We start from the raw sequence: 55,847 nt of genomic DNA on the forward strand, positions 1-55,847 counted from the left end.
TCACCGCGCAGTTCGGCCAGATCGAAGCTCAACTCCACCTGGCCTTCCAGATGGCGCGCAATGGCGGCCAGCTGCATCAGGCCCAGCTCTACCTCCGGCAGAGACGGCAGCCGGGTGCGCGCGCGTTCGAGCACGCTGGCCGGGCCGTAAAGCTCGGGCAAGGCCAGGAAGGCGCTGCGGTAGGGTTCGGCCACGTCGGCCACCAGCAGGCGGAGGGAGCCGACATCCTTGGCCTGCAGGATCGCAAAGAGCTCTGCCGTCTGCGCACTGCCCAGGCCGGCGGCGGCTGCCAGCCCACGGAAGATGGCGATGTGGCCCACATCCAGCCGCAGGGCGTTCACACCCACCAGCCGCAGCGTAGACAGCATCAGGCCGATGATCTCAAGGTCAGCCTCGATGCCAGCATAACCGTACAGCTCGGCACCTACCTGCAGCGGTTCGCGCGAACTGAGGAGGCCGGCCGGGCGGGCGTGGACCACGCTTCCGGCGTAGCACAGCCGCGTTACGCCAGTGCGATGCGCCAGAAGGTGCGCATCGATCCGCGCCACCTGAGGGGTAATGTCAGCCCGCAGGCCCAGCTGTCGTCCGGAGAAGGGATCGTCGAGCTTGAAGGTCTTCAGATCGAGCGCGCTGTCCCCTTCGGACACAAGGGAATCTGCATATTCGATCAGGGGGGGCAGCACCAGTTCGTAGCCGGCGGTGCGGAACCGCTCCAGCATCGCCGCCTTGGCGGACTCCACCTGCCGCGCAGTGGCAGGCAGGATATCGGCAATATGTTCAGGTAACAGCCAGTTGCGCATCATTTCGGTACTACACAATAAAAGGCGGGATTCTTCATCCCGCCTTGTGTCATCGGACCGGTCCCCGAGGGGACCGTCGCTTTTCTGTCATTTTCCCTTGGCCGGTGCTGCCGTCCCCTGAGGGTTGCGGAAGTACCGGAAGAACTCGTTGCTCGGCTCCAGCACCAGCACGTCACTCTTGGACTTGAACGACTCCTTGTAGGCATCCATGCTGCGCCAGAAGGCATAGAACTCGGGGTTCTTGCCATAGGCTGCGCCATAGATGGCGGCCGCCTGCGCGTCGCCCTCGCCCTTCATCTCCTGGGCCTTGCGATACGCCTCCGCGAGCAGCACGTCACGCTCCCGATCAGCCTCAGCCCGGATGCGTTCGGCCTCGGCAGCCCCCTCGCTGCGGAGCTGGTTGGCCACGGTGCGCCGCTCGGACTGCATGCGGTCGTACACCGAGTCGCTGATTTTATCCGGAAAATCGACGCGCTTTAAGCGTACGTCCAGAATTTCCACCCCAATCTTGCGTGCGTCGGCATCCGCACGACGACGGACCACCTCCATCACCTGGTCGCGCTGCCCTGCAATCACGTCGGTAACCGTCTTCTGGCCGAACTCTGCGCGTAGGCCATCATTGATGGTTTGGCGCAAGCGGGCCACGGCTGCAGTCTCGTTGCCACCCACGCTCTTATAGAACTGCTCGACATCCACCACGCGCCATTTCACGTAGCTGTCGACGAGCACGTTCTTCTTCTCGCGGGTATTGAAAAGCTCGGGCGCCTCCGGGTCGATCGTCTGGATGCGCTTGTCGAAATAGCGCACGTTTTGCAGCAGCGGCACCTTGAACTGAATACCCGGCTCCTTGAGCACGCGCACCACCTCGCCGAACTGAAACACCAGCGCGTACTGGCGCTGGTCCACGGTAAAGAGCGACAGGCCGGCAATCGCAATCGCAAGGCCAGCTGCCACAAGTACAGGAATGATTCGTTCCATGCTTAGCGCTCCCCACCGAAGAAATCACGTCCGCGGCTCGCGTCGCGCCCGTTTTTGGGTGCGGGCTGCCCCTGCGTCGGGGACGGTTGCTCGGGCCGCTGAGGGGCGGCCGCCTGGGGTGAGGGTTCAGTGCCGGTCACATGGTTAGCACCCGGTGTAGCGGCCTGGATCAGCTTGTCCAGAGGCAGGTAGAGCAGGTTGTTTCCGGCCTTCTGGTCCACCACTACTTTGGTCGAATTGTTCAGAACCTGTTGCATCATGTCGTAGTAGAGACGGTCACGCATGACCTTGGGGGCCTTGTTGTATTCGGACAACACCTGGCTGAAACGTGCGGCATCGCCTTCGGCGCGCGATACCACCTGCTGGCGGTAGCCTTCGGCCTCGGCCACCAGCCGCGCTGCCAAGCCGCGGGCACGCGGCACCACTTCGTTGGCGTAGGCAACGCCTTCGTTACGCAGCTTGTCCTTGTCCTGCCCGGCCTTTACCGCATCGTCGAAGGCGGCCAGCACCTGCTCGGGCGGCTGCACGTTGTTGATGTTGACCTTGCTGATGCGAATGCCGGCCCCGTAGCGGTCCAGGATGTTCTGGATCAGGCGGCGCGACTCGGCCGCCACCTGCGCACGGCCTTCGTTCAGCACGAAGTCAACGTTATTCTTGCCCACCACCTCACGGATGGCGGTTTCGGCCGCCTGCTTGACGATGTCCTTGCCGTCCGCGTCGCTGACCGCATTCAGGAACAGGAAGGCTTTGGCGTCCTTGATGTCGTACTGGACCGAAAGCTGTACATCGATAATGTTCTGATCCTCGGTGAGCATCAGCGACTCTTCGGGCACGCGGTTCTTGGCTGCACTACGGTAGCCGATCTCCACGCTACGGACTTCGGTCAGGTTAACGATCTCGACAGTTTCGAAGGGATAGGGCAGATGCCACTGCAGGCCGGCATCCGTCGTATGGTTGAAGCTGCCCATGCGCAGGACGACGCCCTGTTCGCGCGCGTCCACTACATAGAGACCGCTGGCCAGCCACAGCGCCAGCAGCACCCCACCCACCACACCAGCGCCTCCCCGGAACGCCGTGCCCGGTGAGGGCGGCGGCGTGCCGGGGCCTGCGCCCTTCGCACCCAGGAGACGTGCCACGCGGGCGTTCAGCCCGCGAAAAATTTCGTCTAGGTCCGGGGGCCCGTCATTCCCCCGGCGACCCCGGTTAGGATCATTCTGCGACATCTTGTTCTTTATCCGTTGTTGTGTTCTTCAGGTCCAGCACGCGTTCGGCAAGCGCTTCACGCAAGAGTTCCAGGCCCGCGCCGGTCAGTGCGGAAACCCGCACCGCCACCGCCCTGCCCTGCTGGTCCCGCTCGATGCTCGGCGGTAGTCCGCGCAGGTCGGTCTTGTTCCAGACCACCAGCTGAGGGATGCCTGCGGCATCGATTTCCTCGAGTACCTTATTCACTTCCTCGATCTGCCGGTCGCGCATGGGGTTGGCCGAATCGACCACATGCAGTAGCAGGTCTGCCTGGACCGTTTCCTCCAGCGTTGCGCGGAATGCGGCCACCAGGCTGTGCGGCAGGTCGCGGATGAAGCCTACCGTATCCGATACCACTACCGATACCGACTCGTTCAGGAACAACCGGCGGCTGGTGGTGTCCAGCGTGGCGAACAACTGGTTAGCCGCGTAGGCCCCGGCCTTGGTCAGGCTGTTGAACAGTGTGGACTTCCCGGCGTTGGTATAGCCCACGATGGAGACCGACACCAGCCCTGCACGAGTGCGGCCACGGCGCTGCGTTGCCCGCTGGCGCTGCACCTGTGCCAGCCGCTCCTTGAGCATCTTGACGCGGTTGCCCAGCAGTCGGCGGTCGGTTTCCAGCTGCGTTTCCCCCGGGCCGCGCAGGCCGATACCACCCTTCTGACGCTCCAGGTGAGTCCATCCCCGAACCAGGCGCGTGGAGAGGTGTGACAGCTGGGCAAGCTCCACCTGCAGCTTGCCCTCATGGCTGCGCGCGCGTTGCGCGAAGATATCGAGAATGAGGCTGTTGCGATCGATCACCCGGCACTCCAGCAGGCGCTCGAGGTTGCGCTCCTGCGCCGGAGACAGGCTATGGTTGAAGATGACGACGTTGGCCGAAACAGCTCTGGCCGCAAGACCGATCTCCTCAGCCTTGCCTTTGCCGGCAAACAGCGCGGCATCCGGGCGCTGACGCTTGCCTTGGACCAGTCCGGCCACGTCGACCCCGGCGCCCTTCACCAGTTCGACGCATTCGTCGACGCTTTCCTGGTAATCGGGCTCGCCAAAATCCAGGCAGACCAGTATGGCACGGTCGCCAATATCGGGACGGTCAAACACGTAAGTTTTTTACCCTTTGAAAGAATAAAGGCCGACCCCGCCTAGTATTGCGGAGGTCGGCCGAAGGTGGCAGCTGGAAGCGCGATCAGGCGTCCTGACCGTCCTGCTTGCCGTTGGCCGCATGCTCGTGCGGGATGTTGACCGGACGCGCCGGCACCACGGTGGAGATGGCGTGCTTGTAGACCATTTGCGTCACGGTATTCTTGAGAAGAACAACGTACTGGTCGAACGATTCGATCTGCCCCTGCAGCTTGATGCCGTTGACCAGATAAATCGATACCGGGACATGTTCCTTGCGCAGGGTATTCAGGAACGGGTCTTGTAACATTTGCCCTTTTGAGCTCATTTGTTCTTCTCCGAGTCAATGATCGTTGTATTAAAAAGTCTGCAGCCCGCTTGTCAGCATTAGTTTTAGCAGAAAAATGCCGGCGATACTATTTCTTGCTCTTGCCGTACCGGACAGGCTTTTCCCGACCCGGCAACTGCGTGCGCGGCATGGGTTTGGCCCGCGGCTTATCGGAGGCCTTGTCACTATCGAACGGATTGTCGCCCGACTTGTACTGTACGCGCAGTGGCGTCCCCTGCAATTTGAATACCTTACGGAAGGTATGTTCCAGATAACGGGTATAACTTTCGGAAATGCTGTCCAGCGCATTGCCGTGCACCACAATGATGGGAGGATTCATGCCGCCTTGGTGAGCATACCGCATCTTGGGCCGGACGAGTCCGACGCGCGGCGGAGCCTGCCGCTCTACCGCCACCTTGAGCACGCGCGTCAGCTTGGGCGTGGACAGCTTGCACATGGCGGCCTGATACGCTTCGTCGATGGAGCGGAACAGGTCGGCGATGCCGCGGCCTTCCAGCGCCGAGATGTAATGGAACTTGGCGAAATCGAGGAAGGCCAGTTTGCGTGCGATCTCGTGCTTTACCTCTTCCTTGCGCGCAGCATCCAGGTTGTCCCACTTGTTGACCGCCACGACCAGCGCGCGCCCCGCTTCGAGGGCGAAGCCGGCGATGGTGGCATCCTGTTCCGAGATGTCCAGTTGCGCGTCCAGCACCAGCACGGCAACGTTGGCATCCTCAATCGCCTTCATGGTCTTGATGACGGAAAACTTCTCGATCGCCTCCGACACCTTGCCGCGACGGCGCACGCCGGCGGTATCGATGATGGTATAGGTCTGGTCACCGCGCTCGAAATCAATATAGATGCTGTCGCGCGTGGTGCCGGCCTGATCGAAGGCGATCACCCGCTCTTCGCCGAGGATGGCATTGACCAGGGTAGACTTGCCGACGTTGGGGCGCCCGATAACAGCAAACTTGGGGTGGTGGGCGCGCGACTCTTCCTCGGCTTCGGGGAAGGCTTCCAGCACCAGCTCCATCATTTCGCGCACGCCGTCGCCGTGCGCCGACGAAATGACCATCGGCTCCCCCAGGCCCAGTTCGTAGAACTCGGCGGCGGCCATGGAGTGTGCCAGCCCTTCGGCCTTGTTGACGGCCAGATAGACCGGCTGGCTGCACTGGCGCAGGCGATTGGCGATGATTTTGTCCTGTGGGGTCAGGCCGGTGCGGCCGTCCACAAGGAATACGACCGCATCGGCCTCGTCCACGGCCTGCAGCGTCTGCCGGGCCATTTCGAACAGGATGCCTTCGTCCACCACCGGCTCGAAGCCGCCGGTATCGACCACGAGGTAGGGCTTGCTGCCCACGCGACCGTGCCCGTAGTGACGGTCGCGGGTCAGGCCCGGCTGGTCGGCCACGAGGGCATCCCGGCTGCGGGTCAGACGGTTGAAAAGGGTCGATTTGCCGACATTGGGCCGGCCGACGAGGGCTACAGTGGGTTTCATCAAATACTGCTTATTTCAGGGTGAGCATCGCCAAGCGCCCGTTGCGGCCTTGCAGCAGCACGTTCTCGCCCAGCGACTGGGGTTGGGTAGCAAGAAGGTCGGCCTCGATGCGGGTTCGGCCAACGATGGCGCCGGTCTCATTGGATAGCAGGTGGGCATAGCCTTCCTGGTCGGTCACCAGCACGAAGCGGCCCAGCATCGCGGGGCCAGACACGGACCGGTAACGCAATGCGTCCAGCTTCCAGAGGTTGCGCCCGGTGCTGCGGTCGAAAGCCTGCACGCTGCCGTCGTCCGCAGTCACGTAGACATTGCGCTCGTCCAGCGTCAGGCCCTGGCTGGAAGAAATATCGCGCGCCCACTGCAGGGTACCGCTACGGGCTTCGAAGCACGCCACGCGCCCCTGATAGGCCACAGCGCATACCTGACCATTGTCGAAGGCGGGCCGTGAGGTTACATCGGTAACCCGCTCCAGTTCGGTAGCCCCGCGCGCAGTGGCGACGGTGGCTTCCCACAGGAGCGCGCCGCTTTCCTGGGCAAGCACGGCGATGCGTCCGCCGGCCTGGCCGATGATGAGGGCTTCGGTGCCCACCGGGGTCATGGAGCCGGTGTTACGCAGCGTCAGGAGCGGCTGGCTGGCGGCATACGTCCAGCGCTGCTGTCCGTCCGCCAGTCCAAAGGCGGTGATGCGCCCATCATTGGTGCGGACCATCACCTGCCCGCCGGATACGACCGGGGCCTCCAGGGTGAGGCTGGTCAGGCGCTGCTCCCAGCGCACGGTGCCTGTCCGCCGGTCCAGCGCAATTAGGGAGCCCTTGGCGGTGCCCAAGAGAAGGAGCTCCTCACTCACGCCCACTGCCCCGGTGAGGGGACGGCCAGCATCCAGCTGACGCACCTGGCGCCCGGTGGTGGCGTCGAACTCGCGCACTTGGCCACGCGCGTCGGCTGCCACGATGTTGCCGTTGTGGTAGGCCGGCATGAAGCCGCCGGTGCCGCTGTCTCCGAGCGAAGCGGACCAGCGTTCGGCCAACCCCTGCACCGGGTTGAAGGCGGCGAGTCGGGTCGGCTCTGGGCGGGATGAACCTTCGAACCAGCTGGCGCAACCGGTCAGCAGCGCACTGGCAAGCATGGTGGCAACTACGAGACGGCGATGCATCAATCAGCCTCCCAAGGCATCAAGTTTGGTCTGGATGAACTGGCGGTCCGGCGATTCGCCGGTCAGCTTGGCCAGCGCGGCTTTGTAGGCATCGCTGGCAGCGCGCTTGTCGCCGCGCGCGACATAGACGTCGCCCTTGGCATCGAGGAACAGCGCGTCGAAGCTGGCCGGGTGCGGCTGGTTCAGCTCGGTGATGGCCGCATCATAACGCTTTTCGTCGGTGAGCACGGCAGCAAGGCGAAGCCGGGCCAGCGCAGTCAGCCCTTCATCAGCGCTTTCCTTGGTGATCCATTCCAGCTGTTGGCGCGCCGTGGCCAGGTCGCCCGCGGCAAACGCGGCCCTGGCCACCACAAAGGCGGACCGAGCGGCATACGCAGTAGCGCCGTAGTCCTTCTGCAGTGTCAGCGCCAGCGGCTTGAGCTTGGCCAGGTCGGGCTGTTCGGACTGCCGCTCCAGCTGGGCATAGAGCGTACCGGCCTCCTCGGACTGCTTCTGAAGATAAAGGGTATAGCCCTTGTAGCCGACGTAGCCTGCAGAAGCCACCAGCACGGCGGTGGCGATCCACTTGCCCCACTGCTGCCAGAAGGCCTTCAGGGAGTCGAGCTGTTCCTGTTCCTGCAAATCGAACGCCATCGTGCGTTTTCCTGTGCTTTAATCGGCCAGTGCGCGCTGCACCGCTTCGGGCACGCGCACCAGATCCATCTGTTCCTGATCACCGCCACGCAGCGGCTTCACCACTGCCGTACCGGTCCTGATCTCATCCTCGCCCACGATCACCGCCACTGCAGCGCCACTGGCATCGGCCTTGCGCATCTGGGACTTGAAGCTGCCTTCACCACAGTGCATGACCACCCGTATGCCGGCCGTGCGCAATGCCTGCGCCAGCCGCATCGCATAGAGGGCGCTGCCTTCGCCTTGGTGAACCAGGTATACGTCGGTGCCTTGGGTTTCCGGCAGACGGCCTTTGGCTTCCAGCAGCAGTAGTACGCGCTCCAGACCCATGCCGAAGCCGATGCCGGGAGCAGGCTTGCCGCCCAGTTGCTCGATCAGCCCGTCATAGCGCCCCCCCGCACATACAGTGCCCTGGGCGCCAAGGTCGGTGGTCACCCATTCGAACACTGACTGGTTGTAGTAGTCGAGCCCACGCACCAGCCGGGGGTTCTCGGTGTAAGCAATGCCCAGGCCGTCCAGCAGGGCCTTCCAGCCTTCGTAATGGGCCCGCGATGCTTCCCCCAGGTAGTCGATCAGCCGCGGCGCCGCGTTGCACAGCGCCTGCAGTGCCGGATTCTTGGTGTCCAGCACGCGCAGCGGGTTGGTGTAGAGACGGCGCTTGCCGTCCTCGTCAAGACATTCGGCGTGCTGTTCCAGATAGCGGATCAGCGCCTCGCGATGCGCAGCACGCTCGTTGCTGTTACCCAGGGTGTTGATTTCCAGCGCCACGCTCTGGTCGATGCCCAGACGGCGCCAGAGGTCGGCCGTCATGGCCACGATCTCGGCGTCAATGTCCGGCCCGGCAAACCCCAGTGCTTCCACACCCATCTGGTGGAACTGGCGATACCGTCCCTTCTGCGGGCGCTCGTGTCGGAACATCGGGCCCATGTACCACAAGCGCTGGGTGGTGTTGTAGAGCAGGTTGTGTTCCACCACCGCCCGCAGCGTCCCGGCTGTGCCCTCGGGGCGCAGGGTCAAACTGTCACCATTGAGGCTGTCGGTGAAGGTGTACATTTCCTTCTCGACAATGTCGGTCACCTCACCGATTGAACGCACGAACAGGGGCGTGGATTCGACGATGGGCGTGCGGATGTTGTGGTAGCCGTAGTCTGCCAGCAGCGCGCGCAGCACGCCTTCGAAATACTCCCAGCGGAAGGATTCGCTGGGCAGCACGTCGTTCATGCCGCGCACCGCCTGGATTTTCTGAGTCATGGTCTTCTGTGCTTGATACGTTGGATCTGGTTGTCCTGCCCCTCAGGCCAGCGGCCGGATGGGGATGGTACGCGCAGCGCCTTCGCGCCGCTTGCTACCGCCCGGGCCGTAACGGCTGGCCACGTAGTGGTCCACGATGGCCTTGAATTCTTCGGCAATGTGCTCGCCCTTGAGCGTTACTGTTTTCTCGCCATCCACATACACCGGCGCCACCGGCACCTCGCCCGTACCAGGCAGGGAGATACCGATGTCCGCCAACTTGGACTCCCCGGGGCCGTTCACTACACACCCCATGACGGCTACGTTAAGCGATTCGACACCCGGATACTGCAGCCGCCATACCGGCATCTGGTCACGCAGATAGGTCTGGATGCGGTCGGCCAGTTCTTGGAAGAACGTGCTGGTGGTGCGGCCACATCCCGGACAGGCAGTGACCAGCGGCGTGAAGCTGCGCAGGCCCATCGTCTGGAGGATTTCCTGCGCCACGATGATTTCTTTGGTGCGGGATTCGCCCGGCTGCGGGGTCAGCGAAATGCGGATGGTATCACCGATGCCTTCCTGCAGCAGCACGGCCAGCGCAGCGGTGGAGGCGACAATACCCTTGGAGCCCATGCCGGCCTCGGTGAGCCCCAGATGCAGCGGAAAGTCACAGCGGCGGCCAAGGTCGCGGTAGACAGCGATCAGGTCCTGCACGTGGCTGACCTTGCACGACAGGATGATCTTGTCCGGGGAGAGGCCCAGCTCGATCGCCTTGTCAGCACTCTCCAGGGCCGAGACGATCAACGCTTCGCGCATGATGGCATCCGGCGGCAGGGGGTGGGCCGAACGGCTGTTCTCGTCCATCAGGCGGGTGGCCAGACTCTGGTCCAGGCTGCCCCAGTTGACGCCGATGCGCACCGGCTTGTCGTATTCGATGGCAGTGCGGATCATGAAGGCAAACTTGTCGTCGCCCTTTGCTCCGCGCCCAACATTGCCTGGGTTGATGCGGTACTTGGCCAAGGCGCGCGCGCAGTCGGGATACTCCCGCAGCAGGCGGTCGCCATTGAAATGGAAGTCGCCGACCAGCGGCACCTTGCAGCCCAGGTCGTCGAGGCGCTGATGGATCTCGGCCACGCGAGCAGCCGCCTCGGGACTATTGACGGTGATGCGTACCACCTCCGAACCGGCGTCGGCCAGCTCCTTGACCTGCAAGGCCGTGGCCTCGGCATCGGCGGTGTCGGTATTGGTCATCGACTGCACCACGACCGGTGCATCGGAACCGACAATGCAGTCCCCCACACGAACCTGGCGGGTGGGACGGCGGCGGATGGGCGTACTCATGGATGCATTCACCTGCGCGTTCAATTCAGTTCCAGCTTGGCGGTAGTGCCGCGGGTGCGGGCCGCCAGGTCGACCGGCTGCCCCTTGTAGCGCAGCTCGACATTCGGGGCATTGCCGATCACCACCTTGAAGGGAGGCTTGCCTGCCAGGCTGCGCTGCGTACCGGCCGGCAGCGTAGCGAACACCAGCTTCTTGCCGTCGGCGTCGGTCACCGAAACCCAGGCCGAAGCCTTCAGGTTGAGCTCCAGCGCTTCGCCAGCGTTGGTCGAAGCGGCGGCGGGCGCGGAAGCCGGCACCGGAGCCGACAGGACGGGCGCGGTCTTGGGGACACTGGCTACCGACGCAGCGTCCGTCCCTACAGCCGGCCCAGATACGGAGGCTGCGGACTCCGCGACGATCGGCGAGGCGGCCTGTTCGGTCAACATGGGCTGCAGCCCCTGCGGCGCTTCACTCTCGGGCTCGACCGGACGCTGACTCCACCACCAGCCGACACCGAGCAGGAGGATCAGCCCCCCTGCCAGCCCAGCCAGAGCGAACCCCCGGCGGGCTGGCACCACGGGCGCGGTGTCGGTGGCAGCGTCCGTTGCCGTGCCTAGGTCGGGCTCGCTACTCAGGCTGGACGGGAACCGGGTATCCAGCATGGCCATCAAGGGAGCGTCATCCAGTTCGAGAAAGCGGGCGTAGTTGCGGACGAAGCCGCGCACGAAGGCCGCTCCCGGCAACGCTTCGAAGTCGTCGCATTCGATCGCCTCGAGCTGGCGCAGGGAGAGTTTGAGGCGGTCGGCAACGTCGCCCAGGCTCAGGCCTGCGGCTTCCCGTGCCTGGCGCAGCGAGGCGCCGACAGAGACCGCAGGGTTGGCCGAAGCCTCCGGAGCAGGCTGGAAATGGTCCATTGTCAGTTTCCGCTTATCAGTTGCTGGGTTTCTCGTGAGTCGGGATAGCGCGTTTTGAGCTGGTTGGCCCAGTCGGCCAAGCGCGCGGCATCGCCGGTGCGGCGGGCAATGTTCACGCCGAGCAGCAGGTCGTCGGCCCCGAGTCCTTCCGGCAGGGCCTGCACCAGCCGCTCGAAGTAGAAGGCCGCCAGCTTGGGGTTGTCCTGGGTGGAATGCAAGCGCGCCAGCGCCCTCAGCGCGGGCGGATAGTTCGGTGCGGCCTGCAGCGCGGCCAGCAAGGCGCTGTTGGCCTCCTCGGCCCGTCCGAGCTTGATGTAGCAGGTACCCATGTTGAGATGGGCGGTCTGAGGGGCGTTGTAGAGGGGGTTGGCCAGCGCGCGCGCAAAATACTGCAGGGCCTCCTGCGGGCGGCCATGCTCGCAGAGATAGAGGCCGTAGTTGTTGTTGCCCTCGGGATTGTCTGGCTCCAGCTGCAATGCACGCTGATAGATGCGCACGGCTTCGGCATCCTGGCTCAGCAGGGCGTGGACATAGGCTTTGGCCAGCAGGCCGGGGACGAAGGTGTCGTCGGCGCGGACGGCCTGTTCGGCCGACTCCAGCGCACTCTTGAGGTTGCCGAAACGCACGTACTCGAACACCAGCTGGGTGCGGATCTGCGCCAAGTCACGGCTGCCGGAAGGCGGGGCGGCAAGAACGGGGGAAACGACCACCGAGGCAACCGTCAGTACGGCCGCGAGCGTTGCCTGCCACTTGCCTTTCATGCCTGCCTGCCCTCCTCGGCGATGCGCATCCACTTTTCCTGACGACGGGTCTTGTCCTGCACCTGGCCTGCCAGCTGGCCACAGGCAGCATCAATGTCATCACCCCGGGTCTTGCGAACGGTCACGACGAAACCGGCTTCCTGGAGGATTTCCCGGAAAATGCGGATGGCGTTGTTGCTCGACCGCGCGTAACCCGAATTTGGGAACGGGTTGAACGGGATGAGGTTGAACTTGCAGGGAACGTCGCGTACCAGCTCGATCAGCTGGCGAGCATGTTCCGGCCTGTCGTTCACGCCGTCAAGCATCACATACTCAAAAGTGATGAAGTCGCGGGGCGCCTTTTCCAGATAGCGCCGACACGCCGCCATCAGCTCGCTGAGCGGATACTTGCGGTTGAGCGGCACGATCTGATCGCGAATGGTGTCGTTGGAGGCATGCAGGCTCACCGCCAGGGCCACCGGGCATGCGTCACGCAGCCTGTCCATCTGCGGCACCATGCCGGACGTGGAAACGGTGACCCGACGACGCGACAGGCCGTAGCCGTGGTCGTCAAGCATAATCTGGAGCGCGGCGACGACGTTGTCGAAGTTGGCCAAAGGCTCACCCATGCCCATCATCACCACGTTGGAAATCACGCGTTCGTTCTTGGGGGTGACCCCCATCGCCTTGTTGGCCCACCACAGCTGACCGATGATCTCGGCAGTAGAGAGATTGCGGTTAAAGCCCTGGCGCCCCGTGGAGCAGAAGGTACACTCCAGCGCACAGCCCACCTGAGAGGAAATGCAGAGTGTGCCCCGATCATCCTCGGGGATGAACACGGTCTCCACGCCGTTGCCAGTACCTACGTCCAGCAGCCACTTGCGGGTGCCGTCGGTGGAGGCTTGGCCCGTGATCAGGTGTGGCACACCCACCTCGGCCGACGCCTGCAGCTTGGCACGCAGGCTTTTGGCCAGATCGGTCATCGCCTCGAAATCACTCTCTCCCATCTGGTGCATCCAGCGCATCACCTGCTTGGCCCGAAAGGGTTTCTCACCGATCGAGGCAAAGTGGGCGGTCAGTTGGTCGAGGCTGAAGTCGAGAAGATTGGTTTTCATGCAGGTCTCTTGAAAGACGACCGCCTGCAGGCGGCCGTCCGGAACGGTCAATCAGCGAGCGCAGATTTCCGAAGCGGCAAAGAAGTAAGCGATTTCGATGGCAGCGTTCTCGGCGCTGTCGGAGCCATGCACGGCATTGGCGTCGATGCTCTCGGCAAAGTCGGCGCGGATGGTGCCCGCATCGGCTTTCTTCGGATCGGTCGCGCCCATCAGCTCGCGGTTTTTCAGGACGGCGTTCTCGCCCTCCAGCACCTGGATCATCACCGGACCGGAAACCATGAAGTCCACCAGGTCTTTGAAGAAAGGGCGCTCCTTGTGCACGGCGTAGAAGCCTTCCGCTTCTGCGCGCGACAGCTGTTTCATGCGGGCAGCCACGACCTTGAGGCCGCTGGACTCGAAACGGTCGTAGATCTTACCGATCACGTTCTTGGCCACAGCATCCGGTTTAACGATGGAAAGGGTACGTTCGATAGCCATAAAAAATCTCCCAAATAGCAAGACAACTGGGTAAACTAAACGTTCACCCAGACTGAGGTTACCCAATTTTGAGGAACCCGGTATGTTACCAGCCTTTTCCAACCCTGTCGCTGCATAACCCGGTGCCATGAATTCCAGACCCGAGCCTCCCGCGCAGCCCACCTCTTCTGACAACGAACAGGACCTCAACACCCGGCTCAAGAAGCGGCTGCTGATTGCGGGCGGACTGGTGGCAGTGGCCATCGGAGCCGTGGCGATGCTAGACGGCCGCAAGAGTGTGCCGGAAGTGGCACCGGCCAGCACCTCGGGCAAGATCGTGCTGCCGGAAACGAGTGCGCCGGCAGCCCTGCCGGCCGAACCCCCAGCGACAGCCTCTGCACCGGCAATCGAGGCTTCGGCCCCTGAGGTAGCTGTGCCGCCCAGCCCCGACACCAGCAAGACACCGGGTGTGGCCGCGGCCAATACCCGTCCGCTGGCTGTCCCGAGCTTTCAGGCAGCTCCGTCCTCTGGCTCCACTCCAGCACCGGCGACCACGCCACAACACCCCTCGATGCAGGAACATCGTGCGCCTCAGGTAACGGCCCCGCGTCCCGCGCCGACCGAGGCGCAGCCCGCCACCGCGCCCAGCCGGCCGCAGCCTGCCGAGCGCCCTCCCTTTGCTGCGCGACCTCAGGCCCCGCAGCCCGACCTCCCACAGACATCGGGCGCAATCCCCAAGGCCCGGCCCGCCGGCACCTCGCTTGGCTACCAGGTTCAGTTGGGACTCTTCTCCAGCCTGGACAATGCCCAGAAGCTGGTCTCTGCGCTACGGCAGCAAGGCGTGGAAGTGCACACCGAGACCCGCGTCCACCTCGGCCCGTTCAACAGTCGGGTGGAAGCGGACGAAGCAATGCAGAAGCTCAAGACCCTCGGCTACAACCCGCTTCTGGTCGCACCCGGGCAGTAAAAGCCTGCTTCAACGCAACTGGAGCAGGGACAGCACTTCGGCAGGCCCGTCCTTTTCGGTCAGAGCCTGCCTTTGCACTCCCTCTGCCCCTAACACTTCGAGCCAGCCGCGCTCACGCAAGGCAAAGCGCACCAGCCCGTCGGTAAGGCCCATTACACCCCACTCTTTTCCTTGCACATCCGTTTCCACATCCAGCAATACCCCGGCGCACTGCGCCACAGCCAAAAGCCGATGTCGATGTGGCAGGCAGCGCCAGACGTGCTGCTTCTGCACTGACGTAAACCCTGGCCATTGACCCACTTCATCGAAAGTGCGCGCACAGCCGCGGCACACCATATCCCCCAGGGCGGTGGTGCAGAGTGCAATGCAGGGAGAATCCTTTCCAACAGGATGAGTTGAGGCGTGATCTGAAAAAGCAGCAGTCATGAATGGAAGCGAAAGAGACGTTTCAACAGGGCAAGGTTGGCCGAAAGGCCAGACAGGCGCAAGCACTTAGCGGTAAGCGAAACAGACAGATCCAGAGGGAGCAGATCCTTCTCCCGAGTTCCTGGGGAGCCCAATCTTGACCGACAGTCTGCTTCTATCAAGCTAGCCAACATGGCAGCATCCTGGCAGACCGTGGCAGAAATCATATTAGAAGTTCTTCTAATATGATGCACGCTAAAAACAAAAAAGCCATCCGTACTGGATGGCTTAAGTGCTTGATAAATCAAGGTTTTTATTGGTCGGGGCGAGAGGATTCGAACCTCCGACCCCCTGCACCCCATGCAGGTGCGCTACCAGGCTGCGCTACGCCCCGACACAACAGCGAAAGATTATAGATCAGCCGGCAACCTTTGGCAAGGCACCATCCAGAATTTCGAGCACTGCCTGCAACTCGGCGCGCACCTCCTGCGCTGTGAGCGGCGGTGCAACGCCCTCATCATGCATCAGGCGCTGGCGCGCGCCCTGGATGGTAAACCCGTCGTCGTAGAGCAACTCACGGATGCGGCGCACCATGAGGACCTCGTGGTGCTGGTAATAGCGTCGGTTGCCCCGGCGCTTCACCAACCGCAACTGGGCAAACTCCTGCTCCCAGTAACGCAGCACATGGGGTTTGACACCCGCCAGTTCGCTGACTTCGCCGATGGTGAAGTAGCGCTTGGACGGGATGGGGGGCAGCTCAGCCTTGCTTGTTAGCATGGTATTGTTCAACCATTCCCTTGAGTTTCTGGCTTGCGTGGAACGTCACCACGCGACGGGCGGTGATGGGAATCTCCTCCCCGGTCTTGGGGTTCCGCCCGGGGCGCTGGGGCTTGTCGCGCAACTGGAAGTTGCCGAAGCCCGACAGCTTGACGGTATCGCCAGCTTCCAACGCCTGCCGGATTTCTTCGAAAAACGTTTCGACCATGTCCTTGGCTTCCCGCTTGTTGAGGCCCACTTTGTCGAACAGCAGGTCCGCGAGCTCAGCCTTTGTCAGAGTCATGACTATCCCTTACTTCAACCACGTAACTTAAGTGAAAGCGGCCCTACCGGCAAGCTCGGCCGGCAGGGCCCGTCATCGCACACCCTAGCGGAGGACGGCACCGGCCTTCAGCGCGGCCGCATCCAGAAGGCGCTTCACCTCGGCCTCCACCTCATCGTCAGTCAGCGTGCGGGTCATTTCCTGCATCTGCACACGGAAGGCCAGACTCTTCTTCCCCTCCTCCACGCCCTTGCCGCGATAGACGTCGAATACCGCCACCTCGGTCACGAGCGACGAGGCAGCCTGCTGAAGCGCCACGAGCACGGTCTGCACCGGCAGAGACTCGTCAACCACCAGCGCCAGATCGCGCCGTACACCCTGGAATCGCGACACGGGCCGTGCCTTGACCGGGATGCAGGCCTCGACAGGCTGCAGATCGAGCTCGAACAGAACAGGAGCGGAAGGCAGATCGTAAGCCTGCACCCACTGCGGATGCAGTTCGCCCATCACCCCTACCACACGGCCCGCCACGACCACTTCCGCGCAGCGACCAGGATGAAAGGCGGGATGCTGGGCAACGCGATACTCCGCCTGCGGCAGGAAGGATTCGACATCGGCCTTCACGTCATAGAAATCAACCTTCTGCTGCGGCACACCCCATTGCTCTGGCCACCGACTACCCCAGGCCAGGCCCGCCACCTTCTCCGGCTGAACCAGCATACCCTCGTCCTTGCAGAAGACCCGGGCGATCTCGAAGATACGCACGCGGGGTTGCTTGCGGTTCAGGTTGGCCGAAAGCACCGATACCAAGCCGCCAATCAGCGTGGAGCGCATCACGCTCATCTGGCTGGCAATCGGGTTAATCAGACGCACCGGGTCGGCGTTGGCGGCGAAATCCTGCTCCCAGCGCTCGTCCACGAAGGCATACGACACCACTTCCTGATAGTCGCGCGCGGCGATCTGACGCCTCAGTTGGCTGCGCGGTAGCCGGTCTTCAGGCAGGGGCAGCATCCGCAGGCGCGAAACGGGCGCATCCGAGGGGATAGCATCGTACCCATGTACACGGGCCACTTCCTCGATCAGGTCTTCCTCGATCGCGATATCGTAGCGGGCAGCAGGCGGGGTCACGCAGAACCCGCCTTCGATTGGTACCACCTCGAACCCCAGACGCTGGAAGATAGCGTGCACGTCCTCTTCGGCCAACCGGATACCCAGCACACGGTTGATGCGCTCTATGCGCACCGTCACCGCCGGGCGCTCCGGCAGCCTGCCCACGCTCTCGGTCAGCGGCCCCGGCTCGCCTCCACAGATGTCCACGATCAACCGCGTCGCCCGCTCGATCGCATCGCGCTGCAGGGTGAAATCCACGCCGCGCTCGTAGCGGTAGGAAGAGTCCGACCCGAAGCCCAACCGGCGCGCTTTGCCAGCAATCTGTTCGGGATGGAAAAACGCGCTTTCCAAGAAGATATCGGTTGATGACGGGGTGACCCCGCTCTCCAAGCCGCCCATGATGCCAGCAATGGCCAGCGACTTGGCATCGTCTGCGATTACAAGCAGGTCTTCCTCGAGTGCCACTTCCTTTTCGTTCAGGCACACCAGTTTTTCACCCGGGCGCGCCATGCGTACCGTGATGCCCCCCTCCACCTTGCCCAGATCGAAGGCATGCATCGGCTGACCCAGCTCAAGGAGAAGGTAGTTGGTGATATCCACTATCACCGAGATCGAGCGCAGGCCGGCACGTTCCAGGCGACGGCGCAACCAGTCGGGGGTGGAAGCGGCGGCATTGACGTTGCGTACCACGCGGCCGATGTAGCGTCCGCACGCCTGTGGGGCCTCGATGTGTACCGGCAGGGTGGACTCGCAGACTGCGGCGACAGGCTGACAGGCAGGCGCCTGCAGCGGTGCCCCCGTCAGCGCAGCCACTTCACGGGCGATGCCACGCATCGACAGGGCATCCGCACGGTTGGGGGTCACCTTCAGGGTAAAGAGGCTGTCGTCCAGCTGCAGGTATTCGCGAATCGACTGCCCAACGGGCGCATCCGCAGGCAGTACCAGCAGTCCGTCCACCTCGTCGGGAACGCCAAGCTCCTTGCCCGAGCACAGCATCCCGTTGGATTCAACACCACGCATCTTGGTGGGTTTGATGCGGAAGTCGCCGGGCAGCACCGCGCCTGGAAGCGCGCACGGCACGCGCAGCCCCGGGGCCACGTTGGGAGCGCCGCAGACGATCTGGATCAGTTCGCCGGTCCCGGCATCCACCTTGGTTACGCGCAGCCGGTCAGCATTCTCGTGCTTGACCACTTCCTTGACCTCAGCCACCACGACGCCGCTGAAGGCAGGCGCCGCAGCCGTTACCTCTTCGACTTCGAGGCCGGCCATGGTGAGGAGGTACGACAATTCATCGGTCGACAGCGACGGGTTCACCCAGCTGCGCAGCCACTGTTCGGAAAATTGCATTTGAGGACTCCGCCAGGATCAGTTGAACTGTTTCAGGAACGACAGATCGTTCTCGAAGAAGAGACGCAGGTCGTTGACGCCATAGCGCAGCATGGCAAACCGGTCAAGACCGATGCCGAAAGCGAAGCCGGTGTAACGCTCCGGATCGATGTTGACGTTGCGCAGCACATTCGGATGTACCATCCCGCATCCACCGACTTCCAGCCAGCCACGCTCGCCCAGAACGTCGATTTCGGCAGAAGGCTCGGTAAACGGGAAGAAGGAAGGACGGAAGCGCACCTGCAGATCGTCACGTTCGAAAAAGCGCCGCAGGAAGTCGGTGAGCACCGCCTTGAGGTCGGCAAAGCTCACCCCATCATCCACCCACAGCCCCTCCATCTGGTGGAACATCGGCGAATGGGTAGCGTCGGAGTCGACGCGGAAGACACGCCCTGGAGCGATGATTTTGATCGGCGGCTGGTTGGCCAGCATGTAGCGCACCTGAATCGGCGAAGTATGGGTGCGCAGCACCTCGCCCCCCTCCACATAGAAGGTGTCCTGCATGGCGCGGGCCGGATGGTTTTCGGGAATGTTGAGTGCTTGGAAGTTGTGAAAGTCGGTCTCGATCTCAGGGCCGTCGGCCACGGCAAAGCCCATGGACCGGAACAACTCTGTGATGCGCTCGAGGGTGAGTGTGACCGGATGCAGCCCACCCTTGCCAGGACCGCGCCCCGGCAAGGTTACGTCGAGCGCCTCGGCAGCCAGCTGTCGGGCCAGCTTGTCGGCGTTGAGTGCATCGCGCCGCGCATTGAAGCTACCCTCGAAGGCCTGCTTAGCCTGGTTGATGGTGGCACCGGCCGCCTTGCGCTCCTCGGGCGGAAGCTTGCCCAGCTGCTTCAGCAGCTCGGTCAGCTCCCCACTCTTGCCGAGATAGCGCGCCTTGACCTGCTCGAGCTCGATCAGGTCGGCTGCACCGTCCAGAGCGGCCAGCCCGGCCGCAAGAATCGTGTCGACGTTGCTCATCTCAATCACACCGTAATGCATTAAAAAGGCTGACCGCACCGTAACGGCGGTCTGGTCAGACTTCTTGAAAAGTCCACTCGGGACGACAACCCGCGAAAAAAAAGGGAGGCGTTCGCCTCCCTTTTAATGTCCAAGCAATCAGGCTGCGAGGCTGGCTTTGGCTTTTTCGACGATCTGGGCAAAAGCCGGCTTGTCGAAAACGGCCAGATCGGCCAGAACCTTGCGGTCGATTTCGATGGCGGCCTTCTTCAGACCGTTCATGAACTTGCTGTACGGCAGGCCGTTTTCGCGGGCTGCGGCGTTGATACGCGCAATCCACAGCTGACGGAACTGACGCTTCTTCTGGCGACGGTCACGGTATGCGTACTGACCGGCCTTCATCACCGCCTGTTTGGCGATGCGATAGACGTTCTTCCGGCGGCCGCGATAGCCTTTCGCCAGGGCGAGGATCTTCTTGTGACGGGCGCGAGCGGTGACACCGCGTTTAACACGAGGCATGGATCAAACTCCTTAAGCGTAGGGCATCATTGCACGAACAGAAGCCATGTTGGTGGCGTGTACCATGGTGGTACCGCGCAACTGGCGCTTGTTCTTGGTGGTTTTCTTGGTCAGGATGTGACGCTTGAAGGCCATAGAGCGCTTCACACCACCATTGCCCAGCACTTTCAGACGCTTTTTCGCGCTCGACTTGGTTTTCATCTTCGGCATGGAAAACTCCCGCTGAATTTCGTTAGATTAGACGCACGGTGATCTTTCGATACTTTTAAAACCGTGACATCACGCTTTTGCGGGTGACGCAGCACCCAAAAAACCGATCCGGCAGGAAACCCTGCCGGATCAAGGTGATGATTATAACCGATTATTTCTTCTTCGGGGCAATCATCATAACCATCTGGCGCCCTTCAAGACGCGGAAACTGCTCGACCGTGCCTACTTCGACCAGATCGGCCTCCACCCGCTTGAGAAGGGCGAGACCAATATCCTGGTGAGCCATCTCGCGGCCGCGGAAACGCAGGGTAACCTTCGCCTTGTCGCCTTCGGCCAGGAAGCGGATCAGGTTCTTCAGCTTGACCTGGTAATCACCCTCGTCGGTGCCGGGACGGAACTTCACTTCCTTGATCTGCACCTGCTTCTGCTTCTGCTTGGCTTCGTGACGCTTCTTGGACTGTTCGTACTTGAACTTGCCGTAGTCCATCAGCTTGCACACGGGCGGCTGCGCAGTCGGGGAGATTTCCACCAGATCTACGTCATGCTCTTCGGCCAACGCCATTGCCTCACGGAGGCTGACGACGCCGAGCTGTTCCCCTTCGTTTCCAATCAGACGGATCTCGCGGGCGGTGATTTCGCCGTTGATCCGTGCTTCGCGTTCCTGAGCTATAGCCAATTCTCCTATGGTGTATTCAGCAGAGTGCCGTTACGTTCAGACCGGATGGCTTTCCGACTGAAGACGTTCGATGAACGACTCGAGCGACAACTGGCCGAGGTCCTCACCCCGGGCACGGACAGCCACCAGGCCCTCCGCTTTTTCCTTGTCGCCCACGATCACCTGATAGGGCAGCTTCTGCAAACTGTGCTCGCGGATTTTATAGCTGATCTTTTCGTTCCTCAAGTCAAGCTCGACCCGGAAGCCTTGTTTCCTCAGCACTTCGGCCACGTGCGTTGCATATTCGGCCTGGGCTTCGGTGATGTTAAGCACCACCAGCTGCACCGGGGCCAGCCAGAGCGGGAAGGCGCCGCCATGGTTCTCGATGAGAATGCCAATGAAGCGCTCGAGCGAACCGAGGATGGCACGATGCAGCATGACAGGGCGACTGCGGCCGTTGTCTTCGGTAACGTACTCGGCCCCCAGACGCTCGGGCAGGACAAAATCGAGCTGCAGCGTACCACACTGCCAAGACCGGCCCAGCGCATCCTTGATATGGTACTCCACCTTCGGGCCATAGAAGGCGCCTTCGCCCGGCAGTTCCTCCCACTGCACGCCACACGCAGCAAGTGCCGTGCGCAGGCCGGACTCGGCCTTGTCCCAGACTTCGTCGGACCCGGCGCGCTTTTCGGGGCGCAGGGACAGCTTCACCGCGACTTGATCGAAGCCGAAATGGCGATAGATCTGCATCGTCAGTTCGTTGAAGGCGCGCGCCTCCTCGACGATCTGCGCCTCGGTACAGAAAATGTGTGCATCGTCCTGCACGAAACCGCGCACCCGCATCAACCCGTGCAAGGCGCCGGAGGGCTCGTTACGGTGGCAGGTACCGAATTCCGCCAGGCGCAGCGGCAGATCACGGTAAGAGCGCAAACCCTGGTTGAAGACCTGGACGTGCCCCGGACAGTTCATCGGCTTGACGGCATAGTCGCGCTTTTCCGACTCGGTGGTGAACATGTTTTCATGGTAGTTCTCCCAGTGCCCGGATTTCTCCCACAGCGTGCGGTCCATCACCATCGGCGTGCGGATTTCCTTGTAGCCGGCTTCGGCCAAGGTGTGACGCATGTACTGCTCGATGGTCTGCCACAGCTGCCAGCCCTTGGGATGCCAGAAGACCATGCCCGGCGCCTCGTCCTGCAGGTGAAAAAGGTCGAGCTGGCGGCCCAGGCGACGGTGATCACGTTTTTCGGCCTCCTCAAGCATGTGCAGATAGGCGTCCAGGTCCTCCTTGCGGGCCCATGCCGTGCCGTACACCCGCTGCAGCATCTCGTTGCGACTGTCCCCACGCCAGTAGGCGCCGGCGACCTTCATCAGCTTGAAGACCTTGAGCTTGCCGGTGGAAGGCACGTGCGGTCCACGGCACAGGTCGGTGAAGCCCCCCTCGCGGTAGAGGCTGAGCACCTCGCCCTGCGGGATGGATTCAATGATCTCGGCCTTGTACTGCTCGCCAATGCCACGGAAGTAGGCGATGGCCTCGTCGCGCGGCAGCTCATAGCGCTCAACCGGAATGTCCTTCTTGGCCAGCTCGGCCATCTTCTTCTCGATGGCGGCGAGGTCTTCCGGAGTAAAGGGACGCTTGTAGGCAAAGTCGTAGTAGAAGCCGTTCTCGATTTCCGGCCCGATCGTCACCTGCGCCTCGGGAAACAGTTCTTTCACCGCATACGCCAGCAGATGGGCAGTGGAATGACGAATGATCGACAGGCCATCAGCGTCCTTGTCGGTCACGATTGCCAGCTCGGCATCGGCCTCGATGCGATAGCTGGTGTCGACCAGACGGCCGTCCACCCGCCCGGCAAGCGCGGCACGCGCCAGTCCGGCGCCAATGGATGCGGCCACTTCATGAACCGTGACCGGCTTGTCAAAGGAGCGGATGGATCCGTCCGGCAGACGAATGTCAGGCATGGCAACTCCAGATGTTTGGGCGCCGCAGCGATGGGGTGCGTGCGCAGGGTTGTGTCGGGACACGTCGAAAAAGCAAAAAAAAGTGCGGCCAGCGCCGCACTCTTTTGTCGTTGCAATGGAGCAACCCGCCAGCGCGACTCAGCGCATCAAACGGGTAGTTTTAGTTCGGAAGGGCATCCGAGGCTCCATGCAATCTAGAATTTGTTGGTAGGCACGATTGGACTCGAACCAACGACCCCCACCATGTCAAGGTGGTGCTCTAACCAGCTGAGCTACGTGCCTGTCGAAGAAGGCTGAACTTTACCGGCATTTTCGGAAGAAATCAAGCACCCAGCCGGCACAGTCGCGCCGGCCTTGTACGGTTGGAGTATACTGCCCGCTGAATTTACACGGCTTTTTGGACCCAATGCTGAAGTTTACGGTACACAAGACCTCGGGCGGCGCGCGCCGGGGCACGCTGACACTCAACCACGGCACGGTGGAGACGCCGGTCTTCCAGCCGGTGGGCACGTATGGCTCCGTCAAGGCAATGAGCCCGCTGGAGCTGGAAGATATCGGCGCTCAGATCATTCTGGGCAATACCTTCCATCTTTGGCTGCGCCCCGGGCTGGAGGTGATCGAGGCTTTTGGCGGCCTGCACGACTTCATCGGCTGGGACCGTCCGATCCTGACCGACTCCGGCGGATTCCAGGTCTTCAGCCTGGGGGCGCTCAACAAGATCTCCGAGGAAGGGGTCACCTTCCAAAGCCCGGTGAACGGCGACCGCCTGTTCCTGTCGCCGGAAAAATCCATGGAAATCCAGCGCACACTCAACTCGGACATCGTAATGATCTTCGACGAGTGCACGCCCGGTCAGGTGGACCACAAGCGGGCTGCGGAGTCGATGCGGATGAGCTTGCGCTGGGCGGAGCGTTCGCGCCGCGCCTTCGACGACCTAAAAAATCCCAATGCGCTGTTCGGCATCGTGCAAGGCAACCTCTACGGCGATCTGCGCCGGGAATCACTGGACGGGCTGATGGACATCGGCTTTGACGGCATCGCCATCGGTGGCCTGTCGGTGGGCGAGCCCAAGCCGGAAATGTACCGGATGCTGGCCGAGCTGAAGGACATGCTGCCAGCGGAGAAACCACACTACCTGATGGGGGTGGGAACGCCGGAAGACCTGGTCTACGGGGTGGCCAACGGCGTGGACATGTTCGATTGCGTAATGCCCACCCGCAATGCCCGCAACGGCTGGATCTTCACCCGCTGGGGTGACATCAAGATCAAGAACGCCCGCTACAAGGACGACAAGCGCCCGCTGGACGAAACCTGCGGCTGCTACACCTGCCGCCACTTCAGCCGTGCCTATCTGCACCATCTGCACCGCGTGGGCGAGATCCTGGGCGCGCGGCTCAACACCATCCACAACCTCCACTACTACCAGGACCTGATGCGCGACATCCGTTCGGCCATCGAGGCCGACCGCTTCGAGGACTTCCGTCTGACGTTTGCGGCCGAACGGGCGCGTGGCGTTAACTGAAGGGCCTGCCTGTGGAACCAGCAGGGTTGGCCGAAGTCCGAGACTCCGGCCGGCCTTGATGCAGCCCGCCTGACGATGGCGCTGCGGTTGGAAAAGCCCGGTGCCGCCGATACAATGCGCTGTTTCGTATAAAGACTGAATGCTCTGAAGGGAGTCGACTCGATGTTCATTACCCCCGCCTACGCCGCCACGCCCTCCGGCTTCGACCTGATGCAGTTCCTGCCGATGGTGGTGATCTTTGTCCTGTTCTGGTTCCTGATGGTGCGTCCGCAGCAGAAACGAATGAAAGAGCACCAGAAGATGCTGTCGGAAATCCAGAAAGGCGACGAAGTGGTTACCCAAGGCGGCATCATCGGCCGCGTGGTGAAGACCAGCGAGCAGTACCTGACGATCGAGGTAGCCAACGGCGTGGAAATGCACTTCCAGCGTGCGGCCATCGCCTCGAAAGTCGAAAAGGGCACGATGAAGTCGCTGTAAGGCTATGAAGTGCGGCCGCTCCCGATCGGGCAGCGGCCTTTTCTCATCCTCTCTCTTCCCAATTCGCATGAACCGCTACCCTCTCTGGAAGTACCTCGTCATTGCGGTGGCACTGGTCGTCTCGGCGATCTATACCCTGCCCAACTTCTATGGCGAAACCCCGGCCGTACAGGTCTCCAGCAGCCGGCAGTCCATCCCGGTGAACACGGACGTGATGGCCCGCGTGGAGAGCGCCCTCAAGCAGCAGGGTGTGCAGCCGGACGGCATGTTCCTCGATGGCAACAGCCTGAAAGTGCGCTTTCATGATCCGGATGCCCAGATCAAGGCCCGCGATACCATCCAGCAGGCCCTGGGCGACAACTACATCATCGCGCTGAACCTGCTCTCGGCCTCGCCCGAGTGGCTGACCCGGCTGAAGGCACACCCGATGTTCCTGGGGCTGGACCTGCGCGGTGGCGTGCACTTCCTCTTGGAAGTGGACATGAAGGCGGCCATCGACAAAACGATGGAACGCTATGCCGGCGATCTGCGCCGCGAGCTGAAGGCCAAGAAGGTGCGCTACGGCACGATCAAGCGTGACGCCAACGGGCTGGAGATCCAGCTGCGTGACGCCGAAACGCTCAAGGCCACCGAAGACGTGGTGGCGCGTACCCTGCCCGCTTTCACGCAGAATGCCGATGACAGCACCTACCGCCTGCGTCTGGCGCTGAAGCCGGAAGAAGTTACCCGCATCCAGTCGGACGCGGTGAAGCAGAACATCACCACGCTGCACAACCGTGTGAACGAACTGGGTGTGGCCGAACCGGTGATCCAGCAGTCCGGGCCGAATCGCATCGTGGTGCAGCTGCCCGGCGTGCAGGACACCGCCAAGGCCAAGGACATCCTGGGCCGTACCGCCACCCTGGAAGTACGCATGGTGGAGGACGACAGCGCCAAGGTGGCCGACGCGCTGGCAGGCAATGTCCCCACCGGCTACGACCTTCTGGACGAGATGACGCCGCGCGGGCCGCAGAAGATTCTGGTTAAGAAAGACGTGGAGCTGACAGGCGACAACATCAACGATGCCCAGCCGGGCTTTGACGAGAATGGCACCCCGGCCGTCCACATCAACCTGGACTCCACCGGCGCGGCCATCTTCCGCGACGTGACTGCCGAGAACATCGGTCGTCGCATGGCGATGATCCTGGTGGAAAAAGGACGCGCCGAAGTGGTGACCGCTCCGGTAATCCGCAGCGAGATCGGCGGCGGACGTGTGCAAATCTCCGGCAGCATGAATGCCGCCGAAGCGGGTGACGTGGCCCTGCTGCTGCGGGCCGGCTCGCTGGCCGCGCCGATGCAGATCGTCGAGGAACGCACCATCGGCCCGAGCCTAGGCAAGGAGAACATCGAGAAGGGCTTCCACTCGACCCTGTGGGGCTTTGCTGCGATCGCAGTGTTCATGATGATCTACTACCGCATGTTCGGGGTGATCTCCACCCTGTCGCTGGCAGTGAACCTGCTGATGCTGGTGGCCCTGCTGTCGATGCTTCAGGCCACGCTGACACTGCCGGGCATCGCGGCAATTGCCCTGACGCTGGGCATGGCCATTGACGCCAACGTGCTGATCAACGAGCGCATTCGCGAGGAGCTGCGCAACGGCGTGCCGCCACAGTCCGCCATTCAGGCCGGCTATCAGCATGCCTGGGCGACCATCCTGGATTCGAACGTCACCACGATGATCGCCGGCCTGGCGCTGCTGATCTTCGGCTCTGGCCCGGTGCGTGGCTTTGCCGTGGTGCACTGCCTGGGCATCCTGACCTCGATCTTCTCCGCGGTGCTGGTATCGCGCGGTTTCGTCAACCTCTGGTACGGCCGCCGCCGTCGCCTGACCACGGTGTCGATCGGTCAGGTATGGAAGCCGGAACAGTAAGGAACCTGCAGGCGGCCGGTGCCGCCTGCTTCCCGAGCAGAGGACGCAATGGAGTTTTTCCGCATTAAACGGGATATCCCGTTCATGAGTTACGGCCGGCTGACTACGGCCATTTCGCTGGTGACCTTCATCCTGGCGGTATTTTTCCTGGCCACCAAGGGGCTGAATTTCAGCGTGGAGTTCACCGGCGGCACGGTGATGGAGGTGCAGTATCCGCAGGCGGCCAACCTGCCGGACATCCGCAAGCGGGTGGAAGGTCTGCGGCTGGGGGATGTACAGGTCCAGAGCCTGGGCACTTCGCGTGACGTACTGATCCGCCTGCCGTCCAAAAAAGACAAGTCCTCGGCCCAGCTGTCCAACGAGGTGCTGGGCGCGCTGAAGGCGGGCGGCACGCAGGTAGACCTGCGCAAGGTCGAGTTCGTGGGACCTAGCGTGGGCGAGGAACTGGTCAGCCATGGCCTGACCGCAATCACCATCGTCTGCATCGGCATCATGCTCTATCTGGCGCTGCGCTTCGAATGGCGCTTCGCGGTATCGGCCATCATCGCCAACATGCACGACGTGGTGATCATCCTGGGCTGCTTCGCGCTGTTCCAGTGGGAGTTCTCGCTGACGGTGCTCGCTGGCGTGCTGGCGGTGCTTGGCTACTCGGTGAACGAGTCGGTGGTAGTGTTCGACCGAATCCGCGAGAACTTCCGCAAGCCGGGCATGCGCGGCCGCAACACCGCCCAGATCATCGACAACGCGATCACCTCGACCATCAGCCGAACGATCATCACCCACGGGTCCACTGAAGCAATGGTGCTGTCGATGCTGCTCTTTGGCGGCCCGGCCCTGCATGGCTTCGCCATGGCGCTCACGATCGGCATCGTGTTTGGCATCTACTCGTCGGTGCTGGTCGCCAGCCCGATCGCGCTGGCGCTGGGCGTGAAGCGCGAGCACATGATCAAGCCGGTGAAACCGAAAGAAGAGGCAGTGGTCTGAACGGCTGCACTTCCTCGCACGGGCCGGCTCTCCGGCCCGTTTTTCATTGAACCGGCCCTTTCGGCCAACCTGTACAATCGCGGCATGGACACCCTGAGCTTCCTGATCGACTTCATCCTGCACATCGACGTGCACCTGGCGGCCCTGGTGGCCGCCTATGGCCCCTGGATCTACCTCATCCTGTTCCTGATCGTGTTTTGCGAGACGGGGCTGGTGGTGACGCCTTTCCTGCCAGGAGACTCGCTGCTCTTCGTGGCCGGGGCGCTGGCCGCCATGGGCAAGATGGACGTGCATGCGCTGGTGGGGCTGCTGACCGTCGCTGCCATCCTCGGCGACACGGTCAACTACACCGTTGGCCGAAGGGTGGGGCTGGCGCTGTTCCAGCGTTATCCGCGCCTGCTCAAGCCGGCCTATCTGGAACGCACCAATGCCTTCTACGCCCGACATGGCGGCAAGACGGTGATCTTTGCCCGCTTCGTCCCCATTGTGCGCACCTTCGCCCCCTTCGTGGCTGGCGTGGGCGCTATGCATTACCGACGCTTCCTAGCCTACAACGTCGCAGGGGGCATCATCTGGGTGGCCGGGTTCTGCTATGCCGGCTACTTCTTTGGCAACCTGCCGGTGGTGCGCAACAATCTGGAGTACCTGATCTTCGGCATCATTCTGGTTTCCTTCCTGCCCGGCATCGTGGGCGTGCTGCGCCACCGCCGTGGCGGGGGTGCAGCATGAGCCGCATCCAGCGTCTGCCAGACCACCTCGTCAACCAGATCGCGGCCGGCGAGGTGGTGGAGCGGCCGGCGTCGGCGCTGAAGGAAATGCTGGAGAACAGCCTGGATGCGGGCGCCACGCGGATTGCGGTGGACCTGGCCCAAGGCGGCATCAAGCTGATCCGCGTCAGTGACAACGGGAGCGGCATCGCGGCAGAAGACCTGCCGCTGGCGCTGGACCGCCATGCCACCAGCAAGATCGCCTCGCTGGACGACCTGGAGTGCGTCGTGACACTGGGCTTCAGGGGAGAAGGCCTGGCAAGCATTGCCTCGGTCTCCCGGCTGACCCTCACCAGCCGGCCGGTTGGCAGCGAGCATGGCCACCAGATCGTAGCCATCGACGGCACCCTGCACCCGGTCGAACCCGCCCCCCATGCGCAGGGCACTACGGTGGAAGTAGTCGACCTTTATTTCAATACCCCGGCCCGACGCAAGTTCCTCAAGAGCGAGGCGACCGAATACGCCCACTGCGCCACCACCTTCGAGCGCATCGCGCTGGCCCACCCGCAGGTCGAATTCATCCTGCGGCACAACGGCAAGGTGGTGTGGCGCCTGCCGGCGCAAGCGCTGGCCGACCGTGTGGCCGCCCTGCTGGGACGCGACTTTGCCGACAACGCGCTTGCCGTGGAAACCTCGGCAGGCACGCTGGTGCTGACCGGCTTTGCCGGCCATCCCACAGCCTCCCGGGGCAACCGTGACACCCAGTACTTCTACGTCAACGGACGTTTCGTGCGTGACAAGACCGCACAGCATGCGCTGCGGCAGGCCTATCGCGACGTGCTGCATCACGAACGGCACCCGGCCTATGCACTGTTTCTGACGATGGACCCGGCACAGGTGGATGTAAACGTACATCCCACCAAGATCGAAGTACGCTTCCGCGAGAGCCAGGCAATCCACCAGTTCCTGTTCCACAGCGTGCACAAGACCCTGGCGGGCACCCAGGCCGGACAGGAGGCCGCACACCTTGCGTCGGAGGAGACGGCCCCGTCACCCGGGCCCCAACGCGAGGGTCTCCCGGGCGGTGCCCCGTCCAGAGCGGACTCCCCCTCTTCGGCTGGACGTTACCAGCAGCAGGCCATGCAGCTAGAGGTCACCCGCGGGGCCATCGGGCTGTATGAGTCCCTGTTCGGCGGACTGCGCGACGAGGAACGCAGCACCGCCGGCACCTTGGCCGAAGCCCCGGCGCCTTATGCGGTGCCCGCCTTGCCGGAGACAGCCGTCCTTAAGGCGAATCCCTTGCCCGCTGCGCCCGATGGCCTGCCGCCGTTGGGCTTTGCGCTTGCCCAGCTGCACGGTGTTTATATCCTCAGTCAGTGTGTGGACGGCCTGATCATCGTGGACATGCACGCCGCCCACGAGCGGATCGTCTACGAACGGCTGAAGACGGCACTGGAAGCCGACCAGATTCCGATGCAGCCGCTGCTGCTGCCGGTATCATTTGCGGCCGACCGCTTCGAAGTGGCCACGGCGGACGAGCATGGTGAAGCGATGAAGCGGCTGGGTATCGACCTGGCCCTGCTCTCGCCCACGCAACTGGCGGTGCGGGGGGTGCCGGTGTGGCTGAAGGATGGAGACGCGGTCGAACTGGCGCGTGCGGTGCTGAAGGACGTGCGCGAATACGGGCTGACCCGGGTACTGACCGAGCGACGCAACGAGCTTCTGGCCACTATGGCCTGCCACGGCGCCGTGCGTGCCAACCGTCAGCTGACGCTGCCGGAAATGAATGCTCTGCTGCGCGACATGGAAGCCACCGAGCGCTCCGGTCAGTGCAACCACGGCCGCCCGACCTGGAGCCGCCTGTCGCTGCGGGACCTGGACAACCTCTTCATGCGGGGACGTTAGGATGCACCCTAGCTCAGAGCGCTGGCTGGGAATCGTTGGCGGCACCAGCTGGGAATCCACTGCCCTCTACTACCGCATCCTCAACGAAACCGTACGCACCCAACAGGGAGGACTGCACTCGGCGCGTCTGCTGCTCGCCAGTGTGGACTTCGCTCCGCTGGAAGCGGACATGCGCACCGGAAACTGGCCCGCAGTCGAGGCCTGCCTGCTTCAGGCCGGCAAACGGTTGGTCGCGGCGGGTGCCGGCGCGCTCCTGCTCGCCTCCAATACGCTGCATCGGCTGTACCCCATCCTGTCCACCGCCCTGCCGGTGCCGATGCTTCACATTGCCGATGCTGCCGGCGCAGCCCTATCCCGTGACGGCCATCGCAGGGTGCTGCTGCTGGGGACGCAGTACACGATGGAGGCGCCGTTCTATCGGGAAAGGTTGGCCGAAGCGTGGGGGCTGACCGCCCTCATCCCCTCCCCGGCGGAGCGCCAAGCCTTGCAACGCCTGATTTTCGACGACCTTTGCCAAGGACGCGTCCCTCCCGAGGGCACCCGTCTTCTCCAGGCGCTGACCGGACAGGAAGGCATCGACGCCGTGCTGCTCGGCTGTACCGAGCTGACGCTGGCCCTGCCAGGGCACGCTGCGGCCTGCCCGGTGTACGACACTGCCCGCCTGCATGCCGAAGCCGGCGCGGCCTGGCTGCTGGAGGACTGCGCATGACGCCTCGCGCCCTGATGCTGATGGGGCCGACCGCGTCGGGCAAGACAGGTCTTGCTCTGGCGCTGGCGGAGCGCTTTGACATCGAGATCGTCAGTGTGGACTCCGCACTGGTTTACCGGGACATGGATATCGGCACCGCCAAGCCAACGCTGGCGGAGCGCGCCCGCTGCCCGCACCACCTGATCGATATCATTGACCCGACCGAGGCCTACTCGGCGGCACAGTTCTGCGAGGCGGCCAACACGCTGGTAGAGACGATCTGCCGGCGTGGACGCCTGCCCGTGCTGGTCGGCGGCACCATGATGTATTACAAGGCCCTATTCGAAGGCCTGTCGGACCTGCCTCAGGCCGACCCCGCCCTGCGGGCGCAGCTGGACGCCGAGGCGGCAGCCGAGGGCTGGCCTGCCCTGCACCGCAGGCTGGCCAGCCTTGACCCTGACACCGCCGTCCGCCTGGCACCCAACGATGCCCAGCGCATCCAGCGGGCGCTGGAGATCTGCCTTTTGACCGGGCAGACCATGTCCGCCCTGACCGCCCGGGGCAAGGCTGCGTCCGCACGCTTTGAGAGTCTGGCGCTGGCCCTGGTACCGGCAGAACGCGCCTGGCTGCATGGACGGATCGCCAAACGCTTCGGCCAGATGCTGGAAGCCGGCTTCATCGACGAGGTAGCCTCGCTGCGGCGCCTCTACCCGGGCCTGACGCCCGAATTGCCTTCGATGCGTTGCGTCGGCTATCGCCAAGCCTGGGCCTTTCTCGATGGCGAGGACAGCTATGATGACTTCATCGACAAGGGCATCGCCGCCACCCGGCAGTTGGCCAAGCGGCAGCTCACCTGGACCCGCAGTCTTCCTGTGATACCGCTCAACGCCCAAGCGCCGGATCTGGCCGATAGCCTTTTTGGTGCGGTCGAAAGCTGGCAGGCCGGGCACCCTGCCGACCCCGCCCTCGCCTACACCGGCCCCTTCTGAAAGGGCGCAAAAATGACAAAGCCCGCTTACGCGGGCTTTGTCATTGTGTCAGGGTTGGCCGAACCTAGCGGGCGGCCACCAGCTTGATCTCCACCCGCCAGGCCGGGTTGGCCAAACGCGCCTCAACGGTAGCGCGCGCCGGCACCTGACCCGGCACCACCCAAGCGTCCCAGGCCGCATTCATGGCGTCATAGTCGTCCAGACTGGCGAGGAAGATGGTGGCATCCACCACACGCGATTTGTCCGAACCCAGTTCGGCCAAGAGCGCGTCGATCTGGGCCAGCACGTTTTCGGTCTGCGCCTTGGCATCAGCCTCCGGGTTTTCGGGCACCTGCCCGGCCAGGAAGATTAGGCCATTGACGACAGAGGCTTCCGCGAGGCGCGGGCCCGGCTTATGGCGGTAAACGGTCATACCCTCATCCTTTCAACATCACATCGAACAGTGCCCGATTCTACCGGCAAAGCCATACGGGGGCCCACTGGCCGCAGGCAAAGAAAAAGCCCGCACAGGTGCGGGCCGGGCGCAGGGGTCAACCGTAATCAGGCGACCGCAGCGCGACGCAAACTGGCGGCAAAGTCCTGCAGGGCGGCGATGCCGCTGGCCTCGGCACGTGCGCACCAGTCCTGCATTTCCTTCACCAGTTGCTCGCGCGAGAGCGTGGAACGCTCCCACAGCCGCGTCAGCTCCTGACGCATGGTATAGATGGTCTTCAGAACCTGGCTCTTCTCCAGCAGGCGTTCGAGCTGCTCGCGCTCGACGGCCGGGGTATCCTTGGCGTCCTGCTTCAGCCACACCTTCATCTTCCTCACCGGATTGAAACCGAACTCGCGTCGGTGCTGGGCCTCCAGGATACGCTCGATCTCGCTGCGGTAGACGGCTTTCAGCTCGCGTGCATAGCGGGCAGCCACTGCATAGCGGTTGGTCACCACCGCCTGCAGCTGCTCCAGCCCGATGTCCAGCGCGTTCTGCGTGGCATCGACGGCGAGCTTGGGCGCCACCTTGCGCACCTTGGCCAGGCCCAGGATTTCCATGATGCGGATGTACATCCAGCCGATGTCGAATTCATACCACTTGTACGACAGCTTGGCCGAAGTACCGAAGGTGTGGTGGTTGTTGTGCAGCTCCTCACCACCGATGAGGATGCCCCACGGGAAGAGGTTGGTGGCAGCATCCTCGTTCTCGAAGTTGCGGTAACCCCAGTAGTGGCCCAGGCCATTGACCACACCCGCGGCCCAGAACGGGATCCACACCATCTGCACGGCCCAGATGGTCAGGCCGATCGGCCCGAACAGGACCACGTTGATCAGGAGCATCAGCACGATGCCCTTGGCGCTGTGCTTGCTGTACACATTGCGCTCCAGCCAGTCGTCCGGGGTGCCATGGCCGAATTTCTCCATGATGGAGCGGTCCTTGCTGGCCGCACGGTAGAGCTCGGCGCCCTCCCAAAGCACCTTCTTGATGCCCAGCACCTGCGGGCTGTGCGGATCCTCGGCGGTCTCGCATTTGGCGTGGTGCTTGCGGTGGATGGCGGCCCACTCCTTGGTCACCATGCCCGTGGTCAGCCACAGCCAGAAGCGGAAGAAGTGGCTGGGGATGGGGTGCAGGTCCAGCGCCCGATGGGCCTGGTGACGGTGCAGGAAGATGGTGACGGACGCGATGGTGATGTGGGTCAGACCCAGCGCGACCAGAACATACCCCCACCACGGGAGGTCGATCAAACCGTTAAGCCATTGCATAGGTTTTTGGTTTACCTCTGTATTGCCTTGAAAAAGATTAAACGTCTAGAGACTTGGCTCTATTGTAGCGGTTTACGCTCTGCCCGACAGCCGCTATCTGGCGGTTCCTTCTGGCCGGGCATGGTGTACCATTGGGCCTTCACTCCAACGAAGCCAGAATGTACACGTGTTGAAGAAACAACGCCTTATTCTTGCAGGGGCCAGTGTTGCAGGCGTGCTCGTCCTGTACGGTGCCGCCGCCTACTGGTCCGGGCTCAAGGCCGAGGAAACCCTCGCCGAACAGCACAAGATGTTGTCCCAGCTGCCGTTTTTCAAGGTCAAGAGCCATGTTTACGAGCGCGGCTGGTTCACGTCCACAGAAACCACCGAACTCGTCTTCAACCGCAAACTGTTTGCGCCTTACGAGAGCCTGATGCCCGACAATGTGCGGCCCTTGCTCAACCGTACGATCCGCTACACGCACACCGTCCGGCACGGCCCCTTGCCGGGTCTGACCGAGGGCCACTTCCAGCCGGCCCGTGCGCTGGTAACGACCGAGTTCTCCATGAGCGATGAGACCCGGCGCACCCTGGCAAAGTTCTTCGGTGACCAACCTCCGATCACCGTCGTCAACCGCCTCGGCTTCGGCGGAGGCGGCGAACTGTCGGTCACCGTGCCCGCCTTCGACTACGAAGAAACGCTCTCGGGCGTACACATGAAGTGGCAGGGTTTCACCCTCAAGGTGGATTACGCCTCCGGCTACCAGGAGTACAAGACCGACGCCAGCACGCCAGGCTTCGTACTACAGGCGGCCACCAAGGGCAGCCTGTCGCTCGGCCCGCTGCGCTACCTCTCCGACATCCGCCCCGGTACCACCGGCGTGAAGCTGGGAACGAGCGAGCTGACGGTGGATGCCGTCGGTCTCAACTGGAAGGAAGCGGTTCCCTATAGCATCAAGCTGAACGAACTGGTGTTCCTGCTCACCCGCATGCGCGTGGGCGAGTTCATCAATCCTTCGGGCGAACTGCGGCCTTCGAACGTGGCCCTGAAGAAACTGCGTTACCAGATCGTGACCAGCGAGCAGGACAGCTTCATCAATACCCGTGGCAAGCTCGACTTCGAGACTTTCCGTTATAACGATCAGCTCTACGGGCCCCTGCGTCTGGATGTTTCGGCCAACCACCTGCATGGTCCGACGCTCGTCCGTCTGGACAAGACGATCTCGGCGATCCCGGTAGAAGGTGTGGATCCAGCGGTGCTGCGCCAGCGCTATCTCGACACCATCAAGACCGAGGGGCTGCCCCTGCTGGAAAATAACCCTCGCCTCGTGATCAACGAGCTCTACCTCAAAATGCCCAACGGCGAGGCGCGCCTGACCGGCAACCTCGGGCTGCAGGGCTTCACCCGCTCCGATCTCGACAACCCCACCGCCTTCCTCAAGCGCTTCAACGTGGAGGCGAAGGTAGACCTGCCGCGGCGCACCCTGGACGACCTGGTGGTGGCCCAAGCCCGCAACCTCTTCACCGTGGACGCGTCGGCCGAAGAGCAGCCAAGCCTGGAAGAGATCGACAACTTGGCGCTCAGCCTGCTGGACACCCAACTGGCACAATGGACCGAACAGGGCTACCTGACGCAGAACCAAGGCCAGGTGGCAACCGAGTTCGTTTTCCGCAACGGCGAACTGCGGGTGCGCAACCACAAGGTCGCCTTGCCCTGGGAAGAGGCCGACATCACACCAGGCGAGCCCGCATCGGCGGCCCAGTAAAGCGCCGAGGGTAAAACGAAAGGGAGCCACGGCTCCCTTTTTTCTTGCACGATTTTCGCGCTCAGCCCTACGTGCCCACCGCTGCCCTGTCAGGCAGGAATCACGATTCCATTTGGCTTTGTAGGTAGTTTTGCAGGCCGGTGGCATCCACAAGGCCCAGCTGGGTCTCCAGCCAGTCCACGTGCTCTTCCTCGCTCTCCAGGACGTCTTCAAGCAGGTCGCGCGTCACGTAGTCCTTCACCGACTCGCAGTAGGCAATGGCCTCGCGCAGGAGCGGCAGCGCTTCCATTTCCAGGCGGAGGTCGCCCTGCAGCATTTCCACCGGGTTCTCGCCGATGTAGAGCTTGCCAAGATCCTGCAGGTTGGGCAGCCCTTCAAGGAAAAGGATGCGCTCGATCAGCGCATCCGCATGCTTCATTTCGTCGATGGATTCGTGGTAGACACGGTCGTTGAGCTTCTTCAGCCCCCAGTTCTTGTACATGCGCGCATGCAGGAAGTACTGGTTGATGGCAGTCAGCTCGTTCTTGAGTATCTGGTTGAGGTAGCGGATGACTTTCTTGTCGCCTTGCATGACGGTCTCCCGTAGTTAACCTTGCCATTATGGCACAGGGTGGGGAGGAGACAACCGCAGGCCCCGAAGGTCGGTCAGGCTGCTTCGCGCAGGGTGGGCGAGCCGGACGCCTCGGCCAACGCGTCCTTGAGTACCTGATGGGCGCAACAGGCGCACTTGCCACACTCGCTGGCCACGCCCAGCTGCAGGTTAAGGTCGCGCATGCGGGTGGCACCGTTCTCTACGGCTTCCCGGATGTGGGTGTCGGTAACGGCATTGCAAAGACAGATATACATGGCCACGCCTGCTGGGCAGAAGAGTCGATCGGATCAACAATTGAGGTTTGATTGCATCCTAGATAAAAATAAGAATGATTGTCAACAACAAGAAAGGCGGAGCCCGCAATATGCAGTGGAAACCCAACACCACCGTCGCTGCCATCATCGAACAGGAAGGCCGCTTCCTCATGGTGCGGGAGGATACGGCCGACGGCATCCGCCTCAACCAGCCTGCCGGTCATCTGGAACGGGGCGAAACCCTCCTCGACGCGGTGAGGCGCGAGGTGCTGGAGGAAACCGCCTGGCATTTTGTTCCGCAGGCCCTGGTGGGGGTGTATCTCGCGGACCGCGCCGGCAGCAACATCACCTACCTGCGCTTTGCCTTTTGCGGCAGCCCGTTGGCCGAAGAACCCGACCGGGCTCTCGACGACGGCATCCTGGCAGCAGTGTGGATGACGGCAGAGGAAATCCGCGCCTCGGCCGCACTGCACCGCTCACCGGCGGTACTGGCCAGTCTGGAGGACTACCTGGCCGGCCAGCGCCTGCCCCTGACAGCCCTGCGCCGCCTGACACCATGAAGCGCCTTCTTCTCCTTTTGGCCATCCTGATAGGCCTGCCGGCGGCTGGATCGGTCGCTGCAGAGCAGCTGACCCTCTGCTACCATTACGGCTGCGACCGCCAGGGCCGCTTCGACATCCGCCCCGAGACCTTGCAGGGCCTCGCAGCCCGCTTTGCCGCGGCAGCGGATGCGGCCGATGAGCGCGAGGCCGTACGCGAGGCGATCAGGGCGTTGTACGCCGATGCTGCCCGCCTTCTCCCGATCTGGCAGGACAAGGCCGGCAATGGTGTGGACGATTCGGGCGACGGCCGCATGGACTGCATCGACCACAGCGAGAATGCTGTCCGGATGCTGGACTATCTCGCCCGACACCACTGGCTGCGCTTTCATGCGCCGGCCGGCATCGTTTCCCGCGCCCCGTGGCTGGTGAACTACCATCAGGGCGCGGCACTGGAAGAGACCGCCTCCCGGACACGCTGGGTGGTGGATGGATGGTTCTATGATTTCGGGGCACTGCCGGCGGTGGTGCCCCTTGATGTTTGGAAAAAAGGATTCTCCCCGTGACGGGCAAGAAAAGGATCGTCGTCGGCATGTCCGGCGGCGTGGACTCATCAGTCACCGCATGGCTGCTCAAGCAGCAGGGACACGAGGTGATCGGCGTCTTCATGCAGAACTGGGAAGACGACAACGACGACGAGTACTGCTCCATCAAGCAGGATGCGCTGGACGCGCTGAGCGTGGCCGACATCATCGGCATCGACATGGAGATCGTCAACTTCGCCAAGGAATACAAAGACCGCGTGTTCTCGTATTTTCTCAGGGAATATTCCGCCGGCCGCACGCCTAACCCGGACGTGCTGTGCAATGCGGAAATCAAGTTCAAGGCCTTCCTGGACTATGCCATGGCGATGGGGGCGGACGGTATCGCCACCGGCCATTACGCCCGCAAAGAGGAAAGGGAAGGCGTCCACTACCTGCTCAAGGGAGTGGACCCTTCCAAGGACCAGAGCTACTTCCTGTATCGCCTGCAGCAGCACCAGTTGGCCCGTGCCCTTTTCCCGCTGGGTGACCTCCACAAGACCGAGGTGAGAAGGTTGGCCGAAGAGGCCGGCCTGCCGACGGCTGCCAAGAAAGACTCCACCGGCATCTGCTTCATCGGGGAACGGCCGTTCCGGGCCTTCCTGCAGCGTTACCTGCCCACCCAGCCGGGTGAGATGATCACCCCCGAAGGCAAGGTGGTGGGCGAGCACATCGGCCTGATGTACTACACCCTGGGGCAACGCAAGGGGCTCAACATCGGCGGCAGCCGGGACGGTAGCGGCGAGCCCTGGTTCGTCGGCGGCAAGGACATCCCGGGCAACCGGCTGATCGTGGTACAGGGGCACGACCACCCGTTGCTGCTGCGGGCCACGCTGTCCATGGACGACCTGTCCTGGACTCTGCCCAGCCCGCCGCAGCCCGGTGAATATGCTGCCAAGAACCGCTACCGCATGGCCGACGCAGCCTGCAGCCTCTCCCCCATCGTTGACGGCAAGGCCAGCCTGACCTTCCAGGACAAGCAGTGGGCGGTCACACCCGGCCAGTCTGCCGTGCTCTACCAGGGAGACATCTGTCTGGGTGGCGGCATCATCGTCTAGCCCCCGGCAGCAAAGAAAAACCCGCCTCTGCAAGGCGGGTTTTTCCGTTCCGCGGCGCCTTAATCGTCCGCACGGTCTCTCTTCAGCAGCGGAGCGAGGTAACGGCCGGTGTGACTGGCAGGATGGGCAGCCACTGCTTCGGGCGAGCCCGCAGCGATGATCTGCCCGCCCCCGGCGCCGCCTTCCGGCCCCAGGTCGATCACCCAGTCGGCCGTCTTGATGACATCCAGATTGTGTTCGATCACCACCACCGTGTTGCCGTTCTCGCGCAGGCGATGCAGCACCTGCAGCAACAGGTCGATATCGTGGAAATGCAGGCCAGTCGTCGGCTCATCAAGAATGTAGAGCGTGCGGCCCGTGTCGCGCTTGGACAGTTCCAGCGCCAGCTTGACGCGCTGTGCTTCGCCACCGGACAGCGTGGTGGCGCTCTGGCCCAGCCGGATGTAGCCCAGCCCCACGTCCATCAGCGTCTTCAGCTTGCGCGCCACCGAGGGCACTGCGCTGAAGAACTCCAGCGCCTGCTCCACCGTCATCTCCAGCACTTCATGGATGTTGCGGCCCTTGTAGGTGACTTCCAGCGTTTCCCGGTTGTAGCGCTTGCCGTGGCACACGTCACAGGGCACATAGATATCTGGCAGGAAGTGCATTTCCACCTTGATCACGCCGTCCCCTTGGCAGGCCTCGCAACGGCCGCCCTTGACGTTGAAGCTGAACCGGCCCGGACCGTAGCCACGTTCGCGGCTGAGCGGTACGCCCGAGAACAGCTCGCGGATCGGGGTGAACAGCCCGGTATAGGTGGCCGGGTTGGAGCGCGGGGTGCGGCCGATCGGACTCTGGTCGACGTTGATGACCTTGTCCAGATGGTTGAGCCCGGCGATGTCCACGAACGGCGCAGGCTCCTCGCTGGCGCCGTTGAGCTCACGTGCGGCGATCTTGTACAGCGTATCGTTGATGAGAGTGCTTTTGCCGGAGCCGGACACCCCGGTCACGCATACCAGCATCCCCAGCGGCAGCTCCAAGGTGACGCTCTTGAGGTTGTTTCCAGTGGCACCGATCAGCCGCAGCATGCGTTCGCCTTCCGGCTGGCGGCGCTCGGCGGGCACCTCGATGCGACGGCGACCCGACAGGAAGGCACCGGTCACCGAGGCGGGGCTGGCGGCCACTTCGCCCGGCGTGCCGGACACCAGCACATTGCCGCCGTGCTCGCCAGCGCCCGGCCCCATGTCTACCAGATAGTCGGCTGCGCGGATCGCATCCTCGTCGTGCTCCACCACGATCACGCTGTTGCCCAAGTCGCGCAAGCGCATCAGCGTGGCGAGCAGACGGTCGTTGTCGCGCTGATGCAGGCCGATGGAAGGCTCGTCCAGCACGTACATCACGCCGGTCAGGCCGGAACCGATCTGGCTGGCCAAGCGGATGCGCTGTGCCTCACCGCCCGACAGGGTATCGGCAGAGCGCGCCAGGCACAGGTAATCCAGCCCCACGTTGTTGAGGAAGGACACCCGCTCGCGGATCTCCTTGACGATCTTTTCTGCCACCGCTGCCCGCTGTCCGCTGAAGGCCAGCCCGTCGAAGAAGGCAGCGGTTTCCTTGAGCGGCAGTTGGTTGATCTCGTGCAGGGTGCGCTGCCCGACGAACACATGGCGCGCCTCCAGACGCAGCCGTGACCCTTCACAATGCGGACACGGCTGGTTGTTCTGATACTTTGCCAGCTCCTCGCGCACCGTCACCGAGTCGGTCTCGCGGTAGCGGCGTTCCAGGTTGGGCACGATGCCTTCGAAGGGGTGGCTGCGGGTGAAGCGCGTGCCGCGTTCCGAAATATAGTTGAAGGCGATGTTCTCGCGACCCGAGCCGTACAGCACAACGTGACGCACCTTCTCGGGCAGCAGCTCGAAGGGCAGTTCGAGCGCGAATTCGTAATGCTCCGCCAGGCTCTGCAGCATCTGGTAGTAGAACTGGTTGCGCTTGTCCCAGCCCTTGATGGCGCCGGCGGAGAGCGACAGCTCCGGATGGGCCACCACCCGGCGCGGATCGAAGAAGGTGATCTCTCCCAGACCGTCGCACTTGGGGCAGGCACCCATCGGGTTGTTGAACGAGAACAGGCGTGGCTCCAGTTCCGGCAGACTGTAGGAGCAGATAGGGCAGGCAAACTTGGCCGAAAACCAGTGTTCAGCGTGGGTGTCCATCTCCACCGCGATCGCCCGTCCCTCGGCATGTCGCAGCGCGGTCTCAAAGCTTTCGGCGAGGCGCTGCTTCATGTCCGCACGCACCTTGAGGCGATCCACCACCACATCCACACTGTGCTTCTTGTTCTTGTCGAGCTTGGGTACGGCGTCGATCTCGTAGACCTCGCCGTCCACGCGCACCCGTACGAACCCCTGCGCGCGCAGCTCCTCGAAGAGTTCGACGTTTTCCCCCTTGCGTCCCACGATCACCGGCGCCAGCACCATCACCCGGGTTTCCTCCGGCAGCGCCAGCACGTGGTCCACCATCTGGCTGACCGTCTGTGACGCCAGCGCCACACCGTGCTCCGGGCAGTGCGGCTCGCCCACCCGGGCAAAGAGAAGGCGCAGGTAGTCGTGGATCTCGGTCACCGTGCCCACGGTTGAGCGCGGGTTGTGGCTGGTAGCCTTCTGCTCGATGGAGATCGCCGGCGACAGGCCCTCGATCAGATCCACGTCAGGCTTTTCCATCAGTTGCAGAAACTGGCGGGCATAGGCGGAGAGACTTTCCACATAGCGCCGCTGGCCCTCCGCGTACAGGGTGTCGAACGCCAGCGAGGATTTGCCCGACCCCGACAGACCGGTAATCACGATCAGCTGGTTGCGTGGCAGGTCTAGGTTGACGTTCTTGAGGTTGTGGGTGCGCGCGCCGCGTATGCGGATGGTATCCATGCCTAACTCACGATCATTCGGGGAACCTGTTAATATACCTGACTTGCTCAGTCAGACTCTACCTGCGCCGTCCGGATGGTCGGCGCCGTCTTGTCTTTGGTGACACTTTTCCATGAATTCGCTTGAACTACGTGCCAGTCTTGGCCTGGCGGGGGTGTATGCCCTGCGCATGCTGGGCATGTTCCTCATCCTTCCCGTCTTTGCCCTCTATGCAAAGACCCTGCCTGGCGCCACCAGCCTTACCTGGGTGGGGATTGCCCTAGGCAGTTACGGCCTGACGCAGGCCCTGCTCCAGCTTCCCTTGGGCATGCTGTCCGACAGGGTTGGCCGAAAGAAGGTCATCTACGGCGGGCTCCTGCTGTTCGCCTTGGGCAGCTTCATCGCCGCTGGCGCGCACGACATCTACTGGCTGACGTTCGGTCGGGTGGTCCAGGGCGCGGGCGCAATCTCGGCGGCGGTGACAGCCCTGCTTGCCGACCTGACGCGCGAGGAGAACCGTACCCAGGCGATGGCGATGATCGGTATGAGCATCGGCACCACTTTCGCCGCCAGTCTGGTACTCGGGCCGCTGCTGGCGCATTACATCGGGGTGAACGGCATCTTCGCACTCACCGGTGTGCTCACGCTGATGGCCCTGCTGGGCGTGAAGTTTCTCATCCCCGATCCGGCCGTCTCGCGCTTCCACTCCGACACCCAGGCCAACACCGGCCGGCTGTCCGCAGTGATGAGAAACAGGGAACTCCTGCGGCTGAACTTCGGCATCTTTGCCCTGCACGGCGCACAGATGGCGATGTTCGTCGTCATTCCCTTCGCACTCACGCAGACGGGCGGCCTCGACAAGTCGGAACACTGGAAGGTGTACCTGCCGGTGGTGATCGCAGGCTTCTTTTTGATGGTGCCAGCCATTATCTATGGTGAGAAAAAGGCCAAACTCAAGCAGGTATTCGTGGGCGCGGTAGCACTGATGGCACTGGCTCAGCTGGGGATGGCGCTCACCCTCAGCACCTTCTGGCAGATCGTTCTGTGGCTGGCCTGCTATTTCGTGGCTTTCAACATCCTCGAAGCCACGCTGCCCTCGATCATTTCCAAGATTGCCCCGGCAGACGCCAAGGGAACAGCCATCGGCGTGTATAATACCGCCCAGTCTTTCGGCCTCTTCCTCGGTGCGGCGGCGGGTGGCTGGCTTTACAACCACTACGGTAGCACCGGTGTCTTCGGCTTCACCGGCACGTTGATGCTGGCCTGGCTCCTCATGGCGATCACCATGAAGCCGCCGCGCGCGGTCAAGTCAGTGATGTTTCACATCGGTGACACCAGTGCCGATGCCGCCCAGCGACTATCCCAGGCACTGGCTGCGGTAGCGGGCGTCGAAGAGGCCGTCGTCGTGCGCGAAGACGGTGTGGCCTATCTCAAGGTGGCCCAGCATGGCTGGGACGAGGCAGCCGTCCAACAACTCATTCAGGAGAGCAACACATGGCGTCCGTCAACAAAGTAATCCTTGTCGGCAACCTCGGCCGCGATCCGGAAGTGCGCTACATGCCCTCTGGCGACGCCGTCGCCACACTGGCCATTGCCACGAGCGAAACCTGGAACAACAAGCAGACCGGCCAGCGCGAGGAGCTGACCGAATGGCACCGCGTGGTGTTCTTCGGCAAGACCGCCGAAGTGGCCGCGCAGTATCTCAAGAAAGGCAGCTCGGTCTACGTGGAAGGCTCGATCCGCACCCGCAAGTGGACGGACCAGAGCGGCCAGGAGCGCTACAGCACCGAAATCCGCGGCGACCGCATGCAGATGCTGGGCGGCCGCAGCGGTGGTGGCGCCAGCGCACCGATGGATGAGGGCGGCTACGGCGGTGGCAGCCCGCAGTATGGTAGCGGAGCCCCCCAGCGCCAAGAGTCGCAGACCCCGCCGCCGGCACCTCGCCGTCCGGAGGCCAAGGCAGCACCCAAGTTCGACGACATGGATGACGATATCCCGTTCTGAGCCGCCTACCGCGTTCACAAAAGCCCCAGCGCCCCCGCTGGGGCTTTGCTTTTGGCGCTCAGTGCAGTTTGATCCGCGGCCGTCGCACGCGGTCGATCATCTCGGTCAGGGTGATGAGCAGCATGCGTCCGACCCCCGACACCGCCATCTGGTGTCGCTTGTGCAGCATCCAGTACATCCATTTGGCGATCTGGCCTTCGATAAACAGACTGCCGTGCGAGAGGCTGCCCATCAAGCTGCCTACCGAAGAATAGCCGGCCAGCGAGACCAGCGAGCCCCGGTCTCGAAAAACATAGGGATGCAGGGGGCGCCCCTTCAGGAAGCGCTCAATGTTGTCGGCGAGCTGGAGAGCCTGCTGATACGCAGACTGCGCCCGGGCCGGGGCCCAGCTGCCGTCTGGCAAGGGGCAGGCGGCACAGTCGCCCAGCGCGAAAACAGTCGGGTCACGGGTGCTCTGCATGGTGGGGTGCACCACCAGCTGGTTGAGCTTGTTGGTTTCCAGCCCGCCGATCTCATGCAGGAAAGGGTGAGCCTTCACGCCGGCAGCCCAGACGGTGACGGTGCTTGGCAGGACCTTGCCACTCTTGAGTGCGACGAAGTCAGGCCCGACCTCGGTCACACGCTCGCCGGTCAGCACCTGTACCTGCAGCTGGGCCAGCTCGCGCCGGGCAGCCTCGGACAATCTGGGCGGCAGCGCGGCCAGGATGCGGTCGCTGGCCTCCACCACGGTGATCGTCAGGTCGGCGTCCGGGTCCACCCGGTCCAGTCCGTAGCTGGCAAGCACCTTGGCTGCCTCGTGCAGCTCTGCCGCGAGCTCCACCCCGGTTGCGCCGCCGCCAATCAGGGTGACAGCCATGCGCGGCCGACCGGGTGCAGGCGGGAGATTCTGGGCGCGCAGGCAGGCATCGATCAGGCGCTCGTGAAACCGCCGTGCCGTGGCCGGGGTATCCAGGCGGATAGCGTGTTCGGCCACGCCGGGGGTGCCGAAATCGTTGGTCTGGCTACCCACCGCTAGTATCAGCAGATCGTATTCCAAGCGCCGCTCCGGCAACACTTCGCTGCCGTCTTCTCCGGTCAGCGGGGCCAGCACGACCTCGCGTCGGGCACGGTCCAGACCGGCCAGCGACCCTTGCCGGAAGGTGAAGCCATGCCAGCGCGCATGCGCCAGGTATTCGATTTCCTCGGCATGGCTGTCATAGCTACCGGCAGCCAGCTGGTGCAGTACCGGCTTCCATACATGGGTGCGTTCGGCATCCACCAGCGTGATGCGGGCCTGCTGGCGACGCCCGAGACGATGGCTAAGGCGGGTGGCCAGCACCAGCCCGCCGGCCCCGCCGCCAACGATAACGATATGCGGAACGGTCTGGGTCATTGCGTGCCTCCGGGCGATCTGGATTCAATGGCTCAGAGCGTTTGCAAAAAAAATGCCCGCCGGCTGGCGGGCAAAACGCTCGAGGAGAACATTCACGCGGGCAAGCGCCGCGCCCGCGTCATACATTTCGGCCGCTTTCGGCCAACATCAGCGCTTCCAGCCAACCCTGCAATGCTTGGGCCTGCTGTGCTTCCTCCACCGATACCAGCCGGAACCGCCCGGACAGGTCTTTTTCCTCCTCGGCCTCGGCCAGGGTGGCCAGGGCCGCCCAGCCGGCGCTGTCCGCCAGAAGGACACTGATGGCGGCAAAGAGCACCTGCTGCAGAGGGGTGTCGGCACTGGCAGCCGCTTCTACCAGCCCCCCCAGCATGCATCCGATGCGCTCTGCATCAGCACTGGGCTGAGCGGCTGGCACATCCAGCCTGGCGAGGGCCTCCATAGCGGTTTCCAGCTGCCGTCCGAGCTCGGCCCGCAGGCCGACGACCTCGTCGTGAACCGTAGGAGGCGTCGCCACCCCTTCGGGCAGGTTGGCCGAAAGCACGGCACGCAAGGGTGCATCGGCGATCGTGTCGGCCACACGCTGCACCGCCTCTTCCAGCAGGTTGTACAACCGGATGCCGGTCTGCAGGGCGGCGATACGTTGCAACAGGTGCGCGGCCAGCGGCTGGAGCGCCAGCACGGGAGCGGGCGAAAGGGCATTGTCGGCACGTTTCAGTGCTGCGGTCGGAGCTGCGTCCATACTCGTCTTCCTGATAAAAGGGCTGCACGCGGCTGCGTGCCCCCATGCGGCAGCAACCGCCATGCCCTGATGCCAGGTCGCCGCCATGCCCTGCCACGTCGCAGTAACAGTTGAAGGCAACGAGGCGCAGCCTCATAATTTCACCTTTTGCTAATGGGCCCCTGGCGGGCAGCGGGAATGGAATTCGGACACTACGCGCTGATCCTTGTCAGTGCGGTACTCGTCAACAATGTGGTGCTGGTGCGCATCCTGGGGCTGTGTCCGTTCATGGGCGTGTCCAAGAAGCTGGAGCCGGCCATCGGTATGGGTGCAGCCACCACGTTCGTGCTGACGCTGGGATCGGGCAGCAGCCATCTGATGAACCTGCTGCTGACCGCCTTGGGGCTGGAATACCTGCGCACGCTGTCGTTCATCCTGGTGATTGCGGCCATCGTACAGTTCACCGAGATGGTGGTCAGGAAGACCAGCCCGCTGCTGTATCAGGTGCTGGGCATCTACCTGCCGCTGATCACCACCAACTGTGCAGTGCTGGGTGTGCCCCTGCTCAATGTGCAGGAAAGCCATACCTTCTTCGAGTCGCTGTTATTCGGTTTCGGCAGCGCGGTAGGCTTCAGTCTGATCCTGATCCTGTTCGGCGCGATGCGCGAGCGGCTGGAAGGCGCCGACGTACCGGCGGCCTTTCGCGGCACGCCCATCGCCCTGATGACGGCAGGACTGATGAGTCTGGCCTTCATGGGCTTTTCGGGGCTGGTGAAATGACGCTGCTCAATGCCCTGCTGCTGATGGCCGCGGTTGCGCTGATCCTGGGGGCAGTGCTCGGCTATGCGGCGGTGAAGTTCCGGGTCGAAGGCGACCCGCTGGTGGAGAAGATCGACGCCCTGCTGCCGCAGACGCAGTGCGGCCAGTGCGGTCACCCCGGCTGCCGTCCATATGCCGAAGCCTTGGCCGAAGGCCGGGACACGATCAACCGCTGCCCACCGGGTGGCGAGGAAGGTATCCGCAAGCTGGCCGATCTGCTAAATGTGGAGTTTCTCCCCTACGACGGAGAAGTGGCCCCCAAGCTGCCGGCGCTGGCCCGCATCGATGAGGACCGCTGCATCGGCTGCACACTGTGCCTGCAGGCCTGCCCGGTGGACGCGATCGTCGGCGCAGCCAAGCAGATGCATACGGTGATTGCCAGCGAATGCACTGGCTGCGAGCTATGCCTGCCCCCCTGCCCGGTGGACTGCATCCACATGGAAACCGTCGCCCCTACGCTGTCCACCTGGAAGTGGCAGTACCCTGTCGTCCCCCTGACGCCTGCGCCCGCAGGCAAGCGTGCCGCATGAGAACGCTCTACGACTTTCACGGCGGCATCCATCCGCCCGAGAACAAGCTCCCGTCCACCACCAGCCCGATCGCCACCCTGCCCTTGGCGCCCTTGTTGCATGTTTCGATGGCCCAACACACTGGCAACCCCGCACGGCCATGCGTGGCCCCCGGTGACCGGGTCGAACGCGGCACGCTGATCGGGCGCCCGGACGGCACGCTCTCGGCCGCAGTACATGCGCCCGCCTCTGGCACCGTGGTGTCGGTGGGGCCAGTGGTACAGGCGCATCCCTCCGGGCTCTGTGAACTCACTGTCACCCTCGAGACGGACGGACAAGATCGCCGCGCCGCGCCTACGCCCCTGACAGACTGGGCCAGCCGCAGCGAAGACGAAGTTCGGGCCTTTCTTGCCAGCATGGGCGTGGTGGGCCAGGGTGGTGGTGTATTTCCCAGCCATCTCAAGCTCAATGCGCGGGCGCTGGAGACCCTGGTGGTCAACGGTGCGGAATGCGAGCCCTACATCACCTGCGACGACCGCCTCATGCGTGAACGCGCCGGGCGCATCGTAGAAGGCGCGCTGATCGCTGGAACGCTGACGGGCGCGCGGGAAATCGTGGTCGGCATTGAGGACAACAAGCCCGAGGCCCTGGCCGCCATGCAGGCCGCCGCCCGCGGCACCCGCATGGAAGTGGTGGCCATTCCCACCAAGTACCCGTCCGGAGGGGCCAAGCAGCTGATCCGCATCCTCACCGGCAAGAAGATTCCGCATGGGGTGCGCTCCACTGCCATGGGCGTGCAGTGCTTCAACGTCGGCACGCTCTATTCGCTCGCCCAAGCCGTCCTGGAAGGCGAACCCGTGGTGTCGCGCATCGTCACCCTGACCGGTTCGGTGGCCCGCCCGCTGAATGCCGACGTGCCCTTGGGTACGCCTGTCGACTGGCTGATGCAGGCCGTCGGCCGCAGCGCGGACAGCGACGGCGTGCTGATGGGCGGGCCCATGATGGGTAGCCGCCTTCCAGCGCTGGAGGCGGGTATCGTCAAGGCCACCAACTGCCTGATCGCTACCAGCCCCGCCCTGTTCCCGCCGCCGCCACTGTCGATGCCCTGCATCCGCTGCGGCGACTGTGCCAACGCCTGCCCGGCAGAGTTGCAGCCGATGGACCTGTACTGGTTTGCCCGGGCGCGCCAGTTCGACAAGGCGCGCGCTTGGCAGCTGTTCGACTGCATCGAGTGCGGCGCCTGCAACAGCGTCTGCCCTAGTGCCATCCCACTGGTGGATTACTACCGCTTCGCAAAGAGCGAGATCTGGGCGGAAGAGCGCGAGAAACAGGCAGCCGACCGTGCCCGTGCCCGGCACGAGCAGCGTCTGGCGCGCATCGAACACGAGAAAGCCCTCAAGGCCGAGCGGCTCGCCCAGAAGTCCGCAGCGGCCAAGGCTGTGGCAGAAGCCGTTGCGACCTCTACGACCGACCCAGGCAAGCCTCCGGCCAGCGTTCCCGTGGACAGCGCCAAGAAGGCCGCCATCGAGGCTGCCATGGCCCGTGCCGCCGCACGCAAGGCAGAGGCCGCCCAGACACAGTCCGGCGTTTCACCCGAGGCTTCGGCCAACCCTCTCCCACCCGCCACACCTGTCACGGCGATGGACCCGGCCAAGAAGGCCGCCATCGAAGCTGCCATGGCCCGCGCCGCCGCACGCAAGGCAGAGGCCGCCCAGACACAGTCCGGCGTTTCAGCCGAGGCTTCGGCCAACCCTGCCCCACCTGTCACGGCGATGGATCCGGCCAAGAAGGCCGCCATCGAGGCTGCCATGGCCCGCGCCGCCGCACGGCGCGCAGCCACCGAACAGAAGGAATCCCGTTGATGCCGTTTGTCCCGCATGCCACCCGTACGGTCCGGGTTTCGCGCGTCATGTTCAAAGTCCTGCTGGCCCTGGTACCTGCCTTCGGCGTGTATTGCTGGCTCTGGGGCGCGGGCGTGCTGGTGCAGTTGCTGCTGGCGGTGTTCACCGCACTGTTGGCGGAGGCTGCCATGCTGCGTCTGCGGGGACGGCCGCTGGCACCGTCGCTGGGTGACGGCAGCGCCCTCCTTACGGCAGCGCTGCTGGCCCTGGCGATGCCCCCTCTGGGGGTGTGGTGGCTGATCGTGCTCGCCACGCTGTTTGCCATCGTTCCCGGTAAGCAGTTGTACGGCGGGCTGGGCCATAACCCCTTCAACCCGGCGATGGTAGGTTTTGCCGCGATGATCGTCTCCTTCCCCTCGCAGATGGGACAGTGGGGCTCGCCCCTGTCACCGCTGTCTACGGCGGAGCAGATCCGCTGGATCTTCCTGCGCACGCCACCGGCAGGCAGCTTTGACGCACTCTCATCGGCTACACCGCTGGATGCGCTCAAGACTGGGCTTCTGGGTGGGGGTGAGGTGTCCCGCCTGGTCGCCTCTCCGCTATATGGCCACTTCGGCGGCGCCGGTAGCGAATGGCTAGGCCTGGCAGTGCTGGCGGGCGGACTGTGGCTGTGGCGGCAACGCATCATCAGCCTGCGCGCGCCGCTTGGCCTGCTGTGCGGCCTGCTGGCCCTGGCGTTGCCGCTGTGGCTGGTCATGCCGGAACGCTTTGCCAGCCCCGGTTTTCATGTCCTGACTGGCGCTACCCTGCTGGGCGCCTTCTTCATCGTCACCGACCCGGTCACAGGGCCCACCACGCCCCGCGGTCAATGGCTGTTCGGATTCCTGGTGGGCGCGCTCACCTATCTGATCCGTGTCTTTGGTGGCTATCCCGATGGTTTGGCGTTCGCCGTACTGATCTTCAACATCGCGGTACCATTGATCGACACGCTGACCCGGCCGCCTGCCTTCGGTCAGGCGAAAGGGGCGCGACGATGAGCGAAGCCACCCGCGAGGCCCTGCGCCAGGCAAGCCGGCTGGGCGTGTTCACTCTGGTCGTGACGACCGTCCTGGCCGGCACCTACACCCTGACCGGCGACATCGTGGCGGCCAACGAGGCCGCCGCCCGCGAAGCGCTGATTGCTCAGACCCTGCCGCCCGGCGCGTTCGACAACCAGCTGGGCACCACCCGGCGCCTGCTTCCGCCGGAGGCAGTGCGCGAGCTGGGCGCCCCAGTCGAAGCCAGTCTCTACACGGCGCGGCTGCACGGCCGGATCAGCGGCCATGTTTTCGAAACCGCCGCACCCAACGGCTACGGCGGGCGCATCCGCCTGCTGGTGGGGATCCGCGCCGACGGCCGGCTCGGCGGCGTGCGCGTGATCGCCCACCGGGAAACGCCGGGTCTGGGCGACTACATCGACCCGGCCAAGAGCCCCTGGGCCCGTCAGTTCGAAGGGCTGCCCGCCAGGCCGGGCACCCAATGGAAAGTGAAGAAGGACGGCGGCCAGATCGATTACATGGCTGGTGCCACCATCTCGGCCCGTGCGGTGGCCGGAGCGGTGGCCCGTACCGTGGCTTACTACCATGCCCATCACGACGCCCTCGTCAGCGACTAACTTACGGCAGAACATGCACATGACAAGCGAAACTCTGCCCGACCCGGCACCCGTGCCCGGCCCGTGGCGCACCATCTTTCTCAACGGCCTGTGGAAGCAGAACACCGGCCTTGTCCAGTTGCTGGGTCTGTGCCCGGTGCTGGCGATCAGTACCAGTATCATCAACGGCGTCTCGCTCGGCCTGGCCACCGCGCTCGTCACCGCCCTCTCCGGCGGGGCAATCGCTGCGGTGCGCGATCACATCCCCAGCGAAATCCGCAACCCAGTGTTCATCCTGATCATCGCCGCCCTCGTCACCTGCGTGGACCTGCTGATCAACGCTTATCTACACGGTCTGTATGCGGTGCTGGGCATCTTCATTCCACTGATCACCACCAACTGCATCGTCATGGCGCGTGCCGAAGCCTTCGCCTCGCGCAACCCGGTGCGGGCATCGATGCTGGACGGCTTCTCGATGGGGTTGGGGCTGACACTGGTGCTGGCGGTGCTAGGCGCGGTGCGCGAACTGCTTGGACGGGGCACGCTGCTCTCCGGCGCCGAACTGGTGTTTGGCCCGGCGGGCAAGGCCATGACCCTGCATCTGGGCAGCGGTGCCAGCCCTGGTTTCCTGCTGGCCCTGCTGCCGCCCGGGGCCTTTTTCGGCCTGGGCCTGCTTGTTGCTCTAAAGCAGTGGCATGAGGCCCGTCAACGACAGCAAACAGCCGCCACAATACGGGAAATTGCAACGTGAATCCGGCCAAGCGTCATGAGATCTTCCGGCGCCTGCAGGCGGCCAACCCGGCGCCCACCACCGAACTCGAGTACCGTACGCCCTTCGAGCTCTTGATCGCCGTCATGCTGTCGGCACAAGCCACCGACGTCAGTGTGAATAAAGCCACCCGCAGGCTGTACCCGGTGGCCAACACGCCCCAGGCAATCCTGGCGCTGGGGGAGGAAGGCCTGACGGAATATATCCGCACCATCGGGCTGTACCGCACGAAGGCGCGCAATGTGGTCGCCACCTGCCGGATTCTGCTGGAGCAGCATGGCGGCGAAGTGCCGCAATCGCGTGCGGCACTGGAGGCCCTGCCCGGCGTCGGCCGCAAGACCGCGAACGTGGTGCTCAACACTGCCTTCGGCCAACCCGTGATTGCGGTGGACACCCACATCTTCCGGGTGGCCAACCGTACCGGTCTGGCCCCTGGGAAGGATGTGCGTGCGGTGGAGGAAAGGCTGATGAAGGTAGTGCCACCGGAGTTCCGGCAGGATGCCCATCACTGGCTGATCCTTCACGGCCGCTACACATGCAAGGCGCGCAAGCCCGAATGTGGGCGCTGTGTCATCGTCGACCTCTGCGAATACCGGGCAAAACCGGTATCATAGAAACCCGTTGGCGTACCGGCTTGGCATACGCCGGACGCATGCAGCCCTCGAAAGGACGATTCGTGAACGTATATCTTCGCGCAGCCACCATCGCCACCCTGACGGCGACGCTTATGACCGGCTGCGACAAGATCGAAGCCCTGTTCAAGAAGAACGAACCGCTCTCCACCGTGGCCGTTCCTGCCAAGCAGGATGGCACGGTGCAGATGCTGTTGCCGGACTTCACCCAGCTCGTGGACCGGGAAGGCCCAGCCGTGGTCAATATCCAGGCAAGCCGCACCGAAGCGGCCGCGCCAGCACAGAACGAGCTCCCCTTCCCCATTCCGGAAGACGATCCTTTCTACGACTTTTTCCGCCGCTTCATCCCCAACCCGAACGCCCAGCCCGAGCCGCAGCAACCCAGCGAGAGCGTCTCGTTCGGGTCCGGCTTCATCATCAGCGAGGACGGCTTCGTGCTGACCAACGCCCATGTGGTTTCGGGCAGCGGACAGATCAAGGTGATGCTGACCGACCGGCGCGAGATGAAGGCACGGCTGGTCGGTCTGGACAAGCGTACCGACGTGGCAGTGCTCAAGATCGACGCTTCTGGCCTGCCGGTGGTCAAACCGGGCAACCCGGCCGACCTGAAGGTGGGCGAATGGGTGGCCGCCATCGGGGCGCCCTTCGGCTTCGAGAACTCGGTCACCGCCGGCATCGTTTCTGCCAAGGGCCGCAGCCTGCCGGACGAGAACTACGTCCCCTTCATCCAGACGGACGTGGCCATCAACCCCGGCAACTCCGGCGGCCCGCTGTTCAACCTGAAGGGTGAGGTGGTCGGCATCAACTCCCAGATCTACAGCCGGTCGGGCGGCTTCATGGGCATCTCCTTCGCCATCCCGATCGATATCGCCATGAATGTGGCCGAGCAGATCAAGTCCAAGGGCAAGGTCAGCCGTGGCCAGCTGGGGGTGCATATCCAAGAGGTCACGCAGGAGTTGGCACAGAGCTTCGGCCTGAAAAGCCCGGCCGGTGCGCTGGTGGTGCGCGTGGAGCCCAAGGGCCCGGCCGCGGGCAGCGGACTGGAGGTGGGCGACATCATCCTGCGGCTCAACGACAAGCCGGTGGCCACCTCGAAAGACCTGCCGATCATGATCGGAGCTTTCCAGCCCGGCGCCAAGGTGCGCCTCGGCGTATGGCGCAAGGGTCAGGAAAAGGACATCACCGTCACTCTGGGCGAGCTCTCCGGCGACCCTACCCCGCAACCGCAGCAGGAGCAGCCTCAGACCTCCCCGCAGAGCTATCAGTTTGGCCGCCTCGGCCTGACGGTGGCCGAACTCACCCCAGCTCAGCGTAACGAACTGGGCATCAAGGGCGGACTGATGGTCCAGAAAGCGCAGGGGGTGGCGGCGCGGTCCGGTCTGATGCACGGCGACGTCATCGTCGGCCTCAATCAGACTGAGATCACCACCGTGGCCAGTTTCGAGAAGGCCCTGGCTTCGGCCAACGGCAGCATCGCACTTCTTATCAGGCGCATGGACAACACACTGTTCGTGCCGCTGCAGATACAGTGATTCCAGGCCGCCGCAAGGCGGCCTTTTTCTTGGCGAGGCGCCCGGCAGAGGCGCCCTCTGCAACGCAAGCACAAGGAGAAAGATGAAGATGGACTTCCAGACTACCGATCTTTGCGATGCCCACGAGGAGGCCGTCCGGGTAGTGGATCCGATCCTCGGATCCTACGGCGGCACCTCGCGCTTTTTCGGGCGCATCGAAACGCTGAAGCTGTTCGAGGACAACAGCCTCGTGCGCGAGACGCTGGGCGAGCCCGGGAATGGCCGGGTACTGGTGGTGGATGGTGGCGGTTCGCAACGCTGCGCCCTAGTGGGCGACCAGATCGGGGAACTTGCAGTGCGCAACGGCTGGGCCGGGGTGGTGGTCTATGGCTGCATCCGTGACAGTGTCGCCTTGGGCCGGCTGCCCTTGGGCATCCGTGCGCTGGCAACGCACCCGCGCAAGTCGGTCAAGCGTGGTGAGGGCCAGCGGGGTCTAGCCGTTACCTTCGGGGGGGTCACCTTCCAACCCGGCGAGTGGCTGTTTGCCGACGAGGACGGCGTGATCGTCTCCCGGGAGCCGCTCCTCGGCTGAGCCGGGCAACTGGGCAGCCTGGGCCGGCGTCAGCGGCCGGCCCCTGCGAAACTGCGCATACGCCGGCAGATCGGCCAGATGGTCGATCCATGGCAGCCGCTCCCGCCACCAAGTATGGTCTTCCGGTACCAGCCGCTCTGCCTGGTCCAGCGTCGCGGCCGTGATGTCGATCTCGTCTCCGGCAGCCTCGTGGTGGTAGGACAGCGGAGTGCCACAGTGCGGGCAAAACCCCCGCTCTACCGCTGCCGAGGAGCGGTAAAGGGTACGGGCGGTTCCCCGCCATTCCACCTCCGCATCCCGGACTGTAAACCAGGTCACAAAAGCCGCCCCGCTGGCCTTGCGACAGCTCTGGCAGTGGCAGTGGGTGATAAAAAGCGGTTCGCCGCGAACCTGATAGCGCACCGCGCCACACAGGCAGCTTCCGGATAGCCATTCCATGCGTCTCTCCTTTTCCTTACTATCCGGCAAGCTGGGCAGCTTGCCAACCTCCGGCATCACCGCTGCGCACGCCCTGCCCACCCTGCGGTCGGGGGGCGTAGCATAAAAGCAAACGGCCCCGCTTGGCGGGGCCGTTTTGCGAGGGCGCCGGTCAGGCCGGCTGCACCGGAGTGCTGCGGTCGATCTGCGCCGGCTGGTTGTGGCCATCCACAAACACCAGACGCGGCTGGTGCTGTGCGATCTCGCTGTCCTCGAAATGGGCAAAGGTAGCGATGATCAGAAGGTCACCGGGTGCAGCGCGACGCGCGGCCGAGCCGTTGACCGAAATGGTGCCGGAACCGCGCTCGGCACGGATGGCATAGGTTACGAACCGCTCGCCGTTGGTCACGTTCCAGATGTGCACTTCCTCGTACTCACGGATGTCGGCCGCTTCCAGCAGGTTCTCGTCGATCGCGCAGGAGCCGATGTAGTGCAGTTCGGCGTGCGTGGTCGTCACCCGGTGGATCTTGGATTTGAGCATCGTGCGCTGCATGTCTTGCCTTTCCTCGTGAACGGGCTGCATCGGGCAGCCTCGCATGAAACCGTCTCAACGCCTGGGTCAGCGATAGACTTCGATGTTATCGATCAATCGGGTGCGTCCCAGACGTGCTGCGGCCAGCACTACCAGCCGTGGCTCGCCGGCATGCGCCACCTCCAGCGTGTCGGCTTGGCGCACCTCGACGTAGTCCACTCGCCAGCCATGTTGCTCCAGCTCCCGGCTGGCGGCTTTCTCAAGGCTGGCATAGTCGCTGTCGCCAGCCAGCAGGGCGGTTCGGATGCCAGAGAGTACGCGGTAGAGCCGCGACGCCTCGCTGCGCTCCGCCGGGCTGAGATAGCCATTGCGGGAAGAGAGAGCCAGCCCGTCCTCGGCACGTCCGGTATCCACCGGCACGATGGTAACCGGCATGTTCAGGTCGTCGACCATGGCGCGGATGACGTGTAACTGCTGGTAGTCTTTCTTGCCGAAGCAGGCCACGTCTGGCTGCACAATATTGAACAGTTTGGTCACCACAGTGGCCACGCCGCGGAAGTGCCCAGGGCGGAAGGCTCCACACAGCTCGTCCTGGATGTGCGGAGGCTCGACGTTGAAATCCTGACGTACACGTGGGTACAGCTCGCGCTCGTCCGGGAAGAACAGCACGTCCACGCCGGCGGCCTCCAGCTTGGCGCAGTCGGAGTCAAAGGTGCGTGGATAGGCGTCGAAGTCTTCCCCTTGGCCGAACTGGAGGCGGTTGACGAAGATGCTGACGACTACGCTGGTCGCCTGGCGGCGTGCCTCGGCAACCAGCGCCAGATGGCCTTCGTGGAGGTTGCCCATCGTGGGAACGAAGGCAACGGGGCCGGCCGAACGGCGCCATGCGCGCAGCTCGGCAATGGAACGGATGACCTGCATGGAAAACCTTTCAGAAGCAGTGTTCGGCGGTAGGGAAGGTTCCGTTCTTGACGGATTCGACATACGCCTTGACTGCCGCCTGGATGGAAGGGGCGCCGTTCATGAAGTTCTTCACGAAGCGGGCCTTCTTGCCCGGATACACGCCGAGCATGTCGTGCAGCACCAGCACCTGGCCGCTGACATCGGGGCCGGCTCCGATGCCGATGGTGGGTACGGAGAGGGTTTCGGTCACACGACGGGCTAGATCGGCCGGGACACACTCCA

Annotated in this window: 58 protein-coding genes and 2 tRNA genes (2 of these 60 cut by a window edge); 24 read left to right on the forward strand and 36 right to left on the reverse strand. The window is 63.5% G+C overall.

Going from position 1 to position 55,847, the window contains the following annotated elements:
• From EV669_RS10975 to ndk, 14 genes are all read right to left on the reverse strand, one after another.
• On the reverse strand, positions 1–800 hold the 5' portion of the coding sequence (locus EV669_RS10975; RefSeq protein ID WP_132098739.1) for an ATP phosphoribosyltransferase regulatory subunit. It extends 352 nt beyond the left edge of the window; 800 of the gene's 1,152 nt are visible here — the first part of the coding sequence; it begins with the start codon at positions 798–800; the stop codon falls past the left edge of the window.
• 87 nt (positions 801–887) lie between these two features.
• Entirely contained in the window at positions 888–1,778 is an 891-nt protein-coding gene (gene hflC, locus EV669_RS10980) for a protease modulator HflC (protein ID WP_054285902.1), read from the reverse strand.
• Between the two features lie 2 nt (positions 1,779–1,780).
• The gene (gene hflK, locus EV669_RS10985; RefSeq protein WP_132098699.1) at positions 1,781–3,001 is read right to left on the reverse strand and encodes an FtsH protease activity modulator HflK; all 1,221 of its coding nucleotides are present in this window, start codon (positions 2,999–3,001) and stop codon (positions 1,781–1,783) included.
• The gene (gene hflX / locus EV669_RS10990) at positions 2,988–4,118 is read right to left on the reverse strand and encodes a ribosome rescue GTPase HflX (protein WP_132098700.1); all 1,131 of its coding nucleotides are present in this window, start codon (positions 4,116–4,118) and stop codon (positions 2,988–2,990) included. The genes hflK and hflX overlap by 14 nt, the downstream gene beginning before the upstream one ends.
• Positions 4,119–4,203: 85 nt before the next feature.
• Positions 4,204–4,464, reverse strand: a complete 261-nt coding sequence (hfq, locus tag EV669_RS10995; protein ID WP_054285905.1) for an RNA chaperone Hfq — start codon at positions 4,462–4,464, stop codon at positions 4,204–4,206.
• 88 nt (positions 4,465–4,552) lie between these two features.
• Positions 4,553–5,962 carry a ribosome biogenesis GTPase Der gene (gene der / locus EV669_RS11000; protein ID WP_132098701.1) on the reverse strand — a complete coding sequence of 470 codons (1,410 nt, stop codon included), beginning with the start codon at positions 5,960–5,962 and terminating at the stop codon, positions 4,553–4,555.
• Positions 5,963–5,972: 10 nt separating this feature from the next.
• Positions 5,973–7,115, reverse strand: coding sequence for an outer membrane protein assembly factor BamB (gene bamB, locus EV669_RS11005; RefSeq protein WP_132098702.1), 1,143 nt, complete (start codon positions 7,113–7,115; stop codon positions 5,973–5,975).
• Between the two features lie 3 nt (positions 7,116–7,118).
• Entirely contained in the window at positions 7,119–7,748 is a 630-nt protein-coding gene (locus EV669_RS11010; protein WP_054285908.1) for a YfgM family protein, read from the reverse strand.
• A gap of 18 nt (positions 7,749–7,766) precedes the next feature.
• Complete coding sequence (gene hisS / locus EV669_RS11015; protein ID WP_132098703.1) at positions 7,767–9,038, reverse strand: histidine--tRNA ligase; 1,272 nt, start codon at positions 9,036–9,038, stop codon at positions 7,767–7,769.
• 42 nt (positions 9,039–9,080) lie between these two features.
• Positions 9,081–10,358 (reverse strand): flavodoxin-dependent (E)-4-hydroxy-3-methylbut-2-enyl-diphosphate synthase, encoded by a 1,278-nt coding sequence (gene ispG / locus EV669_RS11020; RefSeq protein ID WP_132098704.1) that lies wholly within the window; start codon positions 10,356–10,358, stop codon positions 9,081–9,083.
• A 20-nt stretch (positions 10,359–10,378) separates the two neighbouring features.
• Complete coding sequence (locus tag EV669_RS11025) at positions 10,379–11,251, reverse strand: RodZ domain-containing protein (RefSeq protein WP_132098705.1); 873 nt, start codon at positions 11,249–11,251, stop codon at positions 10,379–10,381.
• A 2-nt stretch (positions 11,252–11,253) separates the two neighbouring features.
• Complete coding sequence (gene pilW, locus EV669_RS11030; protein ID WP_082446439.1) at positions 11,254–12,012, reverse strand: type IV pilus biogenesis/stability protein PilW; 759 nt, start codon at positions 12,010–12,012, stop codon at positions 11,254–11,256.
• Complete coding sequence (gene rlmN / locus EV669_RS11035) at positions 12,009–13,106, reverse strand: 23S rRNA (adenine(2503)-C(2))-methyltransferase RlmN (RefSeq protein WP_054285965.1); 1,098 nt, start codon at positions 13,104–13,106, stop codon at positions 12,009–12,011. Before rlmN ends, pilW begins: the two co-directional genes overlap by 4 nt.
• Positions 13,107–13,157: 51 nt before the next feature.
• The gene (ndk, locus tag EV669_RS11040; RefSeq protein WP_054285913.1) at positions 13,158–13,583 is read right to left on the reverse strand and encodes a nucleoside-diphosphate kinase; all 426 of its coding nucleotides are present in this window, start codon (positions 13,581–13,583) and stop codon (positions 13,158–13,160) included.
• A 127-nt stretch (positions 13,584–13,710) separates the two neighbouring features.
• Between ndk and EV669_RS11045 the strand changes: the two genes are divergently transcribed.
• On the forward strand, positions 13,711–14,529 hold the full coding sequence (locus EV669_RS11045; RefSeq protein ID WP_132098706.1) for an SPOR domain-containing protein: 819 nt from the start codon (positions 13,711–13,713) through the stop codon (positions 14,527–14,529).
• Positions 14,530–14,538: 9 nt separating this feature from the next.
• Here the strand turns inward: EV669_RS11045 and EV669_RS11050 are convergent, their stop codons facing one another.
• The 11 genes from EV669_RS11050 to EV669_RS11100 form a co-directional block, all read right to left on the reverse strand.
• Positions 14,539–14,955, reverse strand: a complete 417-nt coding sequence (locus EV669_RS11050) for a DUF1289 domain-containing protein (protein ID WP_132098707.1) — start codon at positions 14,953–14,955, stop codon at positions 14,539–14,541.
• Between the two features lie 296 nt (positions 14,956–15,251).
• Positions 15,252–15,328: transfer RNA gene (locus EV669_RS11055), tRNA-Pro, on the reverse strand.
• Between the two features lie 23 nt (positions 15,329–15,351).
• Positions 15,352–15,711, reverse strand: coding sequence for a MerR family transcriptional regulator (locus tag EV669_RS11060; protein ID WP_054287047.1), 360 nt, complete (start codon positions 15,709–15,711; stop codon positions 15,352–15,354).
• Positions 15,692–15,994 (reverse strand): integration host factor subunit alpha, encoded by a 303-nt coding sequence (locus tag EV669_RS11065; RefSeq protein ID WP_054287048.1) that lies wholly within the window; start codon positions 15,992–15,994, stop codon positions 15,692–15,694. Before EV669_RS11065 ends, EV669_RS11060 begins: the two co-directional genes overlap by 20 nt.
• Positions 15,995–16,078: 84 nt before the next feature.
• Positions 16,079–18,430 (reverse strand): phenylalanine--tRNA ligase subunit beta, encoded by a 2,352-nt coding sequence (gene pheT / locus EV669_RS11070; protein ID WP_132098708.1) that lies wholly within the window; start codon positions 18,428–18,430, stop codon positions 16,079–16,081.
• Between the two features lie 18 nt (positions 18,431–18,448).
• Entirely contained in the window at positions 18,449–19,432 is a 984-nt protein-coding gene (pheS, locus tag EV669_RS11075) for a phenylalanine--tRNA ligase subunit alpha (protein WP_054287070.1), read from the reverse strand.
• Between the two features lie 138 nt (positions 19,433–19,570).
• Positions 19,571–19,930, reverse strand: coding sequence for a 50S ribosomal protein L20 (gene rplT, locus EV669_RS11080; protein ID WP_011134905.1), 360 nt, complete (start codon positions 19,928–19,930; stop codon positions 19,571–19,573).
• Between the two features lie 12 nt (positions 19,931–19,942).
• The gene (gene rpmI / locus EV669_RS11085; protein WP_054287050.1) at positions 19,943–20,140 is read right to left on the reverse strand and encodes a 50S ribosomal protein L35; all 198 of its coding nucleotides are present in this window, start codon (positions 20,138–20,140) and stop codon (positions 19,943–19,945) included.
• Between the two features lie 151 nt (positions 20,141–20,291).
• Positions 20,292–20,816 carry a translation initiation factor IF-3 gene (gene infC, locus EV669_RS11090; protein WP_082446440.1) on the reverse strand — a complete coding sequence of 175 codons (525 nt, stop codon included), beginning with the start codon at positions 20,814–20,816 and terminating at the stop codon, positions 20,292–20,294.
• Between the two features lie 36 nt (positions 20,817–20,852).
• Positions 20,853–22,754: a threonine--tRNA ligase gene (gene thrS / locus EV669_RS11095; protein ID WP_054287051.1), complete on the reverse strand. Its 1,902-nt coding sequence runs from the start codon at positions 22,752–22,754 to the stop codon at positions 20,853–20,855.
• Positions 22,755–22,959: 205 nt separating this feature from the next.
• A tRNA-Val gene (locus tag EV669_RS11100) sits at positions 22,960–23,036 on the reverse strand.
• A 124-nt stretch (positions 23,037–23,160) separates the two neighbouring features.
• Here EV669_RS11100 and tgt point away from each other — a divergent pair.
• The 8 genes from tgt to miaA all read left to right on the forward strand — a co-directional run bounded on the left by tgt (position 23,161) and on the right by miaA (position 31,935).
• Positions 23,161–24,276 carry a tRNA guanosine(34) transglycosylase Tgt gene (gene tgt, locus EV669_RS11105; protein WP_055434292.1) on the forward strand — a complete coding sequence of 372 codons (1,116 nt, stop codon included), beginning with the start codon at positions 23,161–23,163 and terminating at the stop codon, positions 24,274–24,276.
• Between the two features lie 162 nt (positions 24,277–24,438).
• Entirely contained in the window at positions 24,439–24,753 is a 315-nt protein-coding gene (gene yajC / locus EV669_RS11110; protein WP_054287053.1) for a preprotein translocase subunit YajC, read from the forward strand.
• A 67-nt stretch (positions 24,754–24,820) separates the two neighbouring features.
• Positions 24,821–26,662: a protein translocase subunit SecD gene (gene secD, locus EV669_RS11115; protein WP_054287054.1), complete on the forward strand. Its 1,842-nt coding sequence runs from the start codon at positions 24,821–24,823 to the stop codon at positions 26,660–26,662.
• 48 nt (positions 26,663–26,710) lie between these two features.
• Entirely contained in the window at positions 26,711–27,646 is a 936-nt protein-coding gene (secF, locus tag EV669_RS11120) for a protein translocase subunit SecF (RefSeq protein WP_054287055.1), read from the forward strand.
• An 84-nt stretch (positions 27,647–27,730) separates the two neighbouring features.
• Positions 27,731–28,375 carry a DedA family protein gene (locus EV669_RS11125; RefSeq protein WP_055434293.1) on the forward strand — a complete coding sequence of 215 codons (645 nt, stop codon included), beginning with the start codon at positions 27,731–27,733 and terminating at the stop codon, positions 28,373–28,375.
• The gene (gene mutL / locus EV669_RS11130; RefSeq protein WP_132098709.1) at positions 28,372–30,258 is read left to right on the forward strand and encodes a DNA mismatch repair endonuclease MutL; all 1,887 of its coding nucleotides are present in this window, start codon (positions 28,372–28,374) and stop codon (positions 30,256–30,258) included. Before EV669_RS11125 ends, mutL begins: the two co-directional genes overlap by 4 nt.
• Before the next feature lies 1 nt (position 30,259).
• Entirely contained in the window at positions 30,260–30,967 is a 708-nt protein-coding gene (locus tag EV669_RS11135) for an aspartate/glutamate racemase family protein (protein WP_132098710.1), read from the forward strand.
• Positions 30,964–31,935: a tRNA (adenosine(37)-N6)-dimethylallyltransferase MiaA gene (gene miaA / locus EV669_RS11140; RefSeq protein WP_132098711.1), complete on the forward strand. Its 972-nt coding sequence runs from the start codon at positions 30,964–30,966 to the stop codon at positions 31,933–31,935. The genes EV669_RS11135 and miaA overlap by 4 nt, the downstream gene beginning before the upstream one ends.
• 64 nt (positions 31,936–31,999) lie before the next feature.
• On the opposite strand, the gene EV669_RS11145 is transcribed toward miaA, so the two are convergent.
• Positions 32,000–32,347 carry a RidA family protein gene (locus EV669_RS11145; RefSeq protein ID WP_054287060.1) on the reverse strand — a complete coding sequence of 116 codons (348 nt, stop codon included), beginning with the start codon at positions 32,345–32,347 and terminating at the stop codon, positions 32,000–32,002.
• 128 nt (positions 32,348–32,475) lie between these two features.
• A complete protein-coding gene (locus EV669_RS11150) occupies positions 32,476–33,672 on the reverse strand; it encodes a DesA family fatty acid desaturase (RefSeq protein ID WP_055434298.1) in 1,197 nt (398 codons plus the stop codon).
• A gap of 166 nt (positions 33,673–33,838) precedes the next feature.
• On the opposite strand from EV669_RS11150, the gene EV669_RS11155 reads away from it, so the two are divergent.
• Positions 33,839–35,416 (forward strand): YdgA family protein, encoded by a 1,578-nt coding sequence (locus tag EV669_RS11155; protein WP_132098712.1) that lies wholly within the window; start codon positions 33,839–33,841, stop codon positions 35,414–35,416.
• A 100-nt stretch (positions 35,417–35,516) separates the two neighbouring features.
• Here EV669_RS11155 and bfr read toward each other — a convergent pair whose 3' ends face one another.
• Positions 35,517–35,987: a bacterioferritin gene (gene bfr, locus EV669_RS11160; protein WP_054287063.1), complete on the reverse strand. Its 471-nt coding sequence runs from the start codon at positions 35,985–35,987 to the stop codon at positions 35,517–35,519.
• Positions 35,988–36,061: 74 nt separating this feature from the next.
• Positions 36,062–36,262, reverse strand: a complete 201-nt coding sequence (locus tag EV669_RS11165) for a bacterioferritin-associated ferredoxin (RefSeq protein WP_054287064.1) — start codon at positions 36,260–36,262, stop codon at positions 36,062–36,064.
• Positions 36,263–36,372: 110 nt separating this feature from the next.
• Between EV669_RS11165 and EV669_RS11170 the strand changes: the two genes are divergently transcribed.
• Genes EV669_RS11170 through mnmA form a run of 3 tightly spaced genes read left to right on the forward strand, consistent with a single transcriptional unit; the run spans position 36,373 to position 38,440 of the window.
• Complete coding sequence (locus EV669_RS11170; protein ID WP_132098713.1) at positions 36,373–36,822, forward strand: NUDIX hydrolase; 450 nt, start codon at positions 36,373–36,375, stop codon at positions 36,820–36,822.
• Positions 36,819–37,367 carry a hypothetical protein gene (locus EV669_RS11175; protein WP_132098714.1) on the forward strand — a complete coding sequence of 183 codons (549 nt, stop codon included), beginning with the start codon at positions 36,819–36,821 and terminating at the stop codon, positions 37,365–37,367. Before EV669_RS11170 ends, EV669_RS11175 begins: the two co-directional genes overlap by 4 nt.
• Positions 37,364–38,440, forward strand: coding sequence for a tRNA 2-thiouridine(34) synthase MnmA (mnmA, locus tag EV669_RS11180; protein WP_132098715.1), 1,077 nt, complete (start codon positions 37,364–37,366; stop codon positions 38,438–38,440). Before EV669_RS11175 ends, mnmA begins: the two co-directional genes overlap by 4 nt.
• 59 nt (positions 38,441–38,499) lie before the next feature.
• Here mnmA and uvrA read toward each other — a convergent pair whose 3' ends face one another.
• Positions 38,500–41,334, reverse strand: a complete 2,835-nt coding sequence (gene uvrA / locus EV669_RS11185) for an excinuclease ABC subunit UvrA (protein WP_132098716.1) — start codon at positions 41,332–41,334, stop codon at positions 38,500–38,502.
• Between the two features lie 112 nt (positions 41,335–41,446).
• On the opposite strand from uvrA, the gene EV669_RS11190 reads away from it, so the two are divergent.
• Both EV669_RS11190 and ssb read left to right on the forward strand, forming a co-directional pair.
• Positions 41,447–42,829, forward strand: a complete 1,383-nt coding sequence (locus EV669_RS11190) for an MFS transporter (RefSeq protein ID WP_054287068.1) — start codon at positions 41,447–41,449, stop codon at positions 42,827–42,829.
• Positions 42,808–43,317: a single-stranded DNA-binding protein gene (gene ssb, locus EV669_RS11195; RefSeq protein WP_132098717.1), complete on the forward strand. Its 510-nt coding sequence runs from the start codon at positions 42,808–42,810 to the stop codon at positions 43,315–43,317. Before EV669_RS11190 ends, ssb begins: the two co-directional genes overlap by 22 nt.
• Positions 43,318–43,375: 58 nt before the next feature.
• Here ssb and EV669_RS11200 read toward each other — a convergent pair whose 3' ends face one another.
• Both EV669_RS11200 and EV669_RS11205 read right to left on the reverse strand, forming a co-directional pair.
• Positions 43,376–44,689, reverse strand: a complete 1,314-nt coding sequence (locus EV669_RS11200; protein WP_132098718.1) for an NAD(P)/FAD-dependent oxidoreductase — start codon at positions 44,687–44,689, stop codon at positions 43,376–43,378.
• A 118-nt stretch (positions 44,690–44,807) separates the two neighbouring features.
• Positions 44,808–45,428 carry a hypothetical protein gene (locus EV669_RS11205; RefSeq protein WP_132098719.1) on the reverse strand — a complete coding sequence of 207 codons (621 nt, stop codon included), beginning with the start codon at positions 45,426–45,428 and terminating at the stop codon, positions 44,808–44,810.
• A 177-nt stretch (positions 45,429–45,605) separates the two neighbouring features.
• On the opposite strand from EV669_RS11205, the gene rsxA reads away from it, so the two are divergent.
• The 9 genes from rsxA to rraA all read left to right on the forward strand — a co-directional run bounded on the left by rsxA (position 45,606) and on the right by rraA (position 53,713).
• Complete coding sequence (gene rsxA, locus EV669_RS11210) at positions 45,606–46,187, forward strand: electron transport complex subunit RsxA (RefSeq protein ID WP_055434306.1); 582 nt, start codon at positions 45,606–45,608, stop codon at positions 46,185–46,187.
• On the forward strand, positions 46,184–46,756 hold the full coding sequence (gene rsxB, locus EV669_RS11215) for an electron transport complex subunit RsxB (RefSeq protein ID WP_200906510.1): 573 nt from the start codon (positions 46,184–46,186) through the stop codon (positions 46,754–46,756). The genes rsxA and rsxB overlap by 4 nt, the downstream gene beginning before the upstream one ends.
• Positions 46,753–48,597 carry an electron transport complex subunit RsxC gene (gene rsxC / locus EV669_RS11220; protein ID WP_132098720.1) on the forward strand — a complete coding sequence of 615 codons (1,845 nt, stop codon included), beginning with the start codon at positions 46,753–46,755 and terminating at the stop codon, positions 48,595–48,597. Before rsxB ends, rsxC begins: the two co-directional genes overlap by 4 nt.
• On the forward strand, positions 48,597–49,613 hold the full coding sequence (locus tag EV669_RS11225; protein ID WP_055434308.1) for an RnfABCDGE type electron transport complex subunit D: 1,017 nt from the start codon (positions 48,597–48,599) through the stop codon (positions 49,611–49,613). Before rsxC ends, EV669_RS11225 begins: the two co-directional genes overlap by 1 nt.
• Complete coding sequence (locus tag EV669_RS11230) at positions 49,610–50,230, forward strand: RnfABCDGE type electron transport complex subunit G (protein ID WP_054286851.1); 621 nt, start codon at positions 49,610–49,612, stop codon at positions 50,228–50,230. The genes EV669_RS11225 and EV669_RS11230 overlap by 4 nt, the downstream gene beginning before the upstream one ends.
• Positions 50,231–50,249: 19 nt before the next feature.
• A complete protein-coding gene (locus tag EV669_RS11235; RefSeq protein WP_054286852.1) occupies positions 50,250–50,960 on the forward strand; it encodes an electron transport complex subunit E in 711 nt (236 codons plus the stop codon).
• Positions 50,957–51,592, forward strand: a complete 636-nt coding sequence (nth, locus tag EV669_RS11240) for an endonuclease III (protein WP_132098721.1) — start codon at positions 50,957–50,959, stop codon at positions 51,590–51,592. The genes EV669_RS11235 and nth overlap by 4 nt, the downstream gene beginning before the upstream one ends.
• 38 nt (positions 51,593–51,630) lie before the next feature.
• On the forward strand, positions 51,631–53,142 hold the full coding sequence (locus EV669_RS11245) for a DegQ family serine endoprotease (RefSeq protein ID WP_132098722.1): 1,512 nt from the start codon (positions 51,631–51,633) through the stop codon (positions 53,140–53,142).
• A gap of 82 nt (positions 53,143–53,224) precedes the next feature.
• Positions 53,225–53,713, forward strand: coding sequence for a ribonuclease E activity regulator RraA (gene rraA, locus EV669_RS11250; protein ID WP_235445688.1), 489 nt, complete (start codon positions 53,225–53,227; stop codon positions 53,711–53,713).
• Here rraA and EV669_RS11255 read toward each other — a convergent pair.
• The 4 genes from EV669_RS11255 to panB all read right to left on the reverse strand — a co-directional run.
• Positions 53,615–54,151 carry a GFA family protein gene (locus EV669_RS11255; RefSeq protein WP_132098723.1) on the reverse strand — a complete coding sequence of 179 codons (537 nt, stop codon included), beginning with the start codon at positions 54,149–54,151 and terminating at the stop codon, positions 53,615–53,617. The two genes, rraA and EV669_RS11255, sit on opposite strands and share 99 nt — an antisense overlap.
• Positions 54,152–54,302: 151 nt before the next feature.
• The gene (gene panD / locus EV669_RS11260) at positions 54,303–54,683 is read right to left on the reverse strand and encodes an aspartate 1-decarboxylase (RefSeq protein WP_054286879.1); all 381 of its coding nucleotides are present in this window, start codon (positions 54,681–54,683) and stop codon (positions 54,303–54,305) included.
• A 66-nt stretch (positions 54,684–54,749) separates the two neighbouring features.
• Positions 54,750–55,583 carry a pantoate--beta-alanine ligase gene (gene panC / locus EV669_RS11265; RefSeq protein WP_055434312.1) on the reverse strand — a complete coding sequence of 278 codons (834 nt, stop codon included), beginning with the start codon at positions 55,581–55,583 and terminating at the stop codon, positions 54,750–54,752.
• 10 nt (positions 55,584–55,593) lie between these two features.
• On the reverse strand, positions 55,594–55,847 hold the final stretch of the coding sequence (gene panB, locus EV669_RS11270; protein ID WP_054286856.1) for a 3-methyl-2-oxobutanoate hydroxymethyltransferase. The gene runs 538 nt beyond the window's last position; only the last 254 of its 792 coding nucleotides appear in the window; the start codon falls outside the window, past its right edge; the stop codon is at positions 55,594–55,596.

This window comes from Gulbenkiania mobilis, assembly GCA_004346645.1.
Lineage (GTDB): Bacteria > Pseudomonadota > Gammaproteobacteria > Burkholderiales > Chromobacteriaceae > Gulbenkiania > Gulbenkiania mobilis.

Coding starts and splice junctions, on each gene's coding strand:
- hflC (WP_054285902.1), bottom strand. CDS start 1,778: ATGGAACGAATCATTCCTGTACTTGTGGCAGCTGGCCTTGCGATTGCG.
- hflK (WP_132098699.1), bottom strand. CDS start 3,001: ATGTCGCAGAATGATCCTAACCGGGGTCGCCGGGGGAATGACGGGCCC.
- hfq (WP_054285905.1), bottom strand. CDS start 4,464: ATGAGCTCAAAAGGGCAAATGTTACAAGACCCGTTCCTGAATACCCTG.
- der (WP_132098701.1), bottom strand. CDS start 5,962: ATGAAACCCACTGTAGCCCTCGTCGGCCGGCCCAATGTCGGCAAATCG.
- bamB (WP_132098702.1), bottom strand. CDS start 7,115: ATGCATCGCCGTCTCGTAGTTGCCACCATGCTTGCCAGTGCGCTGCTG.
- EV669_RS11010 (WP_054285908.1), bottom strand. CDS start 7,748: ATGGCGTTCGATTTGCAGGAACAGGAACAGCTCGACTCCCTGAAGGCC.
- hisS (WP_132098703.1), bottom strand. CDS start 9,038: ATGACTCAGAAAATCCAGGCGGTGCGCGGCATGAACGACGTGCTGCCC.
- ispG (WP_132098704.1), bottom strand. CDS start 10,358: ATGAGTACGCCCATCCGCCGCCGTCCCACCCGCCAGGTTCGTGTGGGG.
- EV669_RS11025 (WP_132098705.1), bottom strand. CDS start 11,251: ATGGACCATTTCCAGCCTGCTCCGGAGGCTTCGGCCAACCCTGCGGTC.
- pilW (WP_082446439.1), bottom strand. CDS start 12,012: ATGAAAGGCAAGTGGCAGGCAACGCTCGCGGCCGTACTGACGGTTGCC.
- rlmN (WP_054285965.1), bottom strand. CDS start 13,106: ATGAAAACCAATCTTCTCGACTTCAGCCTCGACCAACTGACCGCCCAC.
- ndk (WP_054285913.1), bottom strand. CDS start 13,583: ATGGCTATCGAACGTACCCTTTCCATCGTTAAACCGGATGCTGTGGCC.
- EV669_RS11045 (WP_132098706.1), top strand. CDS start 13,711: ATGAATTCCAGACCCGAGCCTCCCGCGCAGCCCACCTCTTCTGACAAC.
- EV669_RS11050 (WP_132098707.1), bottom strand. CDS start 14,955: ATGACTGCTGCTTTTTCAGATCACGCCTCAACTCATCCTGTTGGAAAG.
- EV669_RS11060 (WP_054287047.1), bottom strand. CDS start 15,711: ATGCTAACAAGCAAGGCTGAGCTGCCCCCCATCCCGTCCAAGCGCTAC.
- EV669_RS11065 (WP_054287048.1), bottom strand. CDS start 15,994: ATGACTCTGACAAAGGCTGAGCTCGCGGACCTGCTGTTCGACAAAGTG.
- pheT (WP_132098708.1), bottom strand. CDS start 18,430: ATGCAATTTTCCGAACAGTGGCTGCGCAGCTGGGTGAACCCGTCGCTG.
- pheS (WP_054287070.1), bottom strand. CDS start 19,432: ATGAGCAACGTCGACACGATTCTTGCGGCCGGGCTGGCCGCTCTGGAC.
- rplT (WP_011134905.1), bottom strand. CDS start 19,930: ATGCCTCGTGTTAAACGCGGTGTCACCGCTCGCGCCCGTCACAAGAAG.
- rpmI (WP_054287050.1), bottom strand. CDS start 20,140: ATGCCGAAGATGAAAACCAAGTCGAGCGCGAAAAAGCGTCTGAAAGTG.
- thrS (WP_054287051.1), bottom strand. CDS start 22,754: ATGCCTGACATTCGTCTGCCGGACGGATCCATCCGCTCCTTTGACAAG.
- tgt (WP_055434292.1), top strand. CDS start 23,161: ATGCTGAAGTTTACGGTACACAAGACCTCGGGCGGCGCGCGCCGGGGC.
- yajC (WP_054287053.1), top strand. CDS start 24,439: ATGTTCATTACCCCCGCCTACGCCGCCACGCCCTCCGGCTTCGACCTG.
- secD (WP_054287054.1), top strand. CDS start 24,821: ATGAACCGCTACCCTCTCTGGAAGTACCTCGTCATTGCGGTGGCACTG.
- secF (WP_054287055.1), top strand. CDS start 26,711: ATGGAGTTTTTCCGCATTAAACGGGATATCCCGTTCATGAGTTACGGC.
- EV669_RS11125 (WP_055434293.1), top strand. CDS start 27,731: ATGGACACCCTGAGCTTCCTGATCGACTTCATCCTGCACATCGACGTG.
- mutL (WP_132098709.1), top strand. CDS start 28,372: ATGAGCCGCATCCAGCGTCTGCCAGACCACCTCGTCAACCAGATCGCG.
- EV669_RS11135 (WP_132098710.1), top strand. CDS start 30,260: ATGCACCCTAGCTCAGAGCGCTGGCTGGGAATCGTTGGCGGCACCAGC.
- miaA (WP_132098711.1), top strand. CDS start 30,964: ATGACGCCTCGCGCCCTGATGCTGATGGGGCCGACCGCGTCGGGCAAG.
- EV669_RS11145 (WP_054287060.1), bottom strand. CDS start 32,347: ATGACCGTTTACCGCCATAAGCCGGGCCCGCGCCTCGCGGAAGCCTCT.
- EV669_RS11150 (WP_055434298.1), bottom strand. CDS start 33,672: ATGCAATGGCTTAACGGTTTGATCGACCTCCCGTGGTGGGGGTATGTT.
- bfr (WP_054287063.1), bottom strand. CDS start 35,987: ATGCAAGGCGACAAGAAAGTCATCCGCTACCTCAACCAGATACTCAAG.
- EV669_RS11165 (WP_054287064.1), bottom strand. CDS start 36,262: ATGTATATCTGTCTTTGCAATGCCGTTACCGACACCCACATCCGGGAA.
- EV669_RS11170 (WP_132098713.1), top strand. CDS start 36,373: ATGCAGTGGAAACCCAACACCACCGTCGCTGCCATCATCGAACAGGAA.
- EV669_RS11175 (WP_132098714.1), top strand. CDS start 36,819: ATGAAGCGCCTTCTTCTCCTTTTGGCCATCCTGATAGGCCTGCCGGCG.
- uvrA (WP_132098716.1), bottom strand. CDS start 41,334: ATGGATACCATCCGCATACGCGGCGCGCGCACCCACAACCTCAAGAAC.
- EV669_RS11190 (WP_054287068.1), top strand. CDS start 41,447: ATGAATTCGCTTGAACTACGTGCCAGTCTTGGCCTGGCGGGGGTGTAT.
- ssb (WP_132098717.1), top strand. CDS start 42,808: ATGGCGTCCGTCAACAAAGTAATCCTTGTCGGCAACCTCGGCCGCGAT.
- EV669_RS11200 (WP_132098718.1), bottom strand. CDS start 44,689: ATGACCCAGACCGTTCCGCATATCGTTATCGTTGGCGGCGGGGCCGGC.
- EV669_RS11205 (WP_132098719.1), bottom strand. CDS start 45,428: ATGGACGCAGCTCCGACCGCAGCACTGAAACGTGCCGACAATGCCCTT.
- rsxA (WP_055434306.1), top strand. CDS start 45,606: ATGGAATTCGGACACTACGCGCTGATCCTTGTCAGTGCGGTACTCGTC.
- rsxB (WP_200906510.1), top strand. CDS start 46,184: ATGACGCTGCTCAATGCCCTGCTGCTGATGGCCGCGGTTGCGCTGATC.
- rsxC (WP_132098720.1), top strand. CDS start 46,753: ATGAGAACGCTCTACGACTTTCACGGCGGCATCCATCCGCCCGAGAAC.
- EV669_RS11225 (WP_055434308.1), top strand. CDS start 48,597: ATGCCGTTTGTCCCGCATGCCACCCGTACGGTCCGGGTTTCGCGCGTC.
- EV669_RS11230 (WP_054286851.1), top strand. CDS start 49,610: ATGAGCGAAGCCACCCGCGAGGCCCTGCGCCAGGCAAGCCGGCTGGGC.
- EV669_RS11235 (WP_054286852.1), top strand. CDS start 50,250: ATGACAAGCGAAACTCTGCCCGACCCGGCACCCGTGCCCGGCCCGTGG.
- EV669_RS11245 (WP_132098722.1), top strand. CDS start 51,631: ATGCAGCCCTCGAAAGGACGATTCGTGAACGTATATCTTCGCGCAGCC.
- rraA (WP_235445688.1), top strand. CDS start 53,225: ATGAAGATGGACTTCCAGACTACCGATCTTTGCGATGCCCACGAGGAG.
- EV669_RS11255 (WP_132098723.1), bottom strand. CDS start 54,151: ATGGAATGGCTATCCGGAAGCTGCCTGTGTGGCGCGGTGCGCTATCAG.
- panD (WP_054286879.1), bottom strand. CDS start 54,683: ATGCAGCGCACGATGCTCAAATCCAAGATCCACCGGGTGACGACCACG.
- panC (WP_055434312.1), bottom strand. CDS start 55,583: ATGCAGGTCATCCGTTCCATTGCCGAGCTGCGCGCATGGCGCCGTTCG.